The sequence below is a fragment of the Nocardia grenadensis NBRC 108939 genome (genome assembly GCF_001613445.1).
In the GTDB taxonomy this organism is placed as follows: domain Bacteria; phylum Actinomycetota; class Actinomycetes; order Mycobacteriales; family Mycobacteriaceae; genus Nocardia; species Nocardia grenadensis.
On record NZ_BDCJ01000008.1, the window covers coordinates 112,218 to 164,827 of the forward strand.

A 52,610-nucleotide genomic window follows, 5' to 3' on the forward strand; every position below is an offset into this window, starting at 1 on the left:
GGCCGGTCATCCCGCACACCTCGGTCACCTCCGGGATCTCGGCCAATTCGCCGACCACCGCTTCCAGTCGGTGCTGGTCCACGACCACCGCGACGAAGGCCGAGAGTCGGTAGCCCAGCGCCCGCAATTCGACCCGGCGTTCGAAACTACCCAGTACGCCGGTGGCTTCCCAGCGGGTGAGGCGCGCCTGCACGGTATTGCGGGACAGCCCGAGCCGGGCGGCCAGTTCCACCCCGGTGGCCCGGGGGTTGGCGATCAATTCGAGCAGTAGGCGCGCATCGGTGGCGTCCACCACCGAATCGGTTGTCTCCGGACTGGTCATATAACGCAGTATGTCAGGGCTCGCGGCAGCGAGACCGTGCATTCTGCTCAGTTGTCCGATCAAGACTTGCGCAGTTCGCTTAAGCGTGGATGCTATGTGTTGTAGGCCACATCAACGCGTGACCCGCGTGAGGAGGCGAGGCCGATGCCCGGCACAACCGAGTATCCGGTGCAGTTGATCCAGCCCGACGGCGCTCGGGTGCACCACCCCGAATATCAGGCGCTGGTCGCCGATATCGGGCCCGGTGAACTGCGGCAGCTCTACGAAGACCTGGTGGTCACCCGGCGGATAGATACCGAGGCCGTCGCGCTGGCCCGGCAGGGGCAACTCGGTCTCTGGGCTCCCTACCAGGGGCAGGAGGCGGCCCAGGTGGGATCGGCCCACGCACTCCACGCCGACGACTACGTATTCGGCAGCTACCGGGAGAGCGCCGTCGCCTATTGCCGCGGCGTGCGGCCGAGCGCCATGACCGCGATGTGGCGGGGCGTCTCCCATTCCTCCGGGGATCCGGCGGTGGCCAATATGGCCAACCCGGCGATCGTCGTCGGCGCCCAGGCACTGCACGCCACCGGCTACGCCTACGCCGCCCACCTCGACGGCGCCGAAATCGCGACCGTCACCTATTTCGGCGACGGCGCCACCAGCCAGGGTGATATCGCCGAGGCGCTGACCTTCGCCGCGAGCTGGAGCGCGCCGGTGGTGTTCTTCTGCCAGAACAATCACTGGGCGATCAGTGCGCCGGTGCAGTTGCAGAGCGCCACTCCGATCGCCCGGCGCGCGACCGGTTACGGGATCCCCGCGATCCGGGTGGACGGCAACGATGTGCTGGCCGTGCTGGCCGTCACCAGGCAGGCGGTCGCGCGCGCCCGCAGCGGGGGCGGGCCCTCGTTCGTCGAGGCCATCACCTACCGCATGGGTCCACATACGACCGCCGACGACCCCACCCGCTACCGGGCCGCGGCCGAGACCGAGGAATGGGCGCTGCGGGATCCGATCCTGCGGATGCGGCTCCTGCTGGAACGCGAGGGCCTGCTCGACGACGAGACCCGGCGGCGAGTGGCGGAACGCGCCGACGAGGTCGCCCATCTGATGCGCACCGAGACCCTCACCATGGCCGACCCCGAGCCGCCGGAACTCTTCGAGCACGTCTACGCCACCGTGCACCGGGGCCTCGACGAGCAGCGCCGGGACTATCTCGCGTACCTGGTCGACGACCCGGCCGGGGCGCTCGCCACCGTCGCGCCCACCCCGCGCGAGGAAGGAGTCCGCTCATGATCACCACCTTTGCCGCGGCGCTCAACGCCGGCCTGCGCAGCGCGCTCGAGGAGGACCCGAAAGTGGTGCTGATGGGTGAGGACATCGGCCGGCTCGGCGGTGTCTTCCGGGTCACCGATGCGCTGCAGAAGGATTTCGGCGACCGCCGCGTGATCGATACGCCACTGGCGGAGTCGGGGATCATCGGTACCGCGTTCGGGATGGCGCTGCGCGGCTACCGCCCGGTGTGCGAGATCCAGTTCGACGGGTTCGTGTATCCGGCGTTCGACCAGATCGTCTCCCAGGTCGCCAAGATCCACTATCGGACCCGGGGCGCGGTACGGGCGCCGCTGACCATCCGCATCCCGTTCGGGGGCGGGATCGGCTCGGTCGAACATCATTCCGAATCACCCGAGGCGTACTTCGCGCACACCGCGGGGCTGCGGGTGGTGGCGCCGAGCAATCCGGCCGATGCCTTCACCATGATCCGGCAGGCCATCGCCCTGGACGACCCGGTGATCTTCTTCGAACCCAAACGCCGGTACTGGGACAAAGCCGAATTCGATCCGGCCGCCGCACCCGACCTGCCGCTGGACCGGGCCCGGGTGTGCGTGCGCGGGACCGATGCCACCGTGGTCGCCTACGGGGGCACGGTCGCCACCGCGCTGGCCGCCGCGCAAACCGGTGCCGAGGAGGGGATCTCGCTGGAGGTCGTGGATCTCCGGAGCCTGGCGCCACTGGACGTGGACACCGTCGCAGAATCAGTGGACCGGACGGGCCGGCTCATCGTGGTGCACGAAGCGTCGCGCACCGGGGGTATCGGTGCCGAGATCGCCGCCCGGATCACCGAGCGGTGTTTCTACCGGCTCGAAGCGCCGGTACTGCGGGTCGCCGGGTTCGATATCCCCTACCCTCCGGCTAAGCTCGAGAAGCATCATCTGCCCGACCCGGATCGGATCCTGGAGGCGGTCGATCGAACGCTTGCCGCCTGAAGTGCGATCCCGCCCCTGATGCCAGCCGGAGGTGCCCGAAACCGTGGACGACGACGCCCGCGCCGACGAAGGTCGTGCCGCAGATACCGGCGAGATCCTGGAGTTCCGTCTCCCCGATCTCGGCGAAGGACTCACCGATGCCGAATTCCAGAACTGGATGGTGGCGGTGGGCGACGAGATCACATTGAACCAGACCATCGCCGAGGTGGAGACCGCGAAAGCGGTGGTCGCGCTACCGTCGCCGTTCGCGGGGACCGTCGTGGAACTGCTCGCCGAGCCCGGCGAGACCATCGACGTCGGTGCGCCGCTGCTCCGGATACGCACGGCCGCAGCAGAATCGGGTGCTCAGGCGCGGCCGTCGGTGCTGGTCGGTTACGGGCCGTCGGAGGAGCAGGTCTCGCGACGGCGGCGCGGCGGGCAACGCCCCGGCGGTACGGCGGTACCGTCGCCGGAACCGTCCGCGGGTAACGGCATGTCGTACGACAGTGGCGTGATCGGCGGGTCACCCGGTGGGACGGCCCGGACGGCGCCGGAGCCGCGGGAGCACGGTGGTGATTCCGCCCGCACGGCCGCGGCCGAATCGCAACGGGTGGCCGCCACGCCGGGAGCCCGCAAACTGGCCCGGGAACTGGGCATAGACCTGTGGTATGTGGCCGGCTCCGGACCGGAGGGGGCGGTCACCGTCGCGGATGTCCGTGGCGCGGTGCCGGTGTCGGAACCCGATACACGCGATCGCGGTCCCGGTGACGAAGCGGCGCCGGCCGGGGGCCGGGCCGCGGGATCGGTTCGGGAGGAGCGCACGCCGATCGCCGGGGTGCGCAAGCGCACGGCCGAGGCCATGGTGACCAGCGCGCGCACGATCCCGCAGGCCGACACCTCGATCACGGTGGACGTCACGGCTTCGCTGGAACTGCTGGAACATCTACGCGCCACCCCATCCTTCCAAGGGATCACTCCGACTCTGCTCGCGCTGGTGGCGAAATCGGTACTCGCCGCCCTGGCCGAATTCCCCGTGATCAATACGTTCTGGGACGAGGCGAACGCCGAGATCGTCACCCGGCACTACGTCAACCTGGGTATCGCGGTGGCCGCCCCGCGCGGGCTGCTGGTGCCCAATATCAAGGACGCCCAGACTCTGAGCCTGCGGGAACTGTGCCGCGAGATCGGATGGCTGGCCCACACCGCCCGGGACGGCCGGGCGGGACCGGCCGATCTGCGCGGGGGCACCTTCACCATTTCCAATGTCGGTGTCTTCGGCGTGGAATCCGGTACCCCGCTGGTCAACCCGGGCGAGGCCGCGATCCTGTGCCTGGGCGCGGTGGTGAAGCGGCCGTGGGTCTTCCGGGATGAATTGGCCATCCGCTCGGTGGTGACGCTGACGGTGAGTTTCGATCACCGGATGATCGACGGTGCGGCGGCAGCCCGTTTCCTGACGACCGTCGCCGGCCTGCTGGAGGACCCACTGACCCTGCTCGCCCGGATCTGACGCCTCGCGCGGATGTCCGTGTACGCGTGGACTTCGCGGACCGTCGGCGCGTACGGTGACGAAATCTGTTCCAGACCCTTGGACGAGGAGCTGCGTTGAACGCGGTATTGATCTCGGCTGAAGAACTCCGGGAATCGACAGAGAAGGATCTGCGCCTGCTGGATGTGCGCTGGCAACTCGGCGATCCCGACGGGCCGCAGCATTACCAGGACGGTCATATACCCGGAGCGGTGTTCGTCGACCTGGATACCGAACTCGCCGCCCTGCCCTCACCCGCCCACGGCCGGCATCCGCTCCCGGATCCGCGCCGGCTCCAGAAATGCGCCCGCAGCTGGGGTCTGTGTACGGGCGATCCGGTGGTGGTCTACGACGCGATCGGCGGAATGTCGGCGGCGCGGGCGTGGTGGCTGCTGCGCTGGGCGGGTATCGCCGATGTCCGGATCCTGGACGGTGGGCTCCCGGCATGGACCCGGTCCGGCGGCGAGCTGGCCACCGGGGTGGAACCCGATCCCGCGCCCGGCGATATCGAATTCCGACCGGGCCGGCTGCCGGTGATCGACGCCGACGCGGTCGCCCGCTGGGAGGGGGTTCTGCTGGACGCCCGCGCGGCCGAACGTTACCGCGGCGAACAGGAACCCCTCGATCCCCGCGCCGGGCACATACCCGGCGCGATCAGCGCGCCGAGCAGCGACAACCTCGATCAGGACGGCTGCTTCCTGCCCGAAGACCTGCTGCGCGAGCGGTTCGGTGAGATCGGTGAGGCCCCGGTCGCGGTGTACTGCGGTTCGGGTGTCACCGCCGCGCACGCGATCGCGGCGCTCGCAGTGGTAGGGGTACAGGCCGCGCTCTATCCGGGCTCGTGGTCGCAGTGGGCGCACGATCCGAAGCGGCCGGTCGCCACCGGTGTGTAGGCCCGGCGCTCACCCGCAGGTCGCGGCGACCCGGCGCAGCGCCGCGTGATCGGCGGCGGTGACCGGAAGCCCGTAGCGCACCGCGACCGTGAGGTAGCGGCCCGCGTAGTAACAGTGCCCGGGCCGAGACGGTGGCAGCCAGTCCGCGGGTGTGCCGTCGCTCTTGTCGGTATTGGCCGCGTCGTCGGTGGCCTGCAGGTTGTAATCGATATCGTTGGCGAACCGGATCCGCCGTGCGGCCGGCCACCCGGCCGCCCCGAGATCCCAGGCCGCCGCCAGCGGATAGATGTGATCGATCGGGATCCGCCGGGCGTTCTCCTTGCTGAACACGATGAGGGCGCCGGTGTAGGGGTCGGCCAGCGTGCCGGACTGCACGACGCACCGGTGGCTGCCGGGCCGGTAGCCGACCCCGCTGAGCTGGCGGGCCAGCACATTGTTGCGCGTATCGCAGCCGTCCCGGCCGCCGGGGCCATCGTGGTCGTCGGACCAGGCGGGGCCGAAAACGCACCCCTGCCCGGCCCCGCAGCCGCGCTCGTATCCGCCCGGATGTGGGCGTTGCGCCACCACCCCGACCGCGCCGAGTAATTGTTCGAGCTGTGCCCGCCCCGGACTGCCCGGTGCGGGCCGCTGGCCGGTGACCGCCGCACACCCTGTCCCCGAGGCCAGTAGCAGAAAGGCGGCACACAGAGCGGTGACCGCGTGAATCGTCCCCCGTGTCATCACGGATACCGGTATACCGGACCCCTCCGACAGCTATCGGGGTTTCGGTATCAGAGCCAGGCGCGGGCCAGCAGTTCGTCGTTGTCGACCCGGCTGTCGCGGGGCGGGAAGCGGGTGGCGACCAGGGATTCGATATGCACGCCGTCGTGACCGATCACCCAGGATCCACCGCTGTCGGTACATTCGGCGATCTTGGCGAAAGCGGTGAGGAGGAAGGTGACCGCTTCCTCGGGCACGGTGGTATGGGCCAGACGCTGCGACTCCCCGGGCCGGGACAGGTCCAGCCAAACTCCGCACTGCCCGTCGAGCCGCATGCCGACGATCTTGTCGGCATTCACGAAGGTGAACTTGCGCCGTTCCCACGGGGTGGTCGGCGTGTAGCTCTGCTCGAGAACCTGGAGCAGAATCGTCATACTGCTGCCCTCCGCTTTTCGATGGCACCGTGGTGCCGGGATGCCGCTGTGTGATGGGACCGCTGTTCGCGGGCCGGGCTGTGCCGGGTGTCGTGCGTGGCCGCCAAAGGCAGCCGGAACCGCCCGGCGGGGCTGCGCTCGGCGGGTACGGATATCAGCGATGACCAGCGGATATTTCTCAGTATGTGCTGTCTCCGGGGATAAATCCAGGGACGACCCGGGTGCGCCGGGCCGGTATCACGTCGAACGGCCGCACCGCGGGACGCCGAGGTGGGGGACCGTGCGCGGACTGTCGCATCCGGCTGATTTGATGGGGCTATGTTGCACGGACTGTGGTCGCCCGGTTCCGGGCTGCTGCTGTGGCGTGCCCCCGGTAGCGCGGACGAACCGCACGTACCGGGCCTGCTCGGGTCGGTACTGGCCGAATCGCGCTTCCGGCACCGGGCCGAGGTGCTCGTGGTGGACGATGCGGGCGCCCGGCGGGACACCGTACGGGCGCACGCGCTCGCCCCGGGTCCGGCCGCCGCCGCGCTCCGGCAGCGGTTACCGGCCGGCGCCGTGGCCGGTGATCTGCGCTTCCTGGGCCATATCGCCCAGGGGATCGAACGCTGGGTGCGGGCCGGCGCGGTGGTTCCCGAACTCCGGCGCGACGATGCCGAATGGTGGGCGCGCTGGCGGTTGTCCGGCGGGTCCGGTCAGCGTGCCTGGCTCGCCGAACTCGCCGCCCTGCTGCCGCCGGCGCTGCGGGTGGCCGGGCCACCCGGCGATGTGCTCGACGATATGGTCACCGAACTCACCGACCCGATGGTGCGGGAACTGATCGCGGCGGATCCGCACCCGCACCCGCTGGTGCACGGTCTGCGCACGGATATCCCGGTGGATGCCGGCAGCCATCAGGTGGCCGAGGTGCTGCGGCAGTGGCGGGAGAGCCGTGCCACCGACGAGACCGGGCTGGTGCTTCGCCTGCGGGAACCCGACGGGGAGTTCGCCGATACCGCGGACGCGTCCGCGCTGTGGCGCCTCGAGGTCTGTCTGCGGGCCGACGGGTCGGCGCCGCGGCCGATCCCGGTTCCGGGCGCGGCCGACGAGGTACGACTGGGCCTGGAATGGCTGGGCCGGGCGCAGCGCGCCTATCCCCGGCTGCGCGATGTCCCGGGCGACCCGCACAGCCTCGATCTGCTGCTGCCGACCGAGGTGGTGGCCGATCTGGTCGCCCACGGCTCGCAAGCGCTGTCGGCCGCGGGTATCCCGTTGTTACTGCCCCGGGCCTGGAACATCACCGCGCCGAGTCTGCGGCTGCGGGTCGAGGGCGCCGCGGTACCCGCCGCCGAGAGCACGGTGGGGCTGGACGGGCTGGTCGGCTACCGGTGGGAACTGGCACTCGGCGACACCGTGCTGTCCCAGGACGAGATGCAGCGGCTGATCTCGGCCCAGTCCGACCTGGTGCGCCTGCGCGGCGAATGGGTGCAGGCCGATCACACCGCGCTCGCGGCCGCCGCGAAATTCGTGGCCCTGCACCAGGGCGACAACGAGATCACCCTCTCCGATCTGATCGGCGAGATCGGCGAGAACCGGGTCGGGGGTGTGCCGCTGACCGAGGTCACGGCGAGCGGCTGGCCCGCCGCGCTGTTCGACCCCGATCGCCCGGTGGAACCGGTGCCCGTGCCCGGACGGTTGAAGGCCCGATTGCGGCCCTATCAGGAACGCGGCCTGGCCTGGCTGGCGACCATGGACCGGCTCGGCTGCGGTGCGGTCCTCGCCGACGATATGGGCCTGGGTAAGACCGTCCAGGTGCTGGCTCTGCTACTGCACGAACGCGAGGGCGACCGCGCGCCCGGGCCGACCGTACTGGTATGTCCGATGTCGGTGGTCGGCAACTGGCAGCGCGAAGCCGAACGATTCGCACCCGACCTGCGGGTCCTGGTACACCACGGCCCCGGTCGCGCCCAGGGCCATGACCTCGACGCGGTGGTGGCCGGAGCGGATCTGGTGGTCACCACCTACGCGCTGCTCACCCGCGATATCGTCGGCCTGTCCCGGCAGCAGTGGGAACGGGTGGTGCTCGACGAGGCCCAGCACATCAAGAACGCGGCGACCCGGCAGGCCCGGGCCGCCCGGGCCCTGCCCGCCCGGCACCGGCTGGCGCTCACCGGTACACCGGTGGAGAACCGGCTCGAAGAACTCCGTTCGATCTTCGATTTCGCGGTACCGAAGCTGCTGGGTAGCCCGCAGACCTTCCGAGCCCGCTTCGCCGTACCGATCGAGCGGGAGAACGACGAGAACGCGGTGACCCGGCTGCGTGCCGTGACCTCCCCGTTCCTGTTGCGCCGGGTGAAAACCGATCCCGCCGTGATCAGTGATCTGCCGGACAAACTCGAAATGACGGTCCGAGCCAACCTCACCGTCGAGCAGGCCGCCCTGTACCAGGCGGTGGTCGAGGATATGCTCGAGAAACTGCGCGATGCCAAGGGCATGGCCCGCAAGGGGGCGGTGCTCGGCGCGCTCACCCGCTTGAAGCAGGTCTGCAATCACCCCGCGCATTTCCTCGGCGACTCCTCGGCGGTGCTGCGCCGCGGCGCGCACCGATCCGGCAAGCTGGCGCTGGTGGAGGATGTGCTCGACGCCGTCCTGGCCGAAGGGGAGAAGGCGCTGCTGTTCACCCAGTTCCGCGAGTTCGGCGAGCTCATCGCCCCGTATCTGGCCGAACGGTTCGGCGGTGAGATCCCGTTCCTGCACGGCGGGATCGCCAAGAAACGACGCGACGGAATGGTTGCGGCATTCCAGGGCGCCGGGGGGCCGCCGATCATGCTGCTCTCGCTCAAGGCCGGGGGTACCGGATTGAACCTCACCGCCGCCAATCATGTCGTGCATCTGGATCGCTGGTGGAATCCGGCCGTGGAGAACCAGGCCACCGACCGCGCGTTCCGGATCGGGCAGCACCGGGCGGTGCAGGTGCGCAAACTGGTCTGCGTCGACACCATCGAAGAACGTATCGACGAGATGATCACGGGCAAGAGCGAACTCGCCGATCTGGCGGTCGGGGTCGGCGAGAACTGGATCACCGAACTCGGCAACGACGACCTGGCCCGGTTGTTCAGCCTCGGTGCCGAGGCGGTGGGTGAGTAATGCCCGATTTCAGCGAATTCGGCAGGCGCCGGGCCGTTTCCGGTGGGGTCGGTGCGCGCAGCCGGCGCGGCGCCTTCGCCCGCACCTTCTGGGGCAAGAGCTTCCTGGAGGTGGTCGAGCGGCTCGCCGAACCCGGCCGGCTGTCCCGTGGCCGGACCTATGCCCGGGCGGGCCAGGTGGTGAGTTACCGGGTCGAGCCCGGCGTTGTGGCCGCCGAGGTGCAGGGCAGCCAGCCGCGCCCGTTCGCCACGACCTGCGATATCCGGCGCTTGCGCGACGAGGAGGTCGAGTTGCTGGTCGAGCTGATCCGGGGTTCGCCCGGCATGCTCGCGCGCGTGGTCTCCGGCGATCTGCCCCGCGAACTCGCACCCCATCTGCTTCCGGAGACCGCCGCCGATATCGATTTCGGCTGCACCTGCCCGGATCCCGGCTGGCCGTGTAAACACGCGGTCGCGGTCGCCTGCCTGCTCGCCGAACGCCTCGACGACCATCCGCGGGACCTGCTGATCCTGCGCGGGCTGAGCCTGGACACCCTGATCAGCGGGGTCGAGGCGGCGCCGCCGGAAGGCGAAGAATTCGCCGACCCCTATGGAGCGAGTCTGGAGCTACCCGCCCTACCGGTGCCGGAGATCCGCCCGGCTCCCGACGACCTGGATCCTGCACTGCTGCGGCGGGCCCTGCGCATGCTGTCCGCGGACGAGTCGACGGCGGCCGAGGCGGGGCGGGCTCTGGCGGCCGTGTACTCGGCGCTGACCGGTCGCTAGCGCGCCCGGGGTGGCCCGGCGTCCACCGAGCGGGCGTGGCTCCGCTGCACCGGCGCATCGGCTGCCCGGGCCCGCAGGTTCCGTGAGCGTCTGTCCCACGGCCGATTTCCGGCTCGCCCGGGTGGTCGGCGCAGGACGCGACCTGTGCGTGGCCCGGAGTCACGCCAGCCGGTACACCCGCTGGGCATTGGCGCGGAACACCTTCTCCAGGAATTCCGTGCCACCGAGATGTTCGGCCAGCACCGTCGCCACCGCCTCGGCGCTGCCGGTGATCGAGGTGATCGGCCGGTCGACCGGGAAGTTCGATCCCCAGACGAGGCGTTCGGCGCCGAAGACATCGACCGCGTGCCGCAGTAGCGGACCGATCCGGTCGGTCAGGCGGGCCACCGGTGTCGGATGGCCGGGCCGGGGCACCGGGTGACCCAGGATCGGCATCATCAGACCGCTGACCTTGGCCAGCACATTCGGGAATTCGGCCAGCGCGGTGATATCGGCGCGCCAGCGTTCGAAGATCGCGGCGCGTTGCCGGGCGTCGTTGCCGGTGTACTTGCCGATCGGCCCGAAGATCCCCGCCGGCGTGCCGAGGTGGTTCAGCACGATCTTCGCTTCGGGGTAGCGTCGGGCCACTGCCGTCAGCTCCGGCAGCTGGTTCGAGTACACCCAGGCCTCGAAGACCAGATCACGGTCGACCAGCGCGGCGAAACCGTCCAGGAACTCGTTGCTGCGCAGGGCGCCCGGGTCGGTGGTGAAACTGCGGATGCCGGTGTCCGGGTGGTGAGCGACCATACTGCGTACTCCGCGAACCAGGGACGAGGCGGATATATGCGCGTCGAGCAGTTCGGCGAACCCGGGGCTGCCGGGGAATCCGCTCGCGCTCACGGCGGCGAGCGCGGGGGTGTCCACCCCGAACGGCAGGGCGGTGACCCAGCGGGTTTCCTCGACCTTGGGTCCGGTCCACTCGACCTCGATGTGCACCACCGATTCGACCGGCAGGTCACCGGCATCGGCCCGATAGTCGGCGGGCAGGTACGGCGCCAGATAGGCCGAGGGTTCGCCGATGAACTCCCGGTCCTTTTGCGGCGCGAGACGTACCGCGAGCGGGAGCGGGAGCGGGACGGCACGGAGCAGTTTCGCTGTACGGCTGAACTCGCGGGCGGTGATGAACGGGTCCCACTGGTGGATGTGTGCGTCGATGATCCGGATCTCGCCGATGTCCATTGCGCTCCGGCACCTCCTGCGATCGTCTGCGGTCCGAGCGCCGAGCCTAGCGCGTGACCAGGGCCCGGTGGCATGGATCGGCTCGCGCCGGACGAGTCGGCGGATCCGGCGTCATACTGGGTCTGTGGCCGAACAGGATTCGGCGCCGCGGGCGCCGGTGTCGGGAGCCGATGCGGTTCCCGACCGCGTCGTGACGGATAAATCCCCGGCCGTCGCGCCCCACCCGGCCGGCGGCCCGGTTGCGCCGGAACCGGAGCGCGCGCCCGCCGCGCTGCGCGATCTGGTCGAGCAGGGTGTGCTCGACGAAACCCAGCTGACAGCGGTGGTCACCGCGCTGAAGCAGGAACGGCCACGGCCCACACCGGCCCGGCTGCTGGCCGAGATCGCGGCCTACGCCGGTGCCGGGCTACTGCTGAGCGGTCTGGTGCTGATCCTGGTGGAATCCTGGGACGATATGGCGAAACTCGGCCGCTTCGCCCTTTTCGCGCTGGTCGCTATCGGTTTGATCGTGGCCGGTGTGGCGACCGCGGGTGGTCCTTCGGTGTTGTTGCGTACGGCATGGCGGTCGATACCCGATATCGGGCACACCGCGCGGACCCGGCTCGCGGTGTGCCTGTTCGTGCTGGCCGCGGTGAGTGTGGCCGCGGCCGCGGCGTCGATCTTCGACAACGGGGCTGCCGGCAGCGACACCACCTGGGTCTGGGCCGCGGGGGCGGGTCTGCTGGCCGCGGCCGCCGGGTATGCCGCGCTGCCGTCACTGCTCGGTCTGCTGGTGTGCACCGGGTTCAGCGTGGCGTTGGTCGTGGGGGTATTGGATGAGGTCGTCGAGCTCGACGACAGCTGGGTCGGCGGCGGGGTGCTGGTGCTGGGTGTCGGCTGGCTCGGTCTCACCCGAACCCGCGTGGTACTCGAGGTGTGGGCCGGGTATCTGGCGGGTGTGGTCCTGGCGGTGGCGGGGGCGCAGACCGTCGACGCGTTCGACGGGAGGTGGCCGGCCTACGCGCTCACCGCGGTCGTGGCGGTGGTGTGCTTCGGTCTCTACGCCACCGACCGGTCCTGGGTGCTGGTGCTGGGCGGCGCCGCCGCGCTGACGATGGCGGCGGTGGAGGCGGTCGCGGACTGGACTGGTGAGTCGGCCGGTGCGTCCGGGGCGATTCTGGTGATCGGCGCGGTGGTGCTGGGGATCGGCAGCTACCTGCTGGCGAGGTCCACGAAAACCGCCGGTTAGCAGAGCGGACGAGGGGACTCGCGGGCCCGGGCGGGGCATTTGCCGCGGGCCCTGGTTTCGGTCTGGGGCCGCGTGTATCGTTTTGCTTGGACGTCCAACTATTGGAAGCCCGCAAAATGACCTTCGTGTGACGGACGGCCGCAGCGCCGCGCCCGCCACCCCCGACACGAGGCAGGAAATCGCATGGTTCGAGAACTCACACATTTCATCGGCGGGCAGCACGTCCCCGGCACCTCCGGCCGGTTCGGCGATGTCTACGACCCGAACATCGGCGAGGTACAGGCCCGGGTGCCGCTGGCGAGCCGGGCCGAGGTCGAGACCGTCATCGCGAACGCCGAAGCCGCACAGCCGGCCTGGGCCGCGACCAACCCGCAGCGCCGGGCCCGGGTGCTGATGAAGTTCTTGACCCTGGTCAACGATGAGATCGACGCGCTGGCCGCGCTGCTGTCCAGTGAGCACGGCAAGACCATCCCCGACGCCAAGGGCGATATCCAGCGCGGCCTCGAGGTCATCGAATTCGCCGTCGGTATCCCGCACCTGCTCAAGGGTGAGTACACCGAGAGCGCGGGCACCGGGATCGATGTCTACTCGATGCGCCAGCCGCTGGGTGTGGTCGCCGGGATCACCCCGTTCAACTTTCCGGCCATGATCCCGCTGTGGAAGGCCGGTCCCGCGCTGGCCACCGGTAACTCCTTCGTGCTCAAGCCCTCCGAACGCGACCCGTCGGTGCCGCTGCGGCTGGCCGAACTGTTCCTCGAAGCCGGGCTGCCCGAGGGCGTGTTCAACGTGGTCAACGGCGACAAGGAGGCCGTGGACACGATCCTGCACGATCCCCGGATCAAGGCCGTCGGCTTCGTCGGATCCACCCCGATCGCCCAGTACATCTACGAGACCGCCACCGCGAACGGGAAACGCGCGCAGTGCTTCGGCGGCGCCAAGAACCACGCCATCGTCATGCCCGACGCCGATCTCGATGATGTCGCCGATCAGCTCATCGGCGCGGGCTATGGTTCGGCCGGTGAACGCTGCATGGCGATCTCGGTGGCCGTGCCGGTGGGCGAGGAGACGGCGGACCGGCTGGTCGAAAAGCTCACCGAGCGGGTGCACAAGCTCAATGTCGGCAAATCCGATGATCCGGGCGCGGACTACGGGCCGCTGGTCGGGCTCGACGGTGTGGACCGGGTGAAGAAGTACATCCAGCAGGGCATCGACGAGGGCGCCGAGCTGGTGGTCGATGGCCGAGACCTCACCGTCGAGGGCGCCGAGAACGGGTACTTCGTCGGCGCGACCCTGTTCGACCGGGTCGGCAAGGAGATGTCCATCTACAAGGAGGAGATCTTCGGTCCGGTGCTCAGCGTCGTGCGCGCCGCGGACTACGAGGAAGGCCTGCGGCTGGCCAACGACCACGAATACGGCAACGGCGTGGCCATCTTCACCCGCGACGGTGACACCGCCCGCGATTTCGCGGCCCGTGTACAGGTCGGCATGGTCGGTATCAATGTCCCGATTCCGGTGCCGATCGCGTACTACACCTTCGGCGGCTGGAAGCGGTCCGGATTCGGCGATCTGAACCAGCACGGCCCAGATTCGATCCGCTTCTACACCAAGACCAAGACCGTGACCCAGCGCTGGCCGGCGGGATTGAAGGAGAGCAACAGCTTCGTCATCCCGACGATGGAATGACGGCCGTGTTCACGCTCGACGAAGACGAGCGGGCCATCCGCGATACCGCTCGGGAATTCGCCGATGAATACCTGGCGCCGCACGCCGTGGAATGGGACCAGAACAAACACTTTCCGGTGGATGTGCTGCGGAAATCGGGTGCGGTCGGGCTCGGCGGCATCTACGTGAGTGAGGAGTTCGGTGGATCCGGGCTGCACCGGCTGGACGCGGTGCGGATCTTCGAACAGCTCGCCACCGGATGCCCCACCGTGGCGGCCTATATCTCGATCCACAATATGGCGGCCTGGATGATCGACGCCTACGGCGACGACGACCAGCGCCGGCAGTGGCTGCCCGGGTTGACGGCCATGGACCAGCTGGCCAGCTACGCGCTCACCGAACCCGGCGTGGGTTCCGATGCCGCCGCCATCACCACCCGCGCGGTACGCGACGGTGACGACTACGTGGTCAACGGGTCCAAGCAGTTCATCTCGGGCGCGGGAAGCAACGACCTCTACGTGATGATGGTCCGTACCCAGGACACCGGGGCCCGGGGTATCTCGACACTGGTGATCCCCGCCGACACCCCCGGTCTCGAGGTCGGGCCCAATGAGAAGAAGATGGGTTGGAACGCCCAGCCCACCCGGCAGGTGATCCTCACCGACGCGCGGGTGCCGGTGGCCAACCGGCTCGGCGCCGAGGGCGACGGGTTCCGGATCGCCATGAACGGGCTCAACGGCGGGCGGCTCAATATCGCCGCGTGCTCGGTGGGCGGGGCGCAGGCAGCGCTCGAGAAAACCGTGCCCTACCTGGCCGAGCGCAATGCGTTCGGCGCTCCGCTGCTGAACAATCAGGCACTGCAGTTCGAGCTGGCCGATATGCGGACCGAACTCGAAGCCGCCCGGACCCTGCTGTGGCGGGCCGCGGCGGCGCTGGACGCGGATGCCCCGGACAAGGTCGAACTCTGCGCCATGGCCAAACGGTTCGCCACCGATGCCGGTTTCGAGGTCGCCAACGCCGCGCTGCAACTGCACGGTGGATACGGTTACCTGGCCGAATACGGCCTGGAGAAGATCGTCCGCGACCTGCGGGTGCACCAGATCCTGGAGGGCACCAACGAGATCATGCGGATGGTCGTCGCCCGGTCGATGACAGCGTCCGTGGCGGGTGTGCCGTGATTGGCGGACGCCCGGCGGCGAGCGCGAAAGGAAATGAATGAGCGACGAACCCGAAGTCCTGGTCGAACAGCGCGGCGGCCTGGGCCTGATCACCCTGAACCGGCCCAAGGCCATCAACGCACTCAACCACGCGATGACGCTTACCATCACCGAGCGGTTGCGGGCCTGGGCAGGCGACGATTCGGTGCGGACAGTGGCCCTCACCGGCGCCGGTGAGCGGGGCCTGTGCGCGGGCGGCGATATCGTCGCCATCCACCACGACGCCAAGGAACAGCAGGCGGCGGGGCATGTGGGTGCGGCGGCGGATTCGGCGACCGGGAGGTTCTGGCGCGACGAGTACATTCTCAACGCGCTCATCGGCCGCTATCCGAAGCCGTATGTCGCGGTGATGGACGGGATCGTGATGGGCGGCGGGGTCGGCCTGTCGGCGCACGGCAGCCATCGCATTGTCACCGAACGGTCCAAGGTCGGAATGCCGGAGGTCGGGATCGGATTCATCCCCGATGTCGGCGGCACCTACCTGCTGTCCCGGGCACCGGGTGAACTGGGCACCCATATCGCGCTCACCACCGCGCGACTCGGGGGCGGCGATGCCGTCGCCACCGGTTTCGCGGACTACTACGTTCCGGCCGACCGGATCCCGGCACTGCTGACCACCCTGGAGACCGAGGCCGCGGATATCGCCATCGCGAAATTCGCCGCCGAGGCCCCGGAATCGACCCTGCTCGCGCAACGCGACTGGATCGATGCCTGCTACAGCGCCGATACCGTCGCCGAGATCGTGGCCCGCCTGCAGGCGCACGAGTCGCCGGAGGCGAACAAGGCCGCCGCCGACGTACTGGGCAAATCGCCGGTCGCGCTGCAGGTGACCCTGCGGTCGCTGCGTTCGGCGAAGGGCACCGGCAGCCTGGAGGCGGTGCTGAACGAGGAGTACCGGGTGTCGATCGCTTCGCTGGCCTCGCACGACCTGGTCGAGGGCATCCGCGCCCAAGTGGTCGACAAGGACCGCAACCCGCAGTGGTCGCCCGCCGCCCTGTCCGATGTGACCACCGCGCAGGTCGACAGATATTTCGCCGAACTCGGTGCGCGGGAACTGGGTTTGACGATTCCGGAGGACAAACAATGAGCAAGACGATCGGCTTCCTCGGCCTCGGCCATATGGGCGGCCCCATGGCGGCCAACCTGGTCAAGGCCGGCTACGACGTACACGCTTTCGACCCCTCGCCCGCGGCGCAGGAACAGGCCCGCGCCGACGGGGTCGCGCTGGTCGATTCCGGTGTGGCCGCGGCCACCGGGCGTGACATCGTGATCACCATGCTCACCAACGGCAAGCTGGTGCGCACCGTGTACGACGAACTGCTGCCGGCCGCGAACCCGGGAACGTTGTTCATCGACTGTTCGACCATCGATGTGGCCGACGCCCGGGCCGCAGCCGTTGCCGCCGCGGCGGCCGGGCACCGGGCCCTGGACGCGCCGGTCTCCGGCGGTGTCTCCGGGGCGGCCGCCGGAACGCTGACCTTCATGGTGGGCGGTGCGGATACCGATTTCGCCGAGGCGCTGCCGGTGCTCGAGGTGATGGGTGCCAAGGTGGTGCACACCGGTGCCGCCGGGAACGGGCAGGCCGCCAAGATCTGCAACAACATGATCCTCGGCATCTCCATGATCGGCCTGTCGGAAGCGCTGGTGCTGGGTGAGAAACTGGGTCTGAGCCATCAGGCGTTCTTCGATGTCGTATCCACGGCCTCGGGGCAGAGTTGGTCGCTCACCACCTATTGCCCGGTTCCGGGCCCGGTACCGACCAGCCCGGCGAACAACGACTACACACCGGGGTTCGCCACCGCGTTGATGAACAAGGACCTGGGTCTGGCGGTGGAGGCGTTGCGCGCCAACGGTGTCGAGGGCCGGATCGGGCAACTGGCCGCCGAGATCTATCGTGAGTTCAACGAGAACTCGGGCGACCGGGATTTCTCTGCCATCATCACCGACGTCCGCGAACGCAGCGGCGGAACCGGTCCGGCCGAATAGCCGGTCCGGTGGAGGGCAACGTTTCACCGACCACCGCGAGTCGGTAACGCAGCCGTGGGCCGGGCCCCGTGGAGACGTAGACACCGTCGTAACCGTCGTGCCGCGCCCTCGCGCCGTGTCGATACCGCTCGTCCGGCGCGCGGTATCGTCACCGATGTTCATGACCTTTCGAACCAGAGGATGCGCCGTGACCGACTTCGAGACGATTCTGCTGGAGCGCAAGGATGGGGTCGCCCTCATCACGCTGAACCGGCCCAAGGCGCTGAACGCGCTCAACGCGCAGGTCCTCGACGATGTGATCGCCGCGCTCGACGAGGTCGAACGTGACGACGAGATCGGCGCGGTGGTGATCACCGGTTCGGAGCGGGCCTTCGCCGCCGGCGCGGATATCAAGGAGATGCAGCCGAAGTCGTACATGGACATGTTCCTGGACGACTATTTCGCCCGCTGGGAGCGGCTGGCCCAGTTCCGTAAGCCGACCGTCGCGGCGGTCGCGGGGTATGCGCTGGGCGGCGGCTGTGAACTCGCCATGATCTGCGACATCCTGATCGCGGCCGACACCGCCGAATTCGGGCAGCCCGAGATCAAGCTCGGCGTCATCCCGGGTATCGGCGGTTCGCAGCGGCTGACCCGGGCCATCGGCAAGGCCAAGGCCATGGATCTGGTGCTCACCGGCCGCAATATGGATGCCGAGGAGGCCGAGCGCGCCGGTCTGGTGGCGCGGATCGTGCCCGCCGCCGAACTGCTGGACACCGCGCTGGAGGTCGGCGTCACCATCGCGTCGATGTCGCTGCCGGTGGCCATGATCGCCAAGGAAGCGGTGAACCGGTCCTTCGAGACCACGCTGGCCGAGGGCCTGCGGTTCGAGCGGCGCGTCTTCCATTCGCTGTTCGCGACCGCGGACCAGTCCGAGGGCATGGCGGCGTTCGTGGACAAGCGGCCCGCGAACTTCACCAACCGCTGATCCTCCGGTGCGCGGCCCGGCCCGATTCAGGGCGCGGGCGGCGCGTCCAGGATGTCGGTGGGAACGTGATTGCTCCGGGTGGGTTGCGCGGCGCCGTTCTGGGCCGTGAGCAGCCCGGCCACGGTCGCGCCCAACCCGATCGTCACCGCCGCGGCCGCATAGACCTTGCGCCGCCCGACAGTGGACGGGGCCAACGACACCACCTGCCCGCCCGCACGGATATGCGCGGTGCGGATACCGGTGGCGGGCCGTTCGGCCGCGAACAGTAGCGCGCCGCGCGCCGAGACGTACTCCGGTTCGGAATCGCACACCACCGGCAGGTCCAGCAGTTCGGTCAGGCGGGTGCGCAGGGCCGGATTGCGGGCGCACCCGCCGAGGAGGGCCACCGCGTCCGGTGCCGCCTCTGTCTGCTCGGCCACCCGGTGCACCAGCGCGGCAGCCGACTGCACCGCGCCCGCGCAGAGTTCGGCGAGGTCACTACGGGTGATCACCGCGCGTTCGGCGGTATCGGGGTCGGCGGCGGTCACCACGCGGGCGCTACTCAGTGCTTCCCGGTACCGCCGGGCCGCCGTTTCATCGGTGTACACACCCGCGGAGTCCAGCCATTCGCACAGCATTTCGTTGTAGGCGTCGCCGCCCAGCCCCGGGCAGTGGGCGCCGGCCAGCACGGTATCGGTGCGGCAATCGATCTGGGTGAGGGTGAGACCGGAGGAACCCAGGTCGAACAGGGAGACCACCCCGGTCGTCGGCAGTTTCTCGGTGAACCTGAGGTAGCGCAACTGCGCCAGCGGCTCGTCCACCAGGGTGACGCGGCCGGTGCCGAGGGCATCGCCCACCACTTCGGCCTGCTCGCGGTTGTGGCAGGTCACGGCGGTGCCGGTGATGTACTCGTCGCGCCGATCGGCGGCCCCGTACATCCGGCGGATCGCGATGAGCGCCGGTTCGGCCACCGAGGCGCGGGCCGGGCGGGGGATATGGCATCGATCTATCGGCGGCAGGTGCGGTTGATCCGAATGAGTGAGCACCGCACGCGCACCTGAGGCGCCTACTGATACCCCGAGAACCAGCACCATAAACTTATGGTGCGCCGCGGGTCGGTCGTTGCCAAGCCGAACCCCCGAGAAATTCGCCGAACGGGTGCCCGGCCGTGATGTGTTCGCTGCGGACCCGGCGCCGGCGATCATTCGATATGCCCTGTTCGGGGCCGGGTTTGCCGGCCTCGCGCCGGAGGGCCGCAATACGGTCAGGGTTCGGCCCAGCGGGCCGGTTCCTCGCCCGTATCGAAGTCTCCCGCGGTGTGCCGGAACTCGGCGAGCAACTGCAGCAGCGTCCGCAACCGGTCGGGCGGCAGTTCCGGCTGCGCGAACACGCGTTCGTTCAGATAACCGGTGGCCTCGGCGACGATAGCCCGCCCGGCAGCGGTGATCTCGATCAACGTGGCCCGCCGGTCGTTGGGATGCGGTACCCGGTTCACCAGCCCCGCCGCCTCCAGTCGATCCACCGAATTGGTGACACTGGTCGGGTGCACCTGCAGCCGGGCGCTGGCCACCGCCATCGGCAGCGCGCCGGTCGCGCTGAAGTTCAGCAGTTGCAGCAGTTCGTAGCGCGAGAAGGTCAGGCCGGTCGGGCGCAGCGCTTCGTCGACGCGCGCCATGACGATCTGCTGGGCGCGCACCAGTGAGGTCACCGCGGCCATCCCGTCGGCGACCGCACCCCATCCGTGGCCGACCCATTGACGGTGGGCCTCCTGGATCGGGTCGAGGGGTAGCGGGCGGGGGCGAGACATGTGTTCGATCATTGCACGGCACCTCGCCGGTGAACCGCGTCGTGGGCTCTCCCCGGTGGCGGGTGTCACCCGCGGCGCCGGGCCGCGCCGCCGCCGGTCCTGGGCACTGTCACCGGTTGCGATCCGGCTGAGCACAACTGTGTGCCGTGCGGTGATGGCGAGCCATGATCATCGGGTCACGCGGGCGTGGCTGAGTGGTTCAGGCAACGGTCTGCAAAGCCGTTCACGCGGGTTCGATTCCCGCCGCTCGCTCGGTATGCCGGCCGGGCCGGAGTCGTTCCCGATTCCGGCCCGGACCGTGCCCGAATCCGGGTCACGGTTCGTCAGGTGAGTCCCGAGAAGTCGCGCAGTACAACGTGATTGCGATCGGCGAAAGTACCGAGTGTGTACTCGGGAAGCAGGCCGAAGTACTCGGTGCGGGTCAGTGCGCTCCAGCGCCGGGATTCCGACGTGCGGGTCTTGTAGAAGTTCACCGTGTACCCGCCCTCGTAGATCCGCAGCAGGCTGTACCCGCCGGGATACTCCTTGATCGCGCCGACCTCCAGGAATTCCACCGCGCAGGCGGTATCCGGCCGGGTCCGGCGATTACGGTGGCTATGGCCGCTGTGTTGCAGGAAGACCCCCGGCGCGTCCACGTACAACCGCTGCAACCGCAGCGCGGTATCGCGGTCCAGTACGAAACCGGGACCGGCCGTATTGGTGAGCCCGGACTCCACGGTGACCGGGTGGTGACCGAACACCAGTGTGGGACGGTCGGGTTCGGCGCGCAGCAGTTCGGTGACCCGGTCGAACTGCGCGGCCTCGAGGACCCCGCCCGCGCCGTCCAGTGCGCTGGTGTCCAAGCCGAGGATGCGCAGACCGCCGAGTTCGTGTTCGACCGGCTGTTGCCGGGGCCCGAATACCTCGCTCCAGCAATCACGATGGTCTGTGGCGCCGGGAACGGCCGGGCAGTCCGCGTATTCCGCGCCGGTGTGTGGGCGGTCGTGGTTTCCGCGTACGGCGAGATAGTCCTGACCGTCGCTGCCCCAGCGGTCCAACCGGTCGCGCACCGCGCGCACCTGCGCGGGGGTGGCCTCGGCGGTCAGGTCACCGGCCAGTAGCAGTAGTTCCGCGCCGCGGTCGGGGCGGCGCAGATCGCCGAGCACGGCGTCGAACATGACCTTTGGATAGGGCGGCAGACCCGGTTCCTGGCGTGCCCCGGGTGGCAGCCCGCCCGCGACCAGGCCGCTCACGGTCTCCCCGTAGTGGACGTCGTTGGCGAGCGCCAGGGTGCGCAGTAGCCGTCCCGGCGGCGGTACCGCGGTGCTGAATGTCGCGGTGGCTTCCGGGGTGCCGGGCGCGCCGGTGGCGACCGAGAGCGCGGGCGTCGCCCGCACCCCGGCCGATCGTGCCTCGAATCGGTAGGCGCGGCCCGGTTCCAGTCCGTCGATCTGCGCGTAATGGAACGGGGTGGGGCTCTCGGAAGCCCAGGCCGGACGGAGCGGGCGGGAACCGTCCGCCGGGCCGAGCAGTAGCTCGCCGTCGGTGGGCACCGGGAGCGCGCTGCCAGGATCGCGGCTGGTCCAGGTGAGCACGGCGACGGTATCGGTTACCGTGACGACTTCCAGGTCGGTCGCCCGCACCGGGCCGGGCGACGCCGCCGCCCGGCCCGCACCGGAGAGTCCGGCGGCGGGCAGCAGTGCCGCGAGGCCGAGCGCGCCCAGTACGGTGCGGCGCGAAGGTCCGCAGCAGCTCATCGGCATCCGCCATCGATCATTGCGGTGTGCTGTCGGAGGAGGAGCAGACCCGCCATTCACCGTCCTCTTTCACGAGACTCTCTTCGGAACGGTCGTCCATCTGCTCGTCGTCGCCCCCGCCCGGTGCCGACAGGCTGAACTTACCCTTGATCTCGGCTTTCGCGTGGTCATCGGTGACGACGATATTGTCGACCGAGTCGATATCGACGGTGAATCCGAGCTTTTCGGCCTCGGACTTCTCCGCATCCGACATGGCATCGAAATCGTCCCGATCGGCCTTGCAGGCCAACCCGGTGGCGGCCGCGAAACCGTCGTCGCTGAGCGTGCCGTAGAACTCGCGCAGCGAGGCCTCGATCTGCTGGTCGTCGGAGGACAGTGGGGTGCGTCCCTGCAGAGTCGGCACCACCACGGCGGCCAGGGCTGCGACGACCACGAGTGCGGCCACTACCGCGCCCACGATGAGGCGCCGCTTCCGCGTGGGCCGGGCGCTCTCGGGCGGCCGCGGCTCGTTCGGGGGCGGGCCTGCCGGTGGCTGGGTCAAAACTCTTCTCCGTTCCCGGGGGATCCTCCGAACACTACGACACGTCCCGCGTCGCTGTCCGGCCCCGCAGGTCACCGTGGCCGAGTGATCCGCGCGCGCAACGGCGCCGACTCGCCCTACACTCCTTCCGGCGGTATCCGAAATAGGTGGAGGTAAGTGTTATGTCCGGTCGCGGTGTCCATCTTTGCGGCAGTGTGCCGCTCTCCGACGCCGCGGCGGTCTTCACTCAGGTCGCTATCCGTCTGGGCGGGCATATCACCCGGATCCCCGACGGTGAGACCGGAGAGCGCGATAACTTCGTGGTGTGGCAGCTGCCCAGGCTGCAAGCGCACCCCAACCTGGTCACCGTGCCGCCGCCCAGCCCGGAGTACGGTCCGAGCGAGCGGGTGCAGCCGGCGCCGGGAAACGAAGCAGCGACAATCGATTTCGGCGCGCTCGGGTATGCGCAGGCCGCGCGCGCATCATGGCAGGTGTTCGAACAGCTCCGCGCGCAGGGTGTGCTCCGGCCCGGCGTCCGATTCCAGGTGAGCCTGCCGACCCCGATCTCGGTGATCGGCGCGTTCGTCGCGGGCCCTCAGGCAGAACTGGAGATCCGTTACGAGGCGGCGATCCTGGCCGAATTGGATCAGATCACCTCGGCGATTCCCCATGAGGATCTGGCGATCCAATGGGACGCGCCCGTCGAATTCGCCCTATTCGAAGGCGTCTTTCCGTGTTGGTTCGGCGACGACTATCCCGCCCGGCTGGGCGGCGTGATCGAGCGGCTCTCCCGTCTCGGTGATGCGGTTCCCGCCGGGGCGGAGCTGGGCTATCACCTCTGCTACGGCGATTTCGGTCATCGGCATTTCGTCGAACCCGCCGATTCCTCGAAACTGGTGGATGTGGCCTCCGGTTTGGCTACCGCGCTGAAGCGTCGGCTGAACTGGGTCCACCTGCCCGTCCCGAAGGGGCGCACGGACGCTGCGTACTTCGCCCCGCTCGCGGGGCTGGCGACAGCACCGGAGACGACACTCTTCCTGGGCTTGGTGCACGCCTCTGATGGTTTCGATGGTGCTCGCCGCCGCATCAAGGCCGCGGCCGAGTTCGTGCCCGAGTTCGGTATCGCGACCGAATGCGGTTTCGGCCGCCGACCGGCCGCCCAGATCCCGGAACTGCTGGATCTGCACGCGCGTTTGGCGAATTCATTGGATTGACCCGTGGTCGTGGCCGGACAACATGGCGGAGTCGTGCCCGTTCGCGCCGGCGGTCGCCTTCGACGACTACGAGAATCCGGTCCGCACCTGCCTGCGCTACCTGGTGTGCCCTACCGGGCGCGCGGCCCGGGCGGCTGTGGGCCGCGCGATCATGCAGGGCCGCTCGGCCACCGAATACATCGCCGCCGCTGTGGCCGCCCGCCGCCCCGGTATCGGCCGAGACCTGACCGCGTGCGTCAACCCATGGTTGACGAAGGCTGGTTCGTCAACTACTAGTTGACGAACCAGCCGAGTGGCGGACCTTCAGGAGTGGCAATGGACGATTACCGAAACACAGTGTGCGAGCCCATCGGTCGCGGGGCGAAACGGGCGGTGGTGGTGGGCGCCGGTATCGCCGGGCTCGCCGCGGCAGTGCGGATGCACCGGGCCGGCTGGGAAGTCGTCGTGCTCGAGCGCGCAGCCACGCGGCGCAGCAGCGGCTATCTACTGAACCTGCACGGACCCGGATACGACGCCGCCGAGCGGCTCGCTCTCGTGCCCGCGCTCACTCCGCGCGATATCGGGTTCTTCACCTCGGTACTCGTCCACGCCGACGGCCGGGAGAAGTTCACCGTGCCCGCCGCCGTCGCACAGGCCGCGGTGGGCGAGCGGGCGCTGAGTCTCTTCCGCGGCGACCTGGAATCGGTGCTGTACGACGCGGTTGCCGGACACATCGATATCCGGTTCGGCACCACGGTGCGGGCGGTGACCCAGGATCCCGGTGCCGTCGAGGTCGTCCTGAGCGACGGCACCCGCCTGCGGGCCGATCTCCTCATCGGCGCCGACGGTGTGCACTCCCGGATCCGTGAACTGGTCTTCGGCCCCGAATCCGAATATTTGGTGGAGCTGAACCATATGGTGGGCGCCTTCCCGCTCGCTACCGTGCCCGAGCATGTCGCCGAAGGGGTCGGCACGACCTTCCTCGGGCCCCGGCGTACCGCCGCGGTGATGAACCTGGGCCCGCACCGGTCCTCGGCGTTCTTCACCTACCGCAGCCCCGACCCGGCGGCCGAGCTGGCTCGCGGCGCCGTACCGGCGCTCACCGCGGCATTCGGTGATCTGGGGCGTGGAGTGGCCGAAGCCCTTCGGCAACTCGCCGCCGACCCGACCGACGCCTACTTCGACTCGGTCGGCCAGATCGTCATCGACCGGTGGAGCAGCGGCCGGGTCGTACTCCTGGGTGATGCTGCCTGGTGCGTCACGGTCTTCGCCGGCTACGGCGCGGCCCTGGCCCTCGACGGCGCCGATCGGCTCGGTACCGCCCTCACGGCCCACGGTGACGACCTCACCGCCGCCCTCGACTCCTGGGAGCAATCGCTGCGTCCGGAGGTCCGCAAGCGGCAAGCTCTCGCGCGTAAAGGGATCGGCCGATTCGTCCCACCCACTCGTGCGCATGTCTGGGCCGGGGATCTCATGCTGCGCGCCATTCAACTCCCCGGTATCCGAGGTCTCGTCCAGCGCTCGATCCGGCGCGCGAACAACTAGCCGCCGGCCGAGGGGTTCGGAAATGCTGCAGGGGATGTTCGGGATGATGCCCGGCATCCGCCCCGGCCGGTGACGGAGGAACGGATAGCGGCCGCCCTCCGGCGATCGATCTCCGCGGCGGGCGGTGCCCGGTGGAGAAAGCCCGCTGACCGGAGGTGTCGCCCGAGCAGGTCGGCGGCGCCACCGCTCGGGGTTCACCCGCGTACCCGGAACGCTGTGCCGGGCGGCGCCGGCGAATACTTCGCGCGGGGGGCGTACCCACTCGTGACATCCGGGCCGGCCGAAAACGAGAAAGACCCCCGACCAGAACCCAGCTGGTCGGGGGCCTTCCTCGTGCGTGCCCTCGGCAGGAATCGAACCTGCGGCCTTCTGCTCCGGAGGCAGACGCTCTATCCCCTGAGCTACGAGGGCGGGGATCCACCCGGTGTGACCGGCAACCGGTCGATCGGGCGGACCACAGCGTATCGCATCATCGCCGATGCGGCCAAAACGAGTGGTGGCGGTTCAGTTCAGGGGTAGTGGCCGGCCGCCGCGAGCGGCGAGCATATCGGTGATGAGCCGGGCCTCACCCTGCTGCGCGGCGAGCATCTGCCCGGCCAGGATGCCGATCTCGCCGGTTTCGGCGTGTTCGGCGCCGTATTCGAGCATCGGGACCCCGCCCTGGTGGTGGCGCAGCATGAGTTGCAGGAACAGCACATCGAGATCGGCGCCGCGCGCGTCGCGCAGCCGCTGGATGTCCTCGGTGCTCGCCATACCCGGCATCGCGGCCACGGCCCCGGCCCCGTGTGCCCCGGAGCCGTGGTCGTGACCGCCGCTGTGCTGGTCGTCACCGTGCCCGGTGTCGTGCATCCAGCCCATGTAGCCGTCCGTGCCGCGCGCGGGGGCGCCCCACATCTGTAACCACCCCTGCATCCGGCCGATCTGGCTCTGCTGGGTGGTCAGGATGTCGTAGGAGAGGCGCTGCACCGCGGGATCGGCCGAACCCAGCAGTGCGATTCCCGACATCTCCACGGCCTGGGTGTGATGGGCCGACATGTCCTGCGCGAATCCGATATCGACCGGAGTCGGCGCGGGCCTGCCGGACTCGTCCGGTGACAGCAGCACACCCGCACCGAATCCGACCACCAGCAGCGCGATGGCGGCGATGATCAGCAACGGGGTGCGCTGCCCGCGCAGCTGCGCGCGAAGCCCGGACTCGGGCCGCCGCCCGGACTCGGGGGTTTCCGTTTCCGGCATTACTGTCCGGCTCCGGGTGCCTGCTGGTCGGGCACAGTGCCGGGTGCCTGCTGGTCGGGCAGGGTGCCGGGCATCCCCGGGATCGCCGGGATACCACCGGGCAGCCCGCCCGGGAGACCGCCGCCGGGCATCCCCATCCCACCGAGTTCGCCCAGGTCGGGCTGCAGGCCGGCACCGTCCATCGGCACGGCGTCGGGGCCCGGTTCGCTCGGGTCGTAGGGCGGCGGGTTCTGGGTGTCGAAGGCGACCGTCGCGCAGTCCGCGCCGACCTCGGGGTAGGCGAAGTTGTTCAGCCGCAGCGCGGTGATGAACTGACCGATCCGCTCGTCGTCGGCGCTGTTCACGGTGAGCTGATGCCCCCAGGACTGCAGCGAGACGGGGGCTTCCTGGGCGGGGTGCGGCGACATGAGCATGTACTGCTCACCCTCGACCTTCTTCTTCAGTGTGTCGATCCCGGCCTGGTCGACCTTGTCCGGGTTGTAGGTGATCCACACCGCGCCGTGCTCGAGCGAATGCACCGCGTTCTCGTCGCGCAGCGCCTTGTCGTAGACGGTGCCCATGCAGTTGGCCCAGGAGGAGTCGTGCGGGCCGCCGAACGGCGGGGTCTGGTCGTAGGCCACCCGCTTGGTCGCGTCGACGTGCAGACCGGCCGGGTACTCCTTCTTCACCACACCCTCGATCTGGTCGGAGGGGTCCTTCTGCTGCTCCGAGGGGGTGAACTTCTCCAGGGCGGCCTTCTCCTGATACTTGGGCACCAGGTTCACCGCCAGCGCCGCGACCAGCCCGACGAGTACCACGACCGCGCCGACGGTGAGCCAGGGGATTCGCTGCGTGATCGGCGGTTTGCCCTTGTTCCTGTTGCTGCCCGCGCGCGCACCCGCGACTTTGCCCGCCGCCTTCACGGCCTTCGCCGATTTGGCGCTCGTCCTGTTCGGCATACCGGTCCCAGTCTTTCCACGTCGATGAACAGTGCCGAGCTGCGGTGCCCACTCGCGGCGCGCACCCACTCGGACCATAGGATAGAGACTCGTGACTCCAGCCGACCTTGCAGATCTCCTTCACGCCACCGCGGCGAAGGTCCTCGCCGAACGTGGACTGGATGCCGCGGTGCTGCCCGATACGGTCGATGTGGAGCGTCCGCGGAATCCGGAGCACGGTGACTACAGCACCAATGTAGCGATGAAGGTCGCGAAGAAGGCCGGGACCAGCCCGCGGGAGCTGGCCGGCTGGCTCGCCGAGGCGCTGAGCGATACCGAGGCCGTCGCCGCCGCGGAGGTCGCCGGGCCCGGCTTCCTCAATATCCGGGTTGCCGCGTCCGCCCAGGGCGTGGTGCTCGAGCAGGTGCGTGCGGCCGGGGCCGCCTACGGTACCGGTGCCGCGCTCGCCGGTACGAAGATCAACCTGGAATTCGTCTCCGCCAACCCGACCGGCCCGGTGCATCTGGGCGGGACCCGCTGGGCGGCGGTGGGCGATGCGCTGGGCCGGATCCTGGCCGCGCAGGGCGCCGACGTCACCCGCGAGTACTACTTCAACGATCACGGCGCCCAGATCACCCGGTTCGCCGAATCGCTGGTCGCCGCCGCCACCGGCGCGCCGACTCCGGATAACGGGTACGCGGGCGCCTATATCGGCGAGATCGCCGACCGGATCGTCACCGCCCATCCCGGCGCGGCCGAGCTCGAACCGGAGAAGCGGCTGGAGTTGTTCCGCGCCGAGGGCGTGGAACTGATGTTCGCGCACATCAAGGAAACGTTGCACGAGTTCGGCACCGATTTCGATGTGTATTTCAACGAGAGTTCGCTGTTCGCCTCGGGGGCGGTCGAACGCGCGGTGGACACGCTGAAGAATTCCGGTGACCTGTATTCGAAGGACGGCGCCTGGTGGATCGCCAGCTCCGAGTACGGTGACGATCAGGACCGCGTGGTCATCAAGAGCGACGGGAACGCAGCCTATATCGCCGGCGATATCGCCTACCTGCAGGACAAACGGTCGCGCGGTTTCGACCTGTGCATCTATATGCTCGGCGCCGACCATCACGGCTACATCGGCCGGTTGAAGGCCGCGGCCGCCGCGTTCGGTGACGACCCCGACAGCGTCGAGGTGCTCATTGGCCAGATGGTGAACCTGCTGCGCGACGGAGTGGCGGTGCGGATGAGTAAACGGGCGGGCACCGTGGTCACGCTCGACGATCTGGTGGAGGCCATCGGCGTCGACGCCGCCCGCTACTCGCTGGTGCGCAGTTCGGTGAATTCGAGCATCGATATCGACCTGGACCTGTGGGCCAAACAGGACAGTGTGAACCCGGTGTACTACGTGCAGTACGCGCACGCCCGTGCCGCGTCCATCGCGCGCAATGCCGCCGAATTCGAATATGACACGGTGACACCGGATTTCGCCCTTCTCGACTCCGAGTTCGAAGGCGCGCTCATCCGCACCATCGGTGAGTTCCCGCGGGTGGTGGCGAGTGCGGCGACTCTGCGGGAACCGCACCGCATCGCGCGGTACCTGGAGGAACTGGCCGGCGCCTACCACCCGTTCCAGACCAACAAGGCCCTGCGGGTGCTGCCGCTGGGCGACGAAGCCGTATCGCCGGTCAACGCCGCCCGTCTGGTGCTGGTGAACGCCACTCGCCAGGTGCTGGCCAACGGCCTGGCCCTGCTCGGCGTCACCGCCCCGGAGCGGATGTGACCGCGCCAGGCAATCGCATCGACCGACTGTTCCGGCAGTGGACGAGGAAGGAAGACCGATGAGTGTCCATCCCGCCGGGCCCCGGCACGCCGAGATACCGCACGCCCCGAATCTGCCGGAACGCCCGGCCGATCCGCGGCAACTGATCGACCTGCCCGCGCAGGTGTGGCCGCGCAACGCCAGCCGCGGCGCCGACGAGGTGGTCCGGCTGGCGGGCGTACCCGTCACCGAACTCGCCGCGAAGTTCGGAACGCCGCTATTCGTGGTGGACGAGGACGATTTCCGCTCCCGCTGCCGCGATATGGTGCGCGCGTTCGGGGCCGATTCGCGAGTCCATTACGCCTCCAAGGCGTTCCTGTGCGGCGAGATCGCGCGCTGGATCCGCGACGAAGGACTCTCGCTGGACGTGTGTTCCGGCGGTGAACTCGCCGTCGCGCTGCACGCCGGCTTCCCGGCCGGGCGCATCGCCCTGCACGGCAACAACAAATCGGTGGCCGAACTGGAGGCCGCGGTGGTGGCCGGAGTCGGCCACGTGGTCGTCGACTCGCTGATCGAGATCGACCGGCTGGACGCCGTCGCCGGTGCCGCCGGGGTCGTGCAGGACGTCCTGGTCCGGGTCACCGTCGGTGTCGAGGCGCACACCCACGAATACATCTCCACCGCGCACGAGGACCAGAAGTTCGGCTTCTCCATTTCCGGTGGCGATGCCATGGAAGCGCTGGCACGGGTGTTCGAGGCCGATAATCTGCGGCTGGTCGGGCTGCACAGCCATATCGGATCGCAGATATTCGAAATCGACGGTTTCGAAATCGCCGCGCACCGGATGCTGGGTCTGCTGCGCGAAGCGGTAGACAAATTCGGTGTCGAGCGCACCTCGCAGATTTCGCTGCTCGATCTGGGCGGCGGTCTGGGTATTTCCTATCTGCCCTCCGACGATCCGCCGCCGCTGGACCTGTTCGCCGAGAAACTCCGCGCACTGGTGGCCCGCGAGGCCGAACGCGCCGGGCTGCCCGTGCCGCGTATCGCGGTGGAACCGGGCCGCGCCATCGCCGGTCCCGGCACCGTGACCCTCTACGAGGTGGGCACCATCAAGGATGTCTCGCTCGATGGCGGCCTGCGCCGCCGCTACGTGAGTGTGGACGGCGGGATGAGCGACAATATCCGGCCCGCGCTCTACCAGGCCGACTACCACTGCCAGCTGGTGTCCCGTGGTTCCGAGGCGCCGCCGGTGGTCGCCCGCGTTGTCGGAAAACACTGCGAGAGCGGCGATATCATCATCCGTGACACCTGGTTGCCGGCCGACGCGGGCCCGGGGGACCTCATCGCGGTCGCCGGTACCGGTGCCTACTGCTACTCCATGTCGAGCCGGTACAACCTGCTGACCCGTCCCGCCGTCGTCGCCGTGAGCGACGGCGCGGCCCGGTTGATCCTGCGCCGGGAAACGGTCGAGGACCTGCTCGGCCTGGAGGTCTGATGGACGCGACGAAAGGGGCGAGCATGCCAGAGGCGACCGAAGTGGTACCGGGGCGATGGGGTCCGGACCGCCCGATCGGTATCGCGGTACTGGGTATGGGCAATGTCGGCCGCGAGGTCGTGCGGATCCTGCGGGATCACGCCGACGACCTGCAGTCGCGGGTCGGCGCGCCGCTGACCCTGCGCGGAGTCGCGGTGCGCAGCCTCGACCGCGACCGCGGGCTCCCCGCCGAACTGCTGACCACGGATGCCGAGGCCCTGGTGGCCCGGCCCGATGTCGACCTGGTCGTCGAGGTGATCGGCGGTATAGATCCGGCCCGCAAACTCATCCTGGCCGCACTCAACGCCGGGAAGTCCGTGGTCACCGCCAACAAGGCGCTGCTGGCCGATTACACCGGCGAACTTGCCGCGGCCGCCGAGCGCAGCCGCGCCGACCTGTATTTCGAGGCCGCGGTGGCCGGCGCGATTCCGGTGGTGCGGCCGCTCATCCAGTCGCTGTCCGGCGACCGGGTGAACCGGGTGGTCGGCATCGTCAACGGCACCACCAACTTCATCCTCTCGGCCATGGACGAGACGGGTGCCGACTACGGCGACACCCTCGCGGAAGCGACCCGCCTCGGCTACGCCGAAGCCGATCCGACTGCCGACGTCGAGGGCTACGACGCCGCCGCGAAGGCGGCGATCCTGGCCTCGCTGGCCTTCCACACCCGGGTGACGGCCGCCGATGTCTACCGCCAGGGCATCGCCACGATCACCGCCGAGGACCTGGAAACCGCGTCCGCGCTGGACTGCACCGTCAAACTGCTGGCGATTTGCGAGCGGGTACCGGCGGGTGTGGGCGAGCCCACCCCGGCCGAAGGTGGCAAGGACCGGGTGTCGGTGCGGGTCTATCCGGCGCTGATCCCCCGTAAGCATCCGCTGGCCGCGGTGACCGGAGCGTTCAACGCGGTGGTCGTGGAGGCCGAGAACGCCGGTCGGCTCATGTTCTACGGGCAGGGCGCCGGCGGGGCGCCCACCGCCTCGGCCGTACTCGGTGACCTGGTGATGGCTGCCCGTAACAAATTCTTCGGTGGCCGGGCGCCGGGTGAATCGGTCTATGCTGAGCTGCCGATCGCGCCGATCGGCGACACTCCCACTCGCTACCACGTGAATCTCAAGGTCGAAGACCGTCCCGGCGTACTGGCGAGGGTGGCCGGCGAATTCTCCAACCACGGAGTGAGTATTTCGACGGTCCGGCAGGAGGGGCACGACGACAAGGCGCGGCTGGTGGTCGTGACCCACCTCGCGACCGAGGCGGCTCTCTCGGAGACCGTCGCCGCGCTGTCGGGTATGGAATCCGTCACATCTGTCACCAGCGTTCTGAGATTGGAAGGCACCGAAGAATGACAACAGCATCGCGCAGCGATTCGGTGGCGGGCTCCGCGACGGGTGGGCCCTCCGGCGGCGTCGCCCCGCAGGCGGGAGTGCACTCCCGCTGGCCCGGGCTCATCGCTGCCTACCGCGACCGTCTCGCGGGCGCGGCCGACTGGGAACCGGTCACCCTCTTCGAAGGCGGGACCCCGCTGGTCCCCGCACCGCATCTGTCGCAGCTCACCGGTTGCGAGGTGTACCTGAAGGTCGAGGGTGCCAACCCGACGGGTTCGTTCAAGGACCGCGGGATGACCATGGCCATGACCGATGCCAAATACCGCGGTCAGCAGGCGGTGTTGTGCGCCTCCACCGGTAACACCTCCGCGTCGGCCGCGGCGTACGCCACCCGTGCGGGAATGACCTGCGCGGTGCTCATCCCGCAGGGCAAGATCGCCATGGGCAAACTGGCCCAGGCCGTCATGCTCGGCGCGAAGGTCATCCAGGTCGAGGGCAATTTCGACGACTGCCTGGAACTGGCCCGCAAGGTCACCTCGGACTTCCCGTCCATCGGCCTGGTGAACTCGGTGAATCCGGCGCGGATCGAGGGACAGAAGACCGCGTCCTTCGAGATCTGCGATGTGCTCGGCCGGGCCCCCGATGTGCACGCGCTGCCGGTGGGCAATGCCGGAAACATCACCGCCTACTGGCGGGGCTACCGCGAATACCGGGCCGATGGCGTGACCGAAACGCTACCCCGCATGCTGGGCGTCCAGGCGGCCGGAGCGGCCCCGCTGGTCAACGGTGCCCCGGTCAGCCACCCGGAGACCATCGCGACCGCCATCCGGATCGGCGCGCCCGCCTCCTGGAACGGCGCCGTGGCGGCCAAGGAGGAATCCGGCGGTGCGTTCCGTGCGGCCACCGACGAGGAGATCCTGCACGCGTATCGTCTGGTCGCGGCCGAAGAAGGCGTTTTCGTGGAGCCCGCGTCGGCGGCGAGTGTCGCCGGTGTGCTGGCCGCCCACGCCGAGGGCTGGCTGGAACCCGGACAGACGGTGGTCTGCACGGTCACCGGAAACGGTCTGAAGGACCCCGATACCGCCCTGCTCGGTATGCCCGAGGTGCAGGCCATCCAGGTCGACCCGGTCGCCGTGGCCGCACGACTCGAACTGGCCTGACGGTGGATACGCGTGAAAGCCGGCTTGTGGCTCCGACCCTGCCGGCCGGTATCACGGTCTCGGTCCGGGTGCCGGCCTCCACCGCGAATCTGGGGCCCGGTTTCGATTCGCTGGGTATGGCCCTGGGGATCTACGACGAGATCGAGGTGCGCAGTACCGATTCCGGCCTGAACATCCGGATGGAGGGGGAAGGCGCCGACGAGGTGGCCTGGGGGCCACAGCATCTGGTGGTGCGGGCGATCGAACGCGGGCTGGAATCGGCGGGCATCTGGGCGGACGGCCTGGACGTGCTGTGCCGGAACGCGATTCCGCATTCCCGCGGGCTGGGTTCCTCCGCCTCGGCCGTGGTCGGTGGGCTGGCCGCCGGGCGAGCGCTGGCCGCGCGATTCGATCCGTCCCTGGTGGTGGACACCGATCAATTGGTGCAGCTCGCCGCGGAATTCGAAGGCCACCCCGATAACGCCGCCGCCAGTGTGCTCGGTGGAATCGTCGTGTCCTGGACCGAGACCGGCCCCGGCCCGGATACCGATATCGGCGCCCCGCAACGCCTCTACCGGGCGGTTCGCCTCGACGCGCATCCCACGGTGCATCCGGTGGTCCTGGTCCCCGAGGAACGGTCCTCCACCGCGCAGACCCGGGGGCTGCTGCCCGAACTGGTGCCGCACCGGGACGCGGCGTTCAACGTGAGCCGGGTCGCGCTTGCGGTGGTCGCGCTGACCCAGCGCCCGGACCTGCTGCTGCCGGCCACCGCGGACCGGTTACACCAGACCCAGCGTGCCCCCGCGCTGCCGCTGACCACCGCCTGGATCCAGCGATTGCGTGATGCCGGCATCGCGGCCACCGTCTCTGGCGCGGGACCGACCGTGCTCGCTCTTCTGACCTGCCCGTTTCCCGAAGAGCTACGGTTGCGGGCCGCCGCGGACGGGCTCCGGGTCATCGAGCCGGGCATCGCGGAAGGCGTGCAGATCAGCTGACGGGCGCGTCCGCCTTGCCGACCTTCGTACTCGCCCGCTATCCTGGGCAGGTCCGTACATCGCGCGCATCAGACGCCGGTGCTTCATCAGGGCAATCGCTCCAGCAGGCTCCAGGCTCGAGCCCTCATGCCATGGGGGTGCCGCGCAGCCACTCAACTGGAATGATCTCTTCCACCTTTTCCAGCGGTGGCGAAGCACCCGGTCCCGGAGGGGCAGGCGATACGGCTACAAATCCGAGTCCGGCAGCGAGATCGGGCTACGGAACGAACCCTCGACACAGCACACGGCCATCGAGGGAAGGAAAGGATCTCCGTGACAGATACGGACCTGCTCGCGACACCCGGGGTGGAATCCGACTCCGAACCCTCGGGCAATCGCGAAAGTGACTCCGGACAGATTTCTTCGAAGATGAGCGAGAACACCGACATCGGATCGGGGCTGACTGGAATGTTGTTGCCGCAGTTGCGCGCACTGGCAGGGGAACTCGGAATTCGAGGCACCTCCGGTATGCGCAAGGGTGATCTCATCGCCGCCATCAAGGAAAACCAGGCCGGCAGACCCGCCGCCGCGGAGCGCAGCACCCGCGCGAAGGCTGCCAAAGAACGTAAAACCGCTGACCAGTCTGCCGAGGCCGGGACCGCGGCGCCTGCCGTCGAGGCCGCGCCCGCCGCCGCGTCGGCTCCGGCGGTCGAAGCGCCCGCCGCCGACACCGCGGTGAACAAGGACTCCGTGGCCGCGGACAAGGGCAAGCCCGAGCAGGCCGCCACCAACGGTTCGGCGACCGCCAACGGCACCGCAGGCACTGCCGCGGACACCGAATCCGGCGCCAAGACCGGCAGAGCCGACAACAAGCCGGCCGAGGGTGCCGAGGATTCGGGCCGCGATTCCGGCCAGCGCGGCCGCGGCCGCCAGCGTCGTGGCCGCGACCAGCAGCCCAAGAACGGCGAGCCGGCCGGCGAGGATGCCAAGCAGCAGGACGGCGCGAAGAGCGACACCGCCAAGCAGCAGGACGGTAAGGACAGCAAGGACGGCAAGGACGGCGAGCAGGGCGAACGCCGTCGCGACCGCAACCAGGGCCAGCAGGGTCAGGGCGGCGATCAGCGTGGGTCCGGTGGTAACCGGGGCGGCGGCGATCGCGGTGGCGACGACGAGGAAGGCGGCCGGGGCCGCCGTGGCCGCCGGTTCCGCGAGCGTCGCCGGGGTCGCGACCGCGACGGCGGCGGCGGTGAATCGCGCGAGCCCGAGATCCGCGAAGACGATGTGCTCCAGCCGGTCGCGGGCATCCTCGACGTACTGGACAACTACGCGTTCGTGCGGACCTCCGGCTACCTGGCCGGGCCGAACGACGTCTACGTCTCGATGAATCTCGTCCGCAAGAACGGCCTGCGCCGCGGTGACGCGATCACCGGTGCGGTCCGCGCGCCGCGTGACGGCGAGCAGAGCAACCAGCGGCAGAAGTTCGATCCGCTGGTGCGGCTGGACACCGTCAACGGCGCCGAAATCGATTCGGCCAAGCGCCGCCCCGATTTCAACAAGCTGACCCCGCTGTACCCGAACCAGCGGCTGCGCCTGGAAACCCAGCAGAACAAGCTGACCACCCGGGTGATCGATCTGATCATGCCGATCGGTAAGGGCCAGCGTGCGCTGATCGTGTCCCCGCCCAAGGCCGGTAAGACCACGATCATGCAGGACATCGCCAATGCGATCGCGATCAACAACCCCGAGTGCTACCTCATGGTGGTGCTGGTCGACGAACGTCCCGAAGAAGTCACCGATATGCAGCGTTCGGTGAAGGGCGAGGTCATCGCCTCCACCTTCGACCGCCCGCCGTCCGACCACACCTCGGTCGCCGAACTGGCCATCGAGCGGGCCAAGCGCCTGGTCGAAATGGGCAAGGACGTCGTGGTGCTGCTCGACTCGATCACTCGGCTGGGCCGCGCGTACAACAACTCCTCGCCGGCTTCCGGGCGCATCCTGTCCGGTGGTGTCGACTCCACCGCGCTGTACCCGCCCAAGCGGTTCCTCGGCGCGGCGCGCAATATCGAGAACGGCGGTTCGCTCACCATCATCGCCACCGCCATGGTGGAAACCGGTTCGACCGGTGACACGGTGATCTTCGAGGAGTTCAAGGGCACCGGTAACGCCGAGCTCAAACTGGACCGCAAGATCGCCGAGCGGCGCGTGTTCCCCGCGGTGGACGTCAACCCGTCCGGTACCCGTAAGGACGAGCTGCTGCTCAACCCGGACGAGGCCGCGGTGCTGCACAAGCTGCGTCGTGTCCTGTCCGGTCTGGACTCCCACCAGGCGATCGACCTGCTGATCGACCGCCTGCGCAAGAGCAAGAACAACCTGGAGTTCCTGATGCAGGTCTCCAAGACCGCCCCGGGTGCCCTCGACGAATGAGCTGTGCCTGTTCGCGGCGCCTTGGGCGCCGCGGGCCCGAGGCCCCTGAGGTCCCTTTAAGGGCCTCGCCGGACTCGGCACCGAGCGGGTCGACCCTTTCCGAAGGTCGACCCGCTCGGTGGTTTCCGGGGGCGTGATCCGCTGGTCTGTTGCGGAGGTGGCGTAGGGGTGGGTCACCGCGAGGCCCGGAACAAATCCCGGGGTGGGGGCGTTTCAGCAGGCATCGGTGGTTCTGGCATACTGGGCCGCCGTGCGTCTGCGAATCGCGCAGACAATCCCGCCTGAAGTCGGTTCCGGTTCACGTTCGGCGCAGATGCCCGAGCGACCCGGCGACCAATATCGAGAGGACACCCATGAAGGCAGGAATTCACCCGACCTACGTCGACACCACGGTGGTCTGCGGTTGCGGTAATACCTTCCAGACCCGCTCCACCAAGGAATCGGGACACATCACCGTCGAGGTCTGCTCGCAGTGCCATCCGTTCTACACCGGCAAGCAGAAGATCCTGGACACCGGTGGTCGCGTGGCCCGCTTCGAGGCCCGCTACGGCAAGCGTGCCAAGAAGGCCGACGCCAACTAGCTTTTCCGCCAACGCCCGGTCCTGCAGTCGCAGGCCGGGCGTTGGCGTTTTTGTGCCCTCCCTTCCCCGCGTCGCCCTGAGTAGGAGCCACGTTCATGGCCGAGAAAACCGCGCCGTCCGCGATCGACGATGTGCTGGCCGAATACGCCGGACTGGAAACCCAGCTGGCGGATCCGTCCCTGCACAACGACCCGGACGCCGCGCGGCGAGTTGGGAAGAGGTTCGCCGAGCTGGCCCCGGTGATGACCACCTACCGGAAACTCACCGCCACCCGCGACGACCTCGAAGCTGCTCGGGAACTGGCCGCCGACGACCCGGCGTTCGCCGCCGAGGTCCCCGGACTCGAGGAACAACTCGAAGAACTCGAGAAACAACTCGCCGATCTACTCGCCCCCCGCGACCCGCACGACGGCGACGATGTGGTGCTGGAGGTGAAATCCGGCGAAGGCGGTGAGGAGTCGGCCCTGTTCGCCGCCGACCTGGCCCGCATGTACGTCCGCTACGCCGAACGGCGCGGCTGGAAAGTCGAGATTCTCGATGCCGCCGTCTCCGACCTCGGCGGCTACAAGGAAGCGACACTCTCCATCAAGAGCCGCGACGCCGCCCGCGACGGTGTGTGGTCGCGTTTCAAATTCGAAGGCGGCGTGCACCGGGTGCAGCGGGTGCCGGTCACCGAATCGCAGGGTCGTGTCCACACCTCGGCCGCCGGCGTCCTCATCTACCCCGAACCGGACGAGGTCGAAGAAGTGCAGATCGACGAAAGCGATCTGCGTATCGACGTCTACCGCTCCTCCGGCAAGGGCGGCCAGGGCGTCAACACCACCGACTCGGCGGTCCGCATCACCCACCTGCCCTCCGGAATCGTCGTCACCTGCCAGAACGAGCGATCACAGCTGCAGAACAAAGCCCGCGCCATGCAGGTCCTGGCCGCCCGCCTGCAGGCCCTGGCCGAGGAACAGGCCGAGCAGGAAGCCGCGGAGGGCCGGGCCGGGCAGATCCGTACGGTCGACCGCTCCGAACGCATCCGCACCTACAACTTCCCGGAAAACCGCATCGCCGACCACCGCATCGGTTACAAAGCCCATAACCTCGACGCGGTTCTCAACGGCGAAATGGACGCCCTGCTGGACGCCCTGGCCACCGCCGACCGCGCGGCCCGCATGGCCGAGTAGCAACACTTGACGAGCAGGCCCACAATCCCGCCTTCACCGGTAAGTCCGTAGCCGGATTTCCGGCGTGACCGCACCGCCGAAGGTCGCGAGCACGACCTGACCTCCACGAACCGCCCTCTCTTCGACCCCGCGTCCGCCGACCCGCAAGAATGGCACGGTGACCCGCGTTCAGCTCCGCCCTGTGCTCGCCGAAGCGATGGAAGTTCTCGATGCGGCCGGAGTGCCCAGCCCGCGCGTCGATGCCGAGCAGCTGGCCGCGCATGTATTGGGTGTGGAGCGATCCCGGCTGCTGCTGAACCCGTTGATCGGGGCCGAGCAGCTCGCCGATTATCGGGTGCTGGTGGCCCGTCGCGCGGAACGGGTGCCACTGCAGCATCTGACCGGACGTTCGTTCATGGGTGAGATCGATCTCGCCGTGGGCCCCGGCGTTTTCGTACCCCGGCCAGAGACCGAGTTGCTCTTCGCCTGGGCGCTCGCCCACCTCGCGGCGGTCCGCCACGATCACACGCCGGTGGTGGTGGACCTCTGCACGGGTTCGGGGGCGCTCGCGCTGGCGGTGGCGCACGCTCGACCCGATGCCGATGTGCACGCGGTGGAATTGGACCCCGAGGCACTGATCTGGGCCCGCCGCAATGCCGAACAGTGCACCGCCGACGGTGATGCCCCGATCACCCTGCACCACGACGACGTGACCGACCCGTATCTGCTCACCGAACTCGACGGTTACGTCGACCTCGTCGTCGCCAACCCGCCCTATATCCCGGACGGCGCCGAACTGTCCCCCGAGGTGGCCGGCCACGACCCGCACCGCGCCCTGTTCGGCGGCCCCGACGGTCTCGACGTGATCCGCCCCCTGGTACCGCTCATCGGCCGCCTGCTCCGGCCCGGCGGGGGAGCGGCGATCGAGCACGACGACAGCAACGGTGGGGAACTCGCGCGCCTACTGGCGGCGGACGGGCGGTTCACCGAAATCGTGGAGCACCCGGATCTGGCCGGGAAGCCACGGTTTGTGGCGGCCGTCCATACGAGCTGACAGACACTATTCGCGGCCGTCCGAACGCCCACCTCCTGGCAGCTGGGCCTATTGTCCGGCGCAGGGCTTGCCGGCGTCCCCGCGCACAGGCGTCCACATTCGGAACCTGGTGCGGACATACCGGCCGAGCCAGGACATGTGGGTTCGCTCGTGAGGTCCTGTGTTTCTCGGCGGCGCCTGCGGCGCCGCAGGGTCGAGACCAAGAGGACCTCAACCCTTTGAGAGCGCCTCGCAACACTCGACTTATGTGGGCCGGGTCGGCATTCGATGTCCTGGTCGGATGCTGACCTCCACGCCAGGTGGGGCCTGTATCCGATCCTTTCGCGATGGCCAGTACGCTCCGGCGCCGAGTCTTGCGAGGCCCTGAGAGGGGCGCGGGCCGTCCCGTCGTTCAGCGTCCGAAGTGCATGCGCCGAAGGCGCGAGTCTCGGGCGCTGAACGACGGGACCAAGGGGCCCTCGCCCCCGCCCCGCCGAAGGCGGGGCCATACCATTGTGCGCGTGAGTACCGTCTACGACTGCGCCGATCCCGACTCGCGCGCCGCCGGCCTGGCCGCGGCTACCAGTGCTCTGAGATCGGGGCGGTTGGTCGTAGTGCCCACCGATACGGTTTACGGCCTGGCTGCCGACGCGTTCGATTCCGCTGCTGTCGCGTCGTTGCTGGCGGCCAAGGGCCGGGGGCGGGATATGCCGGTGCCGGTGCTGGTGGGTTCATGGAACACGATCGACGGACTGGTGTTCTCGGTGCGGCCGCAGGCCCGTGAACTGATCCGGGCGTTCTGGCCCGGTGGTCTGAGTATCGTTGTGCAGCAGGCTCCTTCGCTGTCCTGGGATCTCGGCGAGGCACGTGGCACGGTGATGCTGCGGATGCCGTTGCATCCGGTGGCGCTGGAGTTGTTGCAGGAGGTGGGTCCACTGGCGGTGTCCAGCGCCAATATCTCCGGTAGGCCTCCGGCCGAGAATGTGTCGCAGGCGCGGGAGCAGCTCGGCACCCAGGTGGGGGTGTTCCTGGACGGCGGTCCGGCCCAGCACGCGAAGCCGTCCACCATTGTCGATCTCACCGCCGATCAACCGCGGGTCCTGCGCGCGGGCGCGGTACCGACCGAGGCGGTCGCCGAGGTGCTGGGAGTCACCGCCGAGTCGTTGATCGGGTCCGTTGCGCGGTGAATGCAGCGGCTTCGATGAGGGTTCGGGCGGTATCCCCGGTCGCGGGGCGGTGGTCGGCGCGATGACCGGTTACGGTGCGGTCGTCCCGCTACGTGAGCTCCTGCTGGTGTTGTTGATCTCGGCGGTGGTGACCTTTCTGGCCACCGGCGGCATCCGGACACTGGCGATCGGGTTCGGCGCGGTGGCTATTCCGCGTGATCGCGATGTGCACGTGAAGCCGATCCCGCGGATGGGCGGGGTGGGTATGTACATCGGTGTGGTGGCAGCCGTTTTGTTCGCTCATCAGTTGCCGGCGCTGCGCCGCGGCTTCGATTACCGGCCCGATATCGCCGCCGTGCTCGTCGCGGCGACGATCATCGTCGGTGTCGGGATCGTGGACGACCGCTGGGGTCTGGACGCGCTCACCAAATTCGCCGGTCAGGTCACTGCCGCCGGGGTGATGGCGGTAATGGGCCTGGGCTGGTACCTGATCTACGACCCGTTCAACAACAGCACCGTCGTCCTCGACGGCTTGCAGGGCGGTCTGGTCACCGTCGCGGTCGCGGTGACCCTGATCAATGCCATGAATTTCGTCGACGGCCTGGACGGGCTGGCCGCCGGCCTGGGCTTGATCGCTTCGTTCGCGGTGTTCGCGTTCGCGGTCGGCCTGCTCACCGAACAGGGCGGTTCGGTGGACAGCTATCCACCCGCGCTGCTGGCCGCCGCCATGGCCGGGGCCTGTCTCGGGTTCCTGCCGCACAATTTCTCGCCGGCCCGGATCTTCATGGGTGATTCGGGATCCATGCTGATCGGGTTGGTGCTGGCCGCCGTGTCGACCAGCGCGTCCGGCCGGATCCCGCTGCAGGGTTACGGGCCGCGCGATATCGTCGGCCTGCTCTCGCCGCTGCTGCTGGTCGGTGCGGTGATGTTCATTCCGGTACTGGACCTGCTGCTGGCGATCGTGCGCCGGGTGCGGGCCGGGGTCAGTTTCTCCACGCCCGACAAGATGCATCTGCACCACCGGCTGCTGCAGATCGGGCATTCGCAGCGCCGGGTGGTACTGGTGATCTATCTGTGGGTCGGCATCCTCGCGTTCGGCGCGGTCGGCACTTCGGTGATGGACCGCCGGGTGGTGGTACTGATGATGGCCGCCGGTCTCCTGTTCGCACTGGTCGTTACCGCTGTCCCGGGGTTGTGGCGGCGGCAGGCGCGCCGGGACGCGGCGGGCTCGGTTTCCGACTCCGGGTAGAGTTCGGGCCGTGTCCACGAGTTCTGCCGGCCCCAGCACCCCCGACAGCGCCGATGCCCCGCTCCGCGCGGCCCTGCGCTACGGACTGATCGGTCTGGTCGTTTTGACGGCGTCGGCGGCGGCGATCGCGACCGCTCTGGCCGGAACCCCCGGACTGTGGGGTGCGCTGCTGGGCGCCGCGATCGGTGGCGGCTTCATCCTGACCACGGCGGTGGTCGTGCTGCTCGGCGCGAAACTACCGCCGTCCACCGCCGGGCTGATAATGCTGGTCAGCTGGGTCGGGAAGCTGCTGGTGGCGCTGATCGTGGTCGCCGTTCTGCAACGGTTCGAGTTCTATGACCGAGTCGCGCTGTTCCTGACCGTCGTGGGGGCCCTGGTCATCGTTCTGGGAGCCGAAACGTACGGTGTATTGCGACAGAAAGTCCCCTATGTAACTGTCCCTGAGCGGGGCGGAAAAGAGGACCCTGACCAGGGCTGACCAGGTTCTACGACAATTTGTCGTAGGTTACATCGCCCCCGCTACACGTTGTCGTAGTTCTCTTGGTAAAGTATTGGTAAGCAAGCGACTAAGCCAGGGGTGCCGACCCGGCCCTACCAGCTACCGCTATGCTACTGCCGTGCCGTGCTCGTAAAGGGTTCGGTTCTGCATGTCGACGATGTCGCCGACACACGTACAGACGCCAGCGCGGATCGCCGCTACAGCTGCTGACGACCTCGAGCCGACCTCAGTCGACCCACATTGATCGTCAATGTCCGATCGAACCGCGGGAGCGAAAACTTCCCGCGGCCCGAACACGGGAGAGAACGCTGAGCGTCACTACCTTGGCCGCGGAGTTTCACGCGCCGTCGCTAACCGACTTCTTCCCTCCGGCGGTGCTGTTCGAAGGGACCCCCTTCGAACTCGATCGGCTGATGCTGGTCCGGCTGGTGATGACCGCCGTCCTGATCGCATTCCTGTTCCTGGCGTTCCGGACCCCGCGAATCGTGCCGAAACGGCTGCAGAACATCGGCGAAATGGGTTTGGTCTTCGTCAAGGAGCAGATCTGTGACGAGATCCTCGGCAAGGAAAACGGCCGCAAGTTCTTCCCGCTGATCGCGACGATCTTCTTCACCGTCCTCTTCCTGAACTTCTCGGGTGTGATCCCCGGTCTGAACATCTCGTCGAACGCGCGTATCGGTATGCCGCTGGTACTGGCCGTGGTCGCGTATATCGCGTTCAACTACGTGGGCATCAAGAAGTACGGCTTCTTCACCTATATGCGCAGCAGCATCGTCGTTCCGAATGTTCCGCCGGCCATGCACGTCCTGCTCATTCCGATCGAGTTCATTTCGACCTTCGTGCTGCGGCCCTTCACGCTGACCGTCCGACTCATGGCCAATATGCTCGCCGGTCACATCATGCTGGTGCTGTTCTTCAGCGCGACCCAGTTCTTCCTCTTCGACGCGGACGCCTGGATGAAGGTGTTCTCGCCCTTCTCGCTGCTGGGCGGGCTCGCATTCACGCTGTTCGAACTGCTGGTCATCTTCCTGCAGGCCTATGTGTTCGCGTTGCTGACCGCCGTGTACATCAGCCTTGCCCAGCACGCCGACGAGCACTGACCGACGACCGGAACAACCGATAAGGACCTGCTGCACCACGCCGTCCGGCGGGTGAGCAACAGAAAGGGAATGGAAGACTCATGAGCCTCTCGTACCTGGCCCAGGAAGCTGCCACCAACGAATCCACGCTGAAGGGCCTCGGCGCTGTCGGCTACGGCCTGGCCGCCATCGGCCCGGGCATCGGCGTCGGTATCGTCGTCGGTAAGGCGATCGAGGGCATTGCCCGTCAGCCCGAACTCTCCGGCACCATCCGGACCAACATGTTCCTCGGCATCGCGTTCACCGAAGCCCTGGCGCTGATCGGTCTCGTCGCCGGCTTCATCTTCTGATTCCGATGAACGAGTTCATTCTGCTCGCAGCGGCTGAGGGAGAGGATGTGAATCCTCTCATCCCCGCGACGTACGACATCGTCTGGTCGGCGGTCTGCGTGGCGATTATCGCCTTCGTGGTCTACAAATACGCCGTTCCGCGCCTGATGAAGGTGCTGGACGAGCGCGCCGACAAGATCGAGGGTGGCATCGATCGGGCCGAGGCCGCGCAGGCCGAAGCGCAGGAGACGCTGCAGCAGTACCAGAAGCAGCTGGCCGACGCCCGCCTGGAAGCCGCGAAGATCCGCGAAGACGCCCGCACCCAGGGCCAGCAGATCCTCGCCCAGATGAAGGCCGACGCCCAGGCCGAGAGCGACCGTATCGTCGCGGCCGGGCACACCCAGCTGGAAGCCCAGCGCCAGCAGATCCTGACCGAGCTGCGGGCCGAGGTCGGCCGCACCGCGGTTGACCTGGCCGAGAAGATCATCGGGCAGTCGGTATCGGACGAGGCCAAACAGGCCGCGACGATCGAGCGATTCCTCGACGAGATCGACCGTTCGGACGCCGGTATCGGGGTCGGAAGGTAACGACGGAGGAGTGAAAACCATGTACGCAGCGAGCCGTGAGGCCAGCTCCCGGTCCAAGGAGGCGCTTCGGGCCGCGCTGACCGGAAGCAACGGTGTTGCGGCCACGACGGGGTCCGAACTGTTCGCCGTTGTCGACGTACTGGACGACCAGCGTCCGCTGCGTGTGGCGCTCGCGGACGTATCGGTGCCCGGTTCGGCCCGCGCCGAACTGACCGAGCGGGTCTTCGGGAGCCAGGTCAGCGCTGCCACTCAGGCGGTGCTGACCACTGCGGTCGCCCAGGACTGGTCGCGTGCCCGGGATCTGGTCGACACCCTGGTGCTGCTGGGTCAGCTGGCATACCTGGAATCGGCCTCCGAACAGGGCCGGCTGACCGCCGTCGAGGACGAACTGTTCCGCTTCGGCCGGATCATCGCCGACAACCCGGAGCTGGAACAGGCCCTGTCCGACCGCACCGCCTCGGCGTCGGCCAAACGAGAGCTGCTCGAGCGGTTGCTGTCCGACAAGGCCGAGACCATTACCCGGGCTCTCGCCGAGCAGGTGGTGACCAGGCAGCGTGCCGGGATCGGTGTGGCCTTCGACGAACTGTCCGACCTGGCCGCGGCCCGGCGCGAACAGATCGTCGCGCACGTCCGGTCGGCGATCGAGCTGACCGACTCCCAGCGTGAACGGCTGGGCGGCGCCCTGGCGCGTATCTACAACAAGGCTGTCACCGTGCATGTCGAGGTCGATCCCGAACTGTTGAGCGGGCTCGTCGTGCGCATCGGCGACGATGTGATCGACGGCAGCGCGATCGGCCGGCTGGACCGGCTGCGTCGCTCGCTGACCTAGCGGCGGGGCGCCGGGCACAGCCCGACGCGAACCGCTCAACACCCCGACATTCCAGACCAGAGACCGAGAGCAGGAAGAACATGGCGGAGCTGACGATCTCCTCCGACGAGATCCGTAGCGCGATCGAAAGCTACACCCAGAGCTACACCCCGGAAACCTCCATCGAGGAAGTCGGTGTCGTCACCGATACCAGTGACGGCATCGCGCACGTCAGCGGCTTGCCTTCGGCCATGGCCAACGAGCTGCTCGAATTCCCGGGCGGTGTGCTCGGCGTCGCGCTGAACCTCGAGGACCGTGAAATCGGTGCCGTCGTTCTCGGCGAGTTCGCCGAGATCGAAGAGGGCCAGCAGGTGCGGCGCACCGGCGATGTGCTCTCGGTCCCGGTCGGCGACAAGTTCCTCGGCCGCGTCGTGAACCCGCTCGGTCAGCCGATCGATGGTCTGGGCGAGATCGAGGCCGACGATCGTCGCGTCCTCGAACTGCAGGCCGCCACCGTGCTGGAGCGTCAGCCGGTCGAGGAGCCGATGGCGACCGGCATCACCGCGATCGATGCGCTCACCGCGATCGGCCGGGGGCAGCGTCAGCTGGTCATCGGTGACCGCAAGACCGGTAAGACCGCGGTCTGCATCGACACGATCCTGAACCAGAAGGCCAACTGGGAGTCGGGCGATCCGGCCAAGCAGGTGCGCTGCATCTACGTGGCGATCGGCCAGAAGGGCTCTACCATCGCGGGCGTCAAATCCGCTCTCGAGGAGCACGGCGCACTGGAGTACACCACCATCGTCGCCGCCCCGGCCTCCGATTCCGCCGGCTTCAAGTGGCTGGCCCCCTACACCGGTTCGGCCCTCGGCCAGCACTGGATGTACCAGGGCAAGCACGTCCTGATCGTGTTCGACGATCTCACCAAGCAGGCCGAGGCCTACCGCGCCATCTCGCTGCTGCTGCGCCGCCCGCCGGGCCGCGAGGCCTACCCGGGTGACGTCTTCTACCTGCACTCGCGTCTGCTGGAACGTTGCGCCAAACTCTCCGACGAGATGGGCGGCGGTTCGATGACCGGTCTGCCGATCATCGAGACCAAGGCCAACGACATCTCGGCCTTCATCCCGACCAACGTCATCTCCATCACCGACGGTCAGGTCTTCCTGGAGTCCGACCTGTTCAACAAGGGTGTTCGCCCGGCGATCAACGTCGGTACCTCGGTCTCCCGTGTCGGTGGCGCCGCCCAGACCAAGGGTATGAAGAAGGTCGCCGGTTCGCTGCGTCTGGAAATGGCTCAGTACCGCGAGCTGGAGGCGTTCTCCGCCTTCGCCTCCGACCTCGACGCCGCCTCGCTGGCGCAGCTCGAGCGCGGCGCCCGCTGGGTGGAACTGCTCAAGCAGGACCAGTACTCGCCGATCGCGGTCGAGGACCAGATCGTGTCGATCTACCTGGTCGACGCCGGGTACTACGACTCGGTGCCGGTGGCCGATATCCGCCGGTTCAATGTCGAGCTGCTCGAGGATCTGCACGCCAATGCCGCGGATGCCTTCACGAGTATCGCCGGTGGCAAGGTGCTGCAGGACGAGGCGGCCGAGCAGATCAAGGCGGCCACCGACAAGTTCAAACAGGGCTTCCTGGCGTCCGACGGCAGCCGTGTGGTGAACGAGGCCGCCGCCGGCGAACTGGCCCACGAAGAGGTCGAATCGCTGTCGGTCACCCGCAAGCACGTCGAGAAGTAGACCGGGCGAACCATGCGCTGTTTTCCTGTCACGCCGCGAATGAGGGGAGTGTGAACCGATGGCTACCTTGCGCGAGCTGCGCTCCCGTATTCGTGGTATCAACTCGATCAAGAAGATCACCAAGGCCCAGGAACTGATCGCGACCTCCCGGATCACCAAGGCCCAGGCTCGGGTCGCGGCCGCCAAGCCGTACTCCGAGGAGATCACCAAGGTGGTCGCGGAGCTGGCGAGTGCGTCGAAGAACCTGTCGCACCCGCTGCTCACCGAACGCACCGATCCGAAGCGTGCCGCGGTCCTGGTGATCACCAGCGACAGCGGCCAGTGCGGTGGCTACAACTCCAATGTGCTCAAACGCGCCGAGGAGCTGATGACCACCCTGCGTGGCGAGGGCAAGGAACCGGTGCTCTACGTCATGGGCAACAAGGGCCTGACGTACTACACCTTCCGTGATCGTCGGCCGGTCGCCTCGTGGACCGGGTTCTCCCAGCAGCCGACCTATCCGGATGCCTCGGCGGCCTGCAACCACCTGGTGGACAGCTTTATGGCCGGGTCCGCGGGCGAGGTACCGGCACCGGACGGTACCGGTACGATCGCGGGCGTGGACGAGCTCCATATCGTCTACACCCGGTTCGTGAGCATGCTGTCGCAGACGCCGGAGGTGCGCCGGATGGCGCCGATCCAGATCTCTTTCGTCGACGAGAACTTCGATCTGGGCGCGGATATGCTGTCCGATTCGCCCACGGCCGAGGTGAGCGCGCAGTACGAATTCGAGCCCGACGCCGATGTGCTGCTGGCGGCACTGCTGCCCAAGTACATCAACACGCGGATCTACGCGTCGTTGCTCGACGCAGCGGCATCCGAGCACGCCGCTCGGCGCACCGCAATGAAGGCGGCCACCGATAACGCCAACGAATTGGCGAGTTCCCTGTCTCGCCAGGCCAACTCGTTGCGGCAGGCCAACATCACGCAGGAAATCAGCGAAATCGTCGGCGGCGTGAATGCCCTGGCGGCCAGCTCGGAACGCGACTGAGACGCAGGAAGAGAAACCAGACAAATGACCGCAGCTGTTACTCGAGAAGAGTCGAGCCGGACCGGCGCCGCCACGGGCCGCGTGGTCCGCGTCATCGGCCCCGTCGTGGACGTCGAATTCCCGCGGGGCTCCATTCCAGACCTGTTCAACGCTCTTGCCGCCGATATCACCCTGAAGTCGGTGGCCAAGACGCTGACCCTCGAGGTCGCCCAGCACCTCGGTGACAACATCGTGCGCACCATCTCGATGCAGCCCACCGACGGTCTGGTTCGCGGCGCCGAGGTTCGTGACTCCGGTAAGCCGATCTCGGTGCCGGTCGGCGATGTCGTCAAGGGGCACGTGTTCAACGCGCTCGGCGACTGCCTCGACAGCCCCGGCCTCGGCCGCGACGGTGAACAGTGGGGTATCCACCGCAAACCGCCGAGCTTCGACCAGCTCGAGGGCAAGACCGAAATCCTCGAGACCGGCGTCAAGGTGCTCGACCTGCTGACCCCGTACGTGAAGGGCGGCAAGATCGGCCTGTTCGGTGGTGCCGGTGTCGGCAAGACCGTTCTCATCCAGGAGATGATCACCCGTATCGCGCGGGAGTTCTCCGGTACCTCGGTGTTCGCCGGTGTCGGTGAGCGCACCCGTGAGGGCACCGACCTGCACCTGGAAATGGAAGAGATGGGCGTCCTCCAGGACACCGCCCTCGTCTTCGGCCAGATGGACGAGCCGCCGGGTACCCGTATGCGCGTCGCCCTGTCGGCGCTGACCATGGCGGAGTACTTCCGCGATGTGAAGCACCAGGACGTGCTGCTGTTCATCGACAACATCTTCCGGTTCACCCAGGCCGGCTCCGAGGTCTCGACCCTGCTGGGCCGGATGCCCTCGGCGGTCGGTTACCAGCCGACCCTGGCCGACGAGATGGGTGAACTGCAGGAGCGGATCACCTCGACCCGCGGCCGGTCGATCACCTCGCTGCAGGCCATCTACGTGCCCGCCGACGACTACACCGACCCGGCTCCGGCGACCACCTTCGCCCACCTGGACGCGACCACCGAGCTCTCCCGCCCGATTTCGCAGAAGGGTATCTACCCCGCCGTCGACCCGCTGACCTCGACCTCTCGTATTCTCGAGGCCTCGATCGTCGGCGACCGGCACTTCGCCGTGGCCAACGAGGTGAAGCGGATCCTGCAGAAGTACAAGGAACTGCAGGACATCATCGCCATCCTCGGTATGGACGAGCTCTCCGAGGAGGACAAGGTCCTCGTCGGCCGTGCCCGCCGGCTGGAGAAGTTCCTCGGCCAGAACTTCATCGTGGCCGAGAAGTTCACCGGTCAGCCTGGCTCGGTCGTGCCGCTGGAGCAGACCATCGACGACTTCGACCGGGTCTGCAAGGGCGAATTCGACCACTTCCCGGAGCAGGCGTTCAACAGCTGCGGTGGTCTCGACGATGTCGAGGCGGCCGCGAAGAAGATCGCCGGAAAGTAGTCCTTCATGGCGGATATGTCAGTTGATCTCGTCGCGGTAGAGCGGCGGCTCTGGTCGGGCCGGGCGAGTTTCGTCAGCGCCCAGACCACCGAGGGACAGATCGGCATCATGCCCGGGCACGAGCCGCTGCTCGGCCAGTTGGTCGAGGGCGGCACGGTGACCATCGTGGACACCGAGGGCACCCGGATCGTGGCCGCGGTACACGGCGGTTTCTTCTCGGTCACCGCCGATACGGTGCGGGTCTTGGCGGAGTCCGCCGAGTTCTCCACCGAGGTCGATGTCGCGGCCGCACGCCAGGTGCTGTCCGACGGATCGGCGTCGGCGGAAGCCCAGCTGGCGGCCCAGGGCCGGGTCCGCGCGGTGGAACAGGCCGGCGCGAAGGCCTGATCTCCCACGCGGGAGCACAACAGAATGATCTCGGCTCCGGCCGGCGGCGAATCCTCGTCGCCGGCCGGAGCCGTTTGATCGGGGTCCCGGTTCATACCGGCGTTGCCCGCGGGCGCCTCCGGGATCGATGACGTCGCATTATCCGAGACATCCCCATGCCATTTGTAAACTGGTTCGTGGTTGAATGGCCGCGGGTGCATCTGCCGGTCCGATCCGGCGATCGCCTCGGATGAGCGAAGGGATGTGCAGCATTGCAGACCGGGATGGTGCTTCTGATCATTCTGGTGCTCGTGCTGGTCGCATTGGCTCTGGTTTCCACTTATCGCCTGGTCATGTTGCGGCGCGGCGGCACCGCGGCCATCCTGCGCGTACTCCCGGCGCGCGGCGGGGAACGCTGGCGCCACGGGGTCATCCGCTACGACGAGGATCACCTCGTCTTCTTCAAACTCACCAGCCTGAAGATCGGCGCCGATTCGGTGATCCGGCGCCGCGGTATCGAGATCGGTGATCGCCGTCGCCCGCAGGGTGACGAGCACGACATCATGACCGAGGAGATCGCGGTGATCGGGGTGTCCGATCGCAACGGCGATTACGAGCTGGCGCTGGACCGCGCGGCGCTGACCGCGTTCCTTTCCTGGGTCGAGTCCCGGCCCTCGGAGCGGGCCCGCCGGCTGCGCGGCCACTGAACTCGGGCGGTCGGCAGATTGCCCGGCCCGGCTCTACACGCGAGCGGACAGTACGGCGCAAATGCGCATCCGCCACAACCCCCTGGCCGGGCCGAGGGACGTTAGGGTGGGTCCTGTGAGCGTGCATCTGACGCGGATCTACACCCGCACCGGCGATGACGGGACCACCGGTCTCAGTGATTTCTCCCGGGTGCCGAAAACCGATCCGCGGCTGATCGCCTACGCGGACTGCGACGAGGCCAATGCCGCCCTCGGGGTCGCGATCGCACTCGGCGGCCCGGACCCGGAACTGACAGCGGTCCTGCGCGCGGTCCAGAACGATCTCTTCGACGCGGGCGCGGATCTGTCCACTCCGGTGGTGGAGAACCCGAAGTATCCGCCGCTGCGCATCACCCCGAGCTATATCGAACGACTGGAACAGTGGTGCGACCGGTTCAATGCCGGGCTGGCTCCGCTCGATTCCTTCATCCTGCCCGGCGGCACGCCGCTCGCCGCGTTGCTGCACACCGCACGCACGGTCGTCCGGCGCGCCGAACGTTCGGCGTGGGCGGCGGTGGAAGCACATCCCGTCGACACCGGTGTGCTGCCGGCCCGATACCTCAACCGGCTGTCGGATCTGCTGTTCATCCTCAGCCGCTACACCAATCCCGACGGTGATGTGCTCTGGCAGCCCGGTGGTGGCCGGGCGGGCGGGGCCGGTGCGGCGGCTCCGGACGAACCCGGCGCGGGTCCCGCGTCCGAAAGCTGACGGATTCCGTCCGAAGGGTGGAAACTGCTCCTGGCGATCGGGTAGCCGAGCCGCCGCGCGCGAGGGCTCGGCGTTGTCTCGACCGGCAGCGCGATGCGATCGTGGGCGCTCTATCCTTGCACTCACTGGTGCGCCGAATACTCGGAGAGGCGGCATGGAACGGTTTTTGGTAACTGGCGGCAACCGGCTGGTCGGTGAGGTCTCGGTGGGAGGCGCCAAGAACAGCGTCCTGAAACTGATGGCCGCTGCGCTGCTCACCGAAGGCAAGACCACCATCACGAACTGTCCGGACATCCTCGACGTGCCCCTGATGGCCGAGGTGCTGCGCGGTCTCGGATGCGACGTCGAGATCTCCGGCGATGTGGTGACGATCGATACCCCGGCCGAACCCAAGTACCACGCGGATTTCCCGGCGGTGACCCAGTTCCGTGCCTCGGTCTGTGTGCTCGGTCCGTTGATGGCCCGCTGTAAACGCGCGGTGGTGGCGCTACCCGGTGGTGACGCCATCGGTTCCCGGCCGCTCGATATGCACCAGGCCGGGCTGCGGTTGCTTGGCGCGACCAGCGAGATCGAGCACGGATGCGTGGTCGCCCGGGCCGACGAGCTGCAGGGCGCGCGTATCCGGCTGGACTTCCCGTCGGTCGGTGCCACCGAGAACATCCTCATGGCCGCGGTGCTCGCGCAGGGGGAGACGGTGATCGACAATGCCGCGCGCGAGCCCGACATCGTCGACCTGTGCACCATGCTCACCCAGATGGGCGCGCGTATCCGCGGTGCGGGTACCTCGGTGCTCACCATCCATGGCGTGAAACGGCTGTCACCGATCACGCACCGGGTGATCGGCGACAGGATCGTCGCGGCCACGTGGGGTATCGCCGCCGCCATGACAATGGGTGATGTGCGGGTGACCGGGGTCAATCCGCAGCACCTGGCACTGGTCCTGGACAAGCTGCGGTCGGCCGGCGCGCGGATCTCGTTCGAACCCGAGGGTTTCCGGGTCGTGCAGGCCGATCGCCCGCGCGCGGTCAACTTCTCCACCCTGCCGTTCCCTGGCTTCCCCACGGATCTGCAGCCGATGGCCATCGGCCTGGCGGCTATCGCGGACGGCACCTCGATGATCACCGAGAACGTTTTCGAAGCGCGCTTCCGGTTCGTCGAGGAGATGATCCGGCTGGGCGCCGATGCCCGGACCGACGGGCATCACGCGGTGGTCCGCGGTATTCCCCGGCTCTCCAGTGCACCGGTGTGGTCCTCCGATATCCGCGCGGGGGCCGGGCTGGTCCTCGCGGGCCTCGTCGCCGACGGGGTGACAGAGGTGCACGACGTTTTCCACATCGACCGCGGATATCCGAACTTCGTGGAGAAACTCCAGGCGCTCGGCGCCGGCGTGGAACGGGTGGGAGTGGGAACTTGACCGTTCAAGGCGGCCCCGGTTCGGAAACGGTCTCGGAAACAGTCGCTGAAAAGTCGCTCTGACCAGGCGATTTGACATTGAATTAGATGCCACGTAACTTTATCCAAGTCAGAGCGACACGGACACCGACCCGGGGCCCGGAGCGAAGCGGAAACGCCGAGCCGGAGGGACCAGGGAAACGAGGTAGGACGAGGAGCGCCTGACGATCACACTGGCTCGACCGGGATGCCGATTTGCAATCGGATAAACGGATGAGCTAAGCTTGAGAAGTTGCCTCACCGATCGAGTGGCTTAAAAGCCACGAGATAG

Annotated in this window: 48 protein-coding genes and 2 tRNA genes (1 of these 50 only partly in view); 39 read left to right on the forward strand and 11 right to left on the reverse strand. The window is 68.2% G+C overall.

Annotated elements, in window-relative coordinates; all coding sequences use genetic code 11:
* Window positions 1-322: the 5' portion of an Lrp/AsnC family transcriptional regulator gene (locus tag NGR01S_RS09605; protein ID WP_063035876.1), read on the reverse strand. 200 nt of this gene lie to the left of the window's left edge; the window shows 322 of its 522 coding nt (coding positions 1-322); it begins with the start codon at window positions 320-322; its stop codon lies off the left edge, out of view.
* Between the two features lie 144 nt (window positions 323-466).
* Between NGR01S_RS09605 and pdhA the strand changes: the two genes are divergently transcribed.
* The 4 genes from pdhA to NGR01S_RS09625 all read left to right on the forward strand — a co-directional run bounded on the left by pdhA (window position 467) and on the right by NGR01S_RS09625 (window position 4,965).
* On the forward strand, window positions 467-1,597 hold the full coding sequence (gene pdhA / locus NGR01S_RS09610; RefSeq protein WP_063035824.1) for a pyruvate dehydrogenase (acetyl-transferring) E1 component subunit alpha: 1,131 nt from the start codon (window positions 467-469) through the stop codon (window positions 1,595-1,597).
* Window positions 1,594-2,568: an alpha-ketoacid dehydrogenase subunit beta gene (locus NGR01S_RS09615; RefSeq protein ID WP_063035825.1), complete on the forward strand. Its 975-nt coding sequence runs from the start codon at window positions 1,594-1,596 to the stop codon at window positions 2,566-2,568. Before pdhA ends, NGR01S_RS09615 begins: the two co-directional genes overlap by 4 nt.
* A gap of 94 nt (window positions 2,569-2,662) precedes the next feature.
* On the forward strand, window positions 2,663-4,054 hold the full coding sequence (locus tag NGR01S_RS09620) for a dihydrolipoamide acetyltransferase family protein (RefSeq protein WP_063035877.1): 1,392 nt from the start codon (window positions 2,663-2,665) through the stop codon (window positions 4,052-4,054).
* A gap of 95 nt (window positions 4,055-4,149) precedes the next feature.
* Window positions 4,150-4,965: a sulfurtransferase gene (locus NGR01S_RS09625; protein WP_063035826.1), complete on the forward strand. Its 816-nt coding sequence runs from the start codon at window positions 4,150-4,152 to the stop codon at window positions 4,963-4,965.
* A gap of 9 nt (window positions 4,966-4,974) precedes the next feature.
* On the opposite strand, the gene NGR01S_RS09630 is transcribed toward NGR01S_RS09625, so the two are convergent.
* The gene (locus NGR01S_RS09630) at window positions 4,975-5,685 is read right to left on the reverse strand and encodes an HNH endonuclease family protein (RefSeq protein ID WP_084480596.1); all 711 of its coding nucleotides are present in this window, start codon (window positions 5,683-5,685) and stop codon (window positions 4,975-4,977) included.
* Between the two features lie 50 nt (window positions 5,686-5,735).
* The gene (locus tag NGR01S_RS09635; RefSeq protein ID WP_063035827.1) at window positions 5,736-6,098 is read right to left on the reverse strand and encodes a hypothetical protein; all 363 of its coding nucleotides are present in this window, start codon (window positions 6,096-6,098) and stop codon (window positions 5,736-5,738) included.
* A 318-nt stretch (window positions 6,099-6,416) separates the two neighbouring features.
* Here NGR01S_RS09635 and NGR01S_RS09640 point away from each other — a divergent pair, with 318 nt between their 5' ends.
* Together NGR01S_RS09640 and NGR01S_RS09645 are read left to right on the forward strand one after the other, a co-directional pair.
* Window positions 6,417-9,224 (forward strand): DEAD/DEAH box helicase, encoded by a 2,808-nt coding sequence (locus tag NGR01S_RS09640; protein ID WP_063035828.1) that lies wholly within the window; start codon window positions 6,417-6,419, stop codon window positions 9,222-9,224.
* Window positions 9,224-9,988, forward strand: a complete 765-nt coding sequence (locus NGR01S_RS09645; protein ID WP_063035829.1) for an SWIM zinc finger family protein — start codon at window positions 9,224-9,226, stop codon at window positions 9,986-9,988. The genes NGR01S_RS09640 and NGR01S_RS09645 overlap by 1 nt, the downstream gene beginning before the upstream one ends.
* Before the next feature lie 159 nt (window positions 9,989-10,147).
* Here the strand turns inward: NGR01S_RS09645 and NGR01S_RS09650 are convergent, their stop codons facing one another.
* Window positions 10,148-11,206: an amidohydrolase family protein gene (locus NGR01S_RS09650; RefSeq protein ID WP_063035830.1), complete on the reverse strand. Its 1,059-nt coding sequence runs from the start codon at window positions 11,204-11,206 to the stop codon at window positions 10,148-10,150.
* Between the two features lie 124 nt (window positions 11,207-11,330).
* On the opposite strand from NGR01S_RS09650, the gene NGR01S_RS09655 reads away from it, so the two are divergent.
* The 6 genes from NGR01S_RS09655 (at window position 11,331) to NGR01S_RS09680 (ending at window position 18,263) form a co-directional block, all read left to right on the forward strand.
* On the forward strand, window positions 11,331-12,434 hold the full coding sequence (locus NGR01S_RS09655; protein ID WP_063035831.1) for a DUF2157 domain-containing protein: 1,104 nt from the start codon (window positions 11,331-11,333) through the stop codon (window positions 12,432-12,434).
* Between the two features lie 183 nt (window positions 12,435-12,617).
* Window positions 12,618-14,117 carry a CoA-acylating methylmalonate-semialdehyde dehydrogenase gene (locus tag NGR01S_RS09660; RefSeq protein WP_063035832.1) on the forward strand — a complete coding sequence of 500 codons (1,500 nt, stop codon included), beginning with the start codon at window positions 12,618-12,620 and terminating at the stop codon, window positions 14,115-14,117.
* Window positions 14,118-14,122: 5 nt separating this feature from the next.
* A complete protein-coding gene (locus tag NGR01S_RS09665; protein ID WP_063035879.1) occupies window positions 14,123-15,274 on the forward strand; it encodes an acyl-CoA dehydrogenase family protein in 1,152 nt (383 codons plus the stop codon).
* A 37-nt stretch (window positions 15,275-15,311) separates the two neighbouring features.
* The gene (locus NGR01S_RS09670; RefSeq protein WP_063035833.1) at window positions 15,312-16,400 is read left to right on the forward strand and encodes an enoyl-CoA hydratase/isomerase family protein; all 1,089 of its coding nucleotides are present in this window, start codon (window positions 15,312-15,314) and stop codon (window positions 16,398-16,400) included.
* Entirely contained in the window at window positions 16,397-17,299 is a 903-nt protein-coding gene (mmsB, locus tag NGR01S_RS09675) for a 3-hydroxyisobutyrate dehydrogenase (protein ID WP_063035834.1), read from the forward strand. The genes NGR01S_RS09670 and mmsB overlap by 4 nt, the downstream gene beginning before the upstream one ends.
* 187 nt (window positions 17,300-17,486) lie before the next feature.
* Entirely contained in the window at window positions 17,487-18,263 is a 777-nt protein-coding gene (locus NGR01S_RS09680; RefSeq protein ID WP_063035835.1) for an enoyl-CoA hydratase, read from the forward strand.
* Window positions 18,264-18,289: 26 nt separating this feature from the next.
* On the opposite strand, the gene NGR01S_RS09685 is transcribed toward NGR01S_RS09680, so the two are convergent.
* Together NGR01S_RS09685 and NGR01S_RS09690 are read right to left on the reverse strand one after the other, a co-directional pair.
* Window positions 18,290-19,288, reverse strand: a complete 999-nt coding sequence (locus NGR01S_RS09685; protein ID WP_157107183.1) for an Hsp70 family protein — start codon at window positions 19,286-19,288, stop codon at window positions 18,290-18,292.
* A 218-nt stretch (window positions 19,289-19,506) separates the two neighbouring features.
* A complete protein-coding gene (locus tag NGR01S_RS09690; protein ID WP_063035880.1) occupies window positions 19,507-20,049 on the reverse strand; it encodes a MarR family winged helix-turn-helix transcriptional regulator in 543 nt (180 codons plus the stop codon).
* A 180-nt stretch (window positions 20,050-20,229) separates the two neighbouring features.
* Here NGR01S_RS09690 and NGR01S_RS09695 point away from each other — a divergent pair.
* A tRNA-Cys gene (locus tag NGR01S_RS09695) sits at window positions 20,230-20,301 on the forward strand.
* A gap of 71 nt (window positions 20,302-20,372) precedes the next feature.
* Here NGR01S_RS09695 and NGR01S_RS09700 read toward each other — a convergent pair.
* Window positions 20,373-21,785: a metallophosphoesterase family protein gene (locus NGR01S_RS09700; RefSeq protein ID WP_063035837.1), complete on the reverse strand. Its 1,413-nt coding sequence runs from the start codon at window positions 21,783-21,785 to the stop codon at window positions 20,373-20,375.
* 16 nt (window positions 21,786-21,801) lie between these two features.
* The gene (locus NGR01S_RS09705) at window positions 21,802-22,326 is read right to left on the reverse strand and encodes an Rv0361 family membrane protein (RefSeq protein WP_157107184.1); all 525 of its coding nucleotides are present in this window, start codon (window positions 22,324-22,326) and stop codon (window positions 21,802-21,804) included.
* 161 nt (window positions 22,327-22,487) lie between these two features.
* Here NGR01S_RS09705 and NGR01S_RS09710 point away from each other — a divergent pair, with 161 nt between their 5' ends.
* From NGR01S_RS09710 to NGR01S_RS09720, 3 genes are read left to right on the forward strand one after another with little or no spacing between them, the layout of a single operon-like run.
* Window positions 22,488-23,519, forward strand: a complete 1,032-nt coding sequence (locus NGR01S_RS09710) for a hypothetical protein (protein WP_063035839.1) — start codon at window positions 22,488-22,490, stop codon at window positions 23,517-23,519.
* A 22-nt stretch (window positions 23,520-23,541) separates the two neighbouring features.
* Entirely contained in the window at window positions 23,542-23,799 is a 258-nt protein-coding gene (locus tag NGR01S_RS09715; RefSeq protein ID WP_063035840.1) for a hypothetical protein, read from the forward strand.
* Window positions 23,800-23,834: 35 nt separating this feature from the next.
* On the forward strand, window positions 23,835-25,043 hold the full coding sequence (locus tag NGR01S_RS09720; protein WP_063035841.1) for an FAD-dependent oxidoreductase: 1,209 nt from the start codon (window positions 23,835-23,837) through the stop codon (window positions 25,041-25,043).
* Between the two features lie 338 nt (window positions 25,044-25,381).
* Here the strand turns inward: NGR01S_RS09720 and NGR01S_RS09725 are convergent.
* The 3 genes from NGR01S_RS09725 to NGR01S_RS09735 form a co-directional block, all read right to left on the reverse strand.
* Window positions 25,382-25,454 (reverse strand) — tRNA-Arg (locus NGR01S_RS09725).
* Window positions 25,455-25,547: 93 nt separating this feature from the next.
* The gene (locus NGR01S_RS09730) at window positions 25,548-26,279 is read right to left on the reverse strand and encodes a DUF305 domain-containing protein (RefSeq protein WP_084480598.1); all 732 of its coding nucleotides are present in this window, start codon (window positions 26,277-26,279) and stop codon (window positions 25,548-25,550) included.
* Window positions 26,279-27,217 (reverse strand): thioredoxin-like domain-containing protein, encoded by a 939-nt coding sequence (locus NGR01S_RS09735; RefSeq protein WP_063035842.1) that lies wholly within the window; start codon window positions 27,215-27,217, stop codon window positions 26,279-26,281. The genes NGR01S_RS09730 and NGR01S_RS09735 overlap by 1 nt, the downstream gene beginning before the upstream one ends.
* A 91-nt stretch (window positions 27,218-27,308) precedes the next feature.
* On the opposite strand from NGR01S_RS09735, the gene argS reads away from it, so the two are divergent.
* The 23 genes from argS (at window position 27,309) to murA (ending at window position 52,301) form a co-directional block, all read left to right on the forward strand.
* Entirely contained in the window at window positions 27,309-28,967 is a 1,659-nt protein-coding gene (gene argS, locus NGR01S_RS09740) for an arginine--tRNA ligase (RefSeq protein ID WP_063035843.1), read from the forward strand.
* 58 nt (window positions 28,968-29,025) lie between these two features.
* On the forward strand, window positions 29,026-30,441 hold the full coding sequence (gene lysA, locus NGR01S_RS09745; RefSeq protein WP_063035844.1) for a diaminopimelate decarboxylase: 1,416 nt from the start codon (window positions 29,026-29,028) through the stop codon (window positions 30,439-30,441).
* Between the two features lie 23 nt (window positions 30,442-30,464).
* Window positions 30,465-31,826, forward strand: coding sequence for a homoserine dehydrogenase (locus NGR01S_RS09750; protein WP_063035882.1), 1,362 nt, complete (start codon window positions 30,465-30,467; stop codon window positions 31,824-31,826).
* A gap of 77 nt (window positions 31,827-31,903) precedes the next feature.
* Window positions 31,904-32,965: a threonine synthase gene (thrC, locus tag NGR01S_RS09755; RefSeq protein ID WP_030522408.1), complete on the forward strand. Its 1,062-nt coding sequence runs from the start codon at window positions 31,904-31,906 to the stop codon at window positions 32,963-32,965.
* A 26-nt stretch (window positions 32,966-32,991) separates the two neighbouring features.
* A complete protein-coding gene (gene thrB, locus NGR01S_RS09760) occupies window positions 32,992-33,939 on the forward strand; it encodes a homoserine kinase (protein WP_063035883.1) in 948 nt (315 codons plus the stop codon).
* Between the two features lie 447 nt (window positions 33,940-34,386).
* The gene (rho, locus tag NGR01S_RS09765) at window positions 34,387-36,342 is read left to right on the forward strand and encodes a transcription termination factor Rho (protein WP_373861404.1); all 1,956 of its coding nucleotides are present in this window, start codon (window positions 34,387-34,389) and stop codon (window positions 36,340-36,342) included.
* A 353-nt stretch (window positions 36,343-36,695) separates the two neighbouring features.
* On the forward strand, window positions 36,696-36,923 hold the full coding sequence (rpmE, locus tag NGR01S_RS09770; protein ID WP_058854887.1) for a 50S ribosomal protein L31: 228 nt from the start codon (window positions 36,696-36,698) through the stop codon (window positions 36,921-36,923).
* 95 nt (window positions 36,924-37,018) lie between these two features.
* Complete coding sequence (prfA, locus tag NGR01S_RS09775) at window positions 37,019-38,095, forward strand: peptide chain release factor 1 (RefSeq protein ID WP_039822837.1); 1,077 nt, start codon at window positions 37,019-37,021, stop codon at window positions 38,093-38,095.
* A gap of 157 nt (window positions 38,096-38,252) precedes the next feature.
* Window positions 38,253-39,128 (forward strand): peptide chain release factor N(5)-glutamine methyltransferase, encoded by an 876-nt coding sequence (prmC, locus tag NGR01S_RS09780; protein ID WP_063035846.1) that lies wholly within the window; start codon window positions 38,253-38,255, stop codon window positions 39,126-39,128.
* 500 nt (window positions 39,129-39,628) lie between these two features.
* Window positions 39,629-40,294 carry an L-threonylcarbamoyladenylate synthase gene (locus tag NGR01S_RS09785; protein WP_063035847.1) on the forward strand — a complete coding sequence of 222 codons (666 nt, stop codon included), beginning with the start codon at window positions 39,629-39,631 and terminating at the stop codon, window positions 40,292-40,294.
* 61 nt (window positions 40,295-40,355) lie between these two features.
* Window positions 40,356-41,522: an MraY family glycosyltransferase gene (locus tag NGR01S_RS09790; protein ID WP_063035884.1), complete on the forward strand. Its 1,167-nt coding sequence runs from the start codon at window positions 40,356-40,358 to the stop codon at window positions 41,520-41,522.
* 10 nt (window positions 41,523-41,532) lie between these two features.
* On the forward strand, window positions 41,533-42,000 hold the full coding sequence (locus tag NGR01S_RS09795) for a Cg1360 family ATP-synthase-associated protein (protein ID WP_063035848.1): 468 nt from the start codon (window positions 41,533-41,535) through the stop codon (window positions 41,998-42,000).
* 344 nt (window positions 42,001-42,344) lie between these two features.
* Window positions 42,345-43,121 carry a F0F1 ATP synthase subunit A gene (gene atpB / locus NGR01S_RS09800; protein ID WP_507762092.1) on the forward strand — a complete coding sequence of 259 codons (777 nt, stop codon included), beginning with the start codon at window positions 42,345-42,347 and terminating at the stop codon, window positions 43,119-43,121.
* Window positions 43,122-43,201: 80 nt separating this feature from the next.
* Entirely contained in the window at window positions 43,202-43,450 is a 249-nt protein-coding gene (locus tag NGR01S_RS09805) for an ATP synthase F0 subunit C (protein WP_030522398.1), read from the forward strand.
* A 5-nt stretch (window positions 43,451-43,455) separates the two neighbouring features.
* Window positions 43,456-44,016 carry a F0F1 ATP synthase subunit B gene (locus tag NGR01S_RS09810; protein ID WP_030522397.1) on the forward strand — a complete coding sequence of 187 codons (561 nt, stop codon included), beginning with the start codon at window positions 43,456-43,458 and terminating at the stop codon, window positions 44,014-44,016.
* A gap of 19 nt (window positions 44,017-44,035) precedes the next feature.
* Complete coding sequence (locus tag NGR01S_RS09815; protein WP_063035886.1) at window positions 44,036-44,845, forward strand: F0F1 ATP synthase subunit delta; 810 nt, start codon at window positions 44,036-44,038, stop codon at window positions 44,843-44,845.
* 80 nt (window positions 44,846-44,925) lie between these two features.
* On the forward strand, window positions 44,926-46,563 hold the full coding sequence (gene atpA / locus NGR01S_RS09820; protein WP_063035849.1) for a F0F1 ATP synthase subunit alpha: 1,638 nt from the start codon (window positions 44,926-44,928) through the stop codon (window positions 46,561-46,563).
* Between the two features lie 58 nt (window positions 46,564-46,621).
* Window positions 46,622-47,593, forward strand: a complete 972-nt coding sequence (locus NGR01S_RS09825) for a F0F1 ATP synthase subunit gamma (RefSeq protein ID WP_063035850.1) — start codon at window positions 46,622-46,624, stop codon at window positions 47,591-47,593.
* 24 nt (window positions 47,594-47,617) lie between these two features.
* Window positions 47,618-49,066 (forward strand): F0F1 ATP synthase subunit beta, encoded by a 1,449-nt coding sequence (gene atpD / locus NGR01S_RS09830; RefSeq protein WP_063035851.1) that lies wholly within the window; start codon window positions 47,618-47,620, stop codon window positions 49,064-49,066.
* A gap of 6 nt (window positions 49,067-49,072) precedes the next feature.
* Window positions 49,073-49,453 carry a F0F1 ATP synthase subunit epsilon gene (locus NGR01S_RS09835; RefSeq protein ID WP_063035852.1) on the forward strand — a complete coding sequence of 127 codons (381 nt, stop codon included), beginning with the start codon at window positions 49,073-49,075 and terminating at the stop codon, window positions 49,451-49,453.
* Between the two features lie 263 nt (window positions 49,454-49,716).
* Window positions 49,717-50,139, forward strand: a complete 423-nt coding sequence (locus tag NGR01S_RS09840) for a DUF2550 domain-containing protein (protein WP_063035853.1) — start codon at window positions 49,717-49,719, stop codon at window positions 50,137-50,139.
* A gap of 115 nt (window positions 50,140-50,254) precedes the next feature.
* Complete coding sequence (locus NGR01S_RS09845) at window positions 50,255-50,887, forward strand: cob(I)yrinic acid a,c-diamide adenosyltransferase (protein ID WP_063035854.1); 633 nt, start codon at window positions 50,255-50,257, stop codon at window positions 50,885-50,887.
* A 154-nt stretch (window positions 50,888-51,041) separates the two neighbouring features.
* Window positions 51,042-52,301 carry a UDP-N-acetylglucosamine 1-carboxyvinyltransferase gene (gene murA, locus NGR01S_RS09850; RefSeq protein WP_063035855.1) on the forward strand — a complete coding sequence of 420 codons (1,260 nt, stop codon included), beginning with the start codon at window positions 51,042-51,044 and terminating at the stop codon, window positions 52,299-52,301.
* Window positions 52,302-52,610 lie beyond the last annotated feature (309 nt).

Excerpts from the sequence above, each read along its gene's own strand:
- pdhA (WP_063035824.1), top strand. The coding sequence starts at position 467 with ATGCCCGGCACAACCGAGTATCCGGTGCAGTTGATCCAGCCCGACGGC.
- NGR01S_RS09615 (WP_063035825.1), top strand. The coding sequence starts at position 1,594 with ATGATCACCACCTTTGCCGCGGCGCTCAACGCCGGCCTGCGCAGCGCG.
- NGR01S_RS09630 (WP_084480596.1), bottom strand. The coding sequence starts at position 5,685 with ATGACACGGGGGACGATTCACGCGGTCACCGCTCTGTGTGCCGCCTTT.
- NGR01S_RS09635 (WP_063035827.1), bottom strand. The coding sequence starts at position 6,098 with ATGACGATTCTGCTCCAGGTTCTCGAGCAGAGCTACACGCCGACCACC.
- NGR01S_RS09640 (WP_063035828.1), top strand. The coding sequence starts at position 6,417 with ATGTTGCACGGACTGTGGTCGCCCGGTTCCGGGCTGCTGCTGTGGCGT.
- NGR01S_RS09645 (WP_063035829.1), top strand. The coding sequence starts at position 9,224 with ATGCCCGATTTCAGCGAATTCGGCAGGCGCCGGGCCGTTTCCGGTGGG.
- NGR01S_RS09650 (WP_063035830.1), bottom strand. The coding sequence starts at position 11,206 with ATGGACATCGGCGAGATCCGGATCATCGACGCACACATCCACCAGTGG.
- NGR01S_RS09660 (WP_063035832.1), top strand. The coding sequence starts at position 12,618 with ATGGTTCGAGAACTCACACATTTCATCGGCGGGCAGCACGTCCCCGGC.
- NGR01S_RS09670 (WP_063035833.1), top strand. The coding sequence starts at position 15,312 with ATGAGCGACGAACCCGAAGTCCTGGTCGAACAGCGCGGCGGCCTGGGC.
- mmsB (WP_063035834.1), top strand. The coding sequence starts at position 16,397 with ATGAGCAAGACGATCGGCTTCCTCGGCCTCGGCCATATGGGCGGCCCC.
- NGR01S_RS09690 (WP_063035880.1), bottom strand. The coding sequence starts at position 20,049 with ATGTCTCGCCCCCGCCCGCTACCCCTCGACCCGATCCAGGAGGCCCAC.
- NGR01S_RS09700 (WP_063035837.1), bottom strand. The coding sequence starts at position 21,785 with ATGAGCTGCTGCGGACCTTCGCGCCGCACCGTACTGGGCGCGCTCGGC.
- NGR01S_RS09710 (WP_063035839.1), top strand. The coding sequence starts at position 22,488 with ATGTCCGGTCGCGGTGTCCATCTTTGCGGCAGTGTGCCGCTCTCCGAC.
- NGR01S_RS09715 (WP_063035840.1), top strand. The coding sequence starts at position 23,542 with ATGGCGGAGTCGTGCCCGTTCGCGCCGGCGGTCGCCTTCGACGACTAC.
- NGR01S_RS09720 (WP_063035841.1), top strand. The coding sequence starts at position 23,835 with ATGGACGATTACCGAAACACAGTGTGCGAGCCCATCGGTCGCGGGGCG.
- NGR01S_RS09730 (WP_084480598.1), bottom strand. The coding sequence starts at position 26,279 with ATGCCGGAAACGGAAACCCCCGAGTCCGGGCGGCGGCCCGAGTCCGGG.
- NGR01S_RS09735 (WP_063035842.1), bottom strand. The coding sequence starts at position 27,217 with ATGCCGAACAGGACGAGCGCCAAATCGGCGAAGGCCGTGAAGGCGGCG.
- lysA (WP_063035844.1), top strand. The coding sequence starts at position 29,026 with ATGAGTGTCCATCCCGCCGGGCCCCGGCACGCCGAGATACCGCACGCC.
- NGR01S_RS09750 (WP_063035882.1), top strand. The coding sequence starts at position 30,465 with ATGCCAGAGGCGACCGAAGTGGTACCGGGGCGATGGGGTCCGGACCGC.
- rho (WP_373861404.1), top strand. The coding sequence starts at position 34,387 with ATGTTGTTGCCGCAGTTGCGCGCACTGGCAGGGGAACTCGGAATTCGA.
- rpmE (WP_058854887.1), top strand. The coding sequence starts at position 36,696 with ATGAAGGCAGGAATTCACCCGACCTACGTCGACACCACGGTGGTCTGC.
- prfA (WP_039822837.1), top strand. The coding sequence starts at position 37,019 with ATGGCCGAGAAAACCGCGCCGTCCGCGATCGACGATGTGCTGGCCGAA.
- NGR01S_RS09790 (WP_063035884.1), top strand. The coding sequence starts at position 40,356 with ATGACCGGTTACGGTGCGGTCGTCCCGCTACGTGAGCTCCTGCTGGTG.
- NGR01S_RS09805 (WP_030522398.1), top strand. The coding sequence starts at position 43,202 with ATGAGCCTCTCGTACCTGGCCCAGGAAGCTGCCACCAACGAATCCACG.
- NGR01S_RS09810 (WP_030522397.1), top strand. The coding sequence starts at position 43,456 with ATGAACGAGTTCATTCTGCTCGCAGCGGCTGAGGGAGAGGATGTGAAT.
- NGR01S_RS09815 (WP_063035886.1), top strand. The coding sequence starts at position 44,036 with ATGTACGCAGCGAGCCGTGAGGCCAGCTCCCGGTCCAAGGAGGCGCTT.
- atpA (WP_063035849.1), top strand. The coding sequence starts at position 44,926 with ATGGCGGAGCTGACGATCTCCTCCGACGAGATCCGTAGCGCGATCGAA.
- NGR01S_RS09825 (WP_063035850.1), top strand. The coding sequence starts at position 46,622 with ATGGCTACCTTGCGCGAGCTGCGCTCCCGTATTCGTGGTATCAACTCG.
- atpD (WP_063035851.1), top strand. The coding sequence starts at position 47,618 with ATGACCGCAGCTGTTACTCGAGAAGAGTCGAGCCGGACCGGCGCCGCC.
- NGR01S_RS09835 (WP_063035852.1), top strand. The coding sequence starts at position 49,073 with ATGGCGGATATGTCAGTTGATCTCGTCGCGGTAGAGCGGCGGCTCTGG.
- NGR01S_RS09840 (WP_063035853.1), top strand. The coding sequence starts at position 49,717 with ATGGTGCTTCTGATCATTCTGGTGCTCGTGCTGGTCGCATTGGCTCTG.
- murA (WP_063035855.1), top strand. The coding sequence starts at position 51,042 with ATGGAACGGTTTTTGGTAACTGGCGGCAACCGGCTGGTCGGTGAGGTC.